Here is a 56,614-nt window from a genome sequence, read left to right as displayed (position 1 = left end):
CAAATCGAAAACAGCCTGATGGGCCGCCCGCCAATGGCCGTGGGCTTCGACATTGACGATACCGTGCTGTTCTCGAGCCCAGGCTTCTGGCGTGGCAAGAAAACGTATTCTCCGGACAGCGAAGCGTATCTGAAGAACCCGGAGTTCTGGGAAAAAATGAATAACGGCTGGGATGAGTTCAGCATTCCGAAAGAGGTGGCCCGCGCGCTGATCGCCATGCACGTTAAGCGCGGCGACAGCATTTACTTTGTCACCGGCCGTAGCCAGACCAAAACGGAGACCGTCTCCAAAACCCTGCAGGACGATTTTCAGATCCCGGCAGCCAGCATGAATCCGGTCATTTTTGCCGGTGATAAAGAGGGACAAAACACCAAAACCCAGTGGCTGGAGCAGAAAAACATCAAAGTGTTCTACGGTGATTCGGATAACGACATTACCGCGGCGCAGGATGTGGGAGCCAGAGCGATCCGGGTGCTGCGTGCCTCTAACTCGACCTATCGACCGCTGCCGATGGCAGGCAAGTTTGGCGAGGAGGTGATTGTTAACTCCGAGTATTAGTTCTTGAGCGGCGGGTTTGATTCTTTTTTGAACAAATCCGCCGCTGCGGGTTTTACCTTTCGCCTTCTTGCTGCACACTTAGAAAGATTCATCTTTCAGAACGGAGCAGCTCATGTGGTATCAACAGACCCTGACCTTAAGCGCTAAACCCCGCGGATTTCACCTTGTGACGGACGAAGTCATCGGGCAACTCCGCGACCTGTCGCGCGTCAAAACGGGTTTACTGCATCTGCTGCTTCAGCACACGTCAGCCTCCCTCACGCTTAATGAAAATTGCGACCCTACCGTCCGGTCTGATATGGAACACCATTTCCTGAAGACGGTTCCGGACAACGCCCCCTACGAGCACGATTATGAAGGCGCAGATGACATGCCTTCGCATATCAAATCTTCTCTGCTGGGCGTATCGCTGATGCTGCCGGTTCATAACGGGCGGCTAATGCTGGGCACGTGGCAAGGGATCTGGCTGGGAGAACATCGCATTCACGGTGGTTCGCGTAAAATTATCGCAACGCTACAAGGGGAATAAAGATGACAATTTCGGAGATACTTCAGTACTGCATGAGCAAGCCTGGCGCGGAACAAAGTGTTCACAGCGACTGGAAAGCCACGCAGATCAAAGTGGGAGACGTGCTGTTTGCGATGGTGAAAGAGGTTGAAGGGCGCCCGGCGGCGTCGCTGAAAACCAGCCCGGAACTGGCGGATCTATTACGTCAGCAGCATGATGATGTGAGGCCGAGCCAGCACCTCAATAAGGCGCACTGGAGTACCGTTTATCTGGACGGCTCGCTGCCCGGCTCGCAAATTTACTATCTGGTGGATGCGTCCTACAAGCAGGCAGTTGAGCTGCTGCCGGAAGCGACCCGACAGCAGCTCTCCGTGTAACAATTACAGCAACGGTTTAAGGAAGCGCGCGGTGTGCGAGGCTTCGCACTCTGCAACGGTCTCTGGCGTACCGGAGACGAGGATTTCACCCCCGCCGCTGCCGCCTTCCGGGCCGAGATCGACAATCCAGTCCGCGGTTTTAATCACGTCCAGATTATGTTCGATGACCACAATCGTGTTGCCCTGATCGCGCAGCTGATGCAGCACCTCAAGCAACTGCTGGATATCCGCAAAGTGCAGGCCGGTGGTCGGCTCATCCAGAATGTAGAGCGTCTGGCCGGTACCACGCTTGGACAGCTCGCGCGCCAGCTTCACGCGCTGCGCCTCACCGCCGGACAGGGTTGTTGCTGACTGCCCCAGGCGAATGTAGGTCAGGCCTACGTCCATCAGCGTCTGCAGCTTACGCGCCAGCGCAGGGACGGCGTCAAAGAACTCGCGCGCCTCTTCGATGGTCATGTCCAGCACTTCGTGGATGGTCTTGCCTTTGTACTTAATCTCCAGCGTTTCGCGGTTATAGCGCTTGCCTTTGCACTGGTCGCACGGCACGTAGATATCCGGCAGGAAGTGCATCTCAACCTTGATCACGCCGTCGCCCTGACATGCTTCACAGCGGCCGCCGCGCACGTTAAAGCTGAAACGTCCTGGCGTATACCCGCGCGAACGCGCTTCCGGTACGCCAGCGAAGAGCTCACGTACGGGCGTGAAGACGCCGGTATAGGTCGCCGGGTTGGAACGCGGCGTACGGCCAATTGGGCTCTGATCGATGTCGATAACCTTGTCGAAATGCTCCAGCCCCTGAATATCGCGGTACGGTGCAGGCTCGGCCAGCGTCGCGCCGTTCAGCGCCGTCTGCGCAATCGGGAACAGCGTATCGTTGATCAGCGTCGATTTACCGGAACCGGACACGCCGGTAATGCAGGTAAACAGGCCAACCGGCAGCGTCAGGGTGACGTCCTTCAGGTTGTTGCCGCGCGCCCCTGTGAGCTTCAGCACTTTTTCCGGGTTCGCCGCGACGCGCTGTTTTGGCACTTCAATTTTGCGCTTGCCGCTCATGTACTGGCCGGTCAGCGACTCGGGCACCGCCATAATGTCCTTCAGCGTACCTTCCGCCACCACCTGGCCGCCGTGCACGCCCGCGCCCGGGCCGATGTCGATCACGTGGTCTGCGGCGCGAATTGCGTCTTCGTCGTGCTCCACCACGATTACCGTGTTGCCGAGATTGCGCAGGTGGATCAGCGTGCCGAGCAGACGCTCGTTGTCGCGCTGGTGCAGGCCGATGGACGGTTCATCCAGCACGTACATCACGCCGACTAAGCCCGCGCCAATCTGGCTCGCCAGACGGATACGCTGGGCTTCACCGCCGGAGAGCGTTTCTGCCGAGCGGGAAAGCGTCAGGTAGTTCAGGCCAACGTTCACGAGGAACTTGAGGCGATCGCCGATCTCTTTCAGCACTTTTTCGGCGATTTTCGCACGCTGGCCGGAAAGCTTCAGGTTGTTGAAGAAGTCCATTGCGTGGCCGATGCTCATGTCTGAGATGGTCGGCAGCGCCGTGTTTTCCACAAACACGTGGCGCGCTTCGCGACGCAGACGCGTGCCCTCGCAGGTGGCGCAGGAGCGGTTGCTGATGAACTTCGCCAGCTCCTCGCGCACCGCGCTGGATTCGGTCTCTTTGTAGCGGCGCTCCATATTGTGCAGCACCCCTTCGAACGGGTGGCGACGCACGGAGGTATCGCCGCGATCGTTCATGTATTTGAACTCGATGTTCTCTTTGCCGGAACCGAACAGGATCACTTTGTGCACGTTCGGGCTCAGGCTCGCCCACGGCGCTTCAACGTCGAATTTGTAGTGCTCCGCCAGCGACTTCAGCATCTGGAAGTAGTAGAAGTTACGCTTATCCCAGCCGCGAATCGCACCGCCCGCGAGCGACAGCTCGGGGTTCTGGATCACGCGATCCGGATCGAAATACTGCTGCACGCCCAGACCGTCACAGGTCGGGCACGCGCCCGCCGGGTTGTTGAACGAGAACAGGCGCGGTTCCAGCTCGCGCATGCTGTAGCCGCAAATCGGGCAGGCGAAGTTGGCGGAGAAGAGCAGCTCTTCCGCTTTCGGGTCGTCCATGTCGGAGACCACGGCCGTGCCGCCAGAGAGTTCCAGCGCGGTTTCAAAGGATTCAGCCAGACGCGTGGCGAGATCGTCACGCACCTTAAAGCGGTCAATCACCACTTCGATGGTGTGTTTCTTTTGCAGCTCAAGCTTTGGCGGATCGGACAGGTCACACACTTCGCCGTCGATACGGGCGCGGATATAGCCCTGGCTTGCCAGGTTCTCCAGCGTTTTGGTGTGCTCGCCTTTACGCTCTTTGATGATCGGTGCCAGCAGCATCAGGCGTTTGCCTTCCGGCTGCGACAGCACGTTATCCACCATCTGGCTGACGGTCTGGGCCGCCAGCGGGACGTCGTGGTCCGGGCAGCGCGGCTCACCCACGCGGGCATACAGCAGACGCAGGTAGTCGTGAATTTCGGTAATGGTACCGACCGTTGAACGCGGGTTATGCGAGGTAGACTTCTGCTCAATAGAGATAGCAGGCGATAACCCTTCAATATGATCGACATCCGGTTTTTCCATCAGCGACAGGAACTGACGCGCGTACGCAGAGAGCGATTCGACGTAACGACGCTGTCCTTCGGCATACAAAGTGTCGAAAGCCAGTGAGGATTTGCCAGACCCCGAAAGCCCGGTCACGACGATGAGTTTGTCGCGAGGGATTATGAGGTTGATATTCTTGAGATTATGGGTGCGGGCGCCCCGAACTTCGATCTTATCCATTCACCTTTCCCGGTTGGAACACGGATTGCCTGGTTTGTTTGAAGGACAAACGGCTGTCAGAAACGGCTAATTATGACACAAAATGACCTGTTTGAATATACAGTATTGGAATGCATTTTCTGATTCACTGTGTAACAATGTTGAGTTCGCGGGAGAACTCTGGAACGTGCTACGCAACTATCAAAGTGCAGCATGGAAATGGTACACTCGCGCGTTTACACTATTAAGAAACGTATTCAGGAGACACGAACATGGCCAGCAGAGGCGTAAACAAGGTGATTCTCGTCGGTAATCTGGGCCAGGACCCGGAAGTACGCTACATGCCGAGTGGTGGCGCAGTTGCCAACATTACGCTGGCTACTTCCGAATCCTGGCGTGATAAAGCGACCGGTGAAATGAAAGAGCAGACCGAATGGCACCGCGTTGTGCTGTTTGGCAAACTGGCAGAAGTAGCCGGTGAGTATCTGCGTAAAGGTTCTCAGGTCTATATCGAAGGCCAGCTGCGTACCCGCAAATGGACCGACCAATCCGGTCAGGAAAAATACACCACGGAAGTGGTGGTGAACGTGGGCGGCACCATGCAAATGCTGGGTGGCCGTCAGGGCGGTGGCGCACCGGCAGGTGGCGGTCAGAACCAGCAGCAGGGTGGTTGGGGTCAGCCTCAGCAGCCGCAGGGCGGCAACCAGTTCAGCGGCGGCGCGCAGTCTCGTCCGCAGCAGCAGTCTGCTCCTGCTCCGTCTAACGAACCGCCAATGGACTTCGACGACGATATCCCGTTCTGATCAACGGATGCTAAAACAAAAAACCCAGACATCGTCTGGGTTTTTTTATTGCTGAAGGGATCAGGTAATCACCATCGGCCAGTCTGGTGGGGTGTGGTTCATCGCCTCAACCATCACCACTTTTATATTTTCCCAGACCGCGGCCATATCCAGCAGGGTAATGCCCAGCAGGCCCGTTGCGAACCAGCAGGCCGCGCCAAGCCCTAACAGGGTACTTATGACGGCAAGACCCGCGTAGTCGGATTTACGAAACTGAATGTTCAGCGTGCTGGCTAAAAACATCAAAACCGCGCTCAACAAGGGCCAGCGCAGGAGAACCATGCTGGTAGTAATGGTTGCCATAAAACCCATCCTCTACAAAACAGACGAACTGAATGAAACAGTGTTTCTCGTTACACAATATGTGTGAACTATATCACATTTGTTGATTTATTCGCCAGTGCCTGCGTAGCCAAAAAAGGGGATTTTATTACCCGGAAAAAAGAGCATGCGGTTCGGGACCGCCTTCGCACAGGGGGAGGCGGATCCACAACGCGCTGAGGTAATCCCGTCGGGTAAGTGGGGAAGAGCATCTGGAGGCAGAGAGACGGCCAGCCGTGCCGTTTTTAGGGGGCGCATTATTTTCTGATAATATTGTGGTGATGTCTGATTATTTATAAAACAACGAACAAAATATACCCGCAGAAATAGGATAAAACGTCACGTTGGTGTTGTACTTTTTTCATGCCGCCAGAAGTTTTGCTTAATCAGCGATCCTCTGTTGTGTTCTCTTCAAACCTCCCGTGCGCGATGGATAATTATTTTCCTTAATTAAAACGGAACGAATACTTACAGTTTAGCTTACGGGAAAATATTATCGTCATAACGAAATTTAAGATTTTTAATACTAAAAGTCAGTTGCTAACTTCGCATGATTCATGCAACGTAATCACCTGTTTAACAAAGCATCCGGCCTTCATTACTACAGGCGTACAACATGCAGGGATATAGGGCGGGAAATGAATCGTAGCGCGCGGCGCAAAATGCTCAGAGTGGTAGGGATCATCATGGTAGTTATGCTGCCGGTGATGCTTGCTCTATGGTTTGCCCAGCTACGAGCCGAGTCGGAAACGAGCGCTCAGCTACGGACATTTGCTGAACTGGCTTTAGACAAAACAGAACTGGTTATTCAACAAGTTGAACTGGCCAGGGGCGAGGCAGAAAAATATCAGGGTGAACGTTGTACGCCGGAACATCGTCAATATATGTTGAACGTTGTTCGTGGCCGCCTGTTTGTCGCCGATTTAATTTATGCTGAAGGTCAGAATTTTCTTTGTTCGACCGTTTTTACACCGGATCAACCCTACGTCATTCCGGTCGCTAATTACACGCGTAAACCTGACGTTGCTATCTATTATTTTCGCGATACGCCATTTTATACTGGCTATAAAATGACATATATGCAGCGCGGAAATTATGTCGTGGTGGTCAATCCGCTTTCTTACAGTGAAGTGATGTCTACCGATCATTCCCTCGCATGGGGGGTATACGACACGGTAACTAATGCCTTCTTTTCCGTCAGCCAGAAAGCCAATGCGACTTTATTAAATTCGATGATTCGGGATAAGGAATCGGTATTTCAAAAAGATAACCGTTTCTATACCGTTGTGAAATCGACAAATCGGCCTATTGCCGCCATCGTGTCGACGTCAGATAAACGTTTTTATGAAACGCTCTATCACCAGGCGACGTTGACGCTACCGCTGGGAATGATCTGCAGCATTATTATTTTGCTGGTGTGGTCCCGTACCCATCGTGAGCTTAATTCGCCGGGGCGCTTACTGCACCGGGCGCTGAACAAGCGCCAGCTTTGTGTGCACTATCAGCCGATTATTGATATCAAGAACAACCAGTGTGTGGGGGCAGAGGCGCTGTTGCGCTGGCCTGGTTTCAATGGGCAGGTAATGAGCCCGGCTGACTTTATTCCGCTTGCGGAAAAAGAGGGAATGAGCGAGCGGATCACGGATTATGTCGTTGAGGAGGTGTTCAGCGATCTGGGCCATTTCCTGGCGGCGCATCCGCATCTCTATATTTCGATCAACCTGTCGGCCACGGACTTCCACTCCTCGCGGCTGATCGCCATGATTTCTGACAAGGCCCGGCACTACGCCGTACGCGCCCAGCAAATTAAAATCGAAGTGACGGAACGCGGCTTTATCGATGTGCCAAAAACCACGCCGGTGATTCAGGCCTTCCGTCAGGCGGGCTATGAAGTGGCGATCGATGATTTCGGGACCGGTTATTCCAACCTGCACAACCTCTACTCGTTGAACGTGGATATTCTGAAAATCGATAAATCGTTTATCGACACCTTAACCACCAACAGCACCAGCCACCTGATCGCCGAGCATATTATCGAGATGGCGCAAAGCCTGCGGCTTAAAACCATTGCGGAAGGGGTTGAGACGGCTGAGCAGGTGAGCTGGCTGTTGAAGCGCGGCGTTGAGTTCTGTCAGGGATGGCACTTCGCGAAAGCGATGCCGCCCCAGGAGTTTATGACCTGGCAGCAGCAACCTTTGCACTGATATGCATTAATTCAACTGGTGGCGATAATCGCTCGGCGTACGGTCAAACTCGCGGCGAAACACACGGGAAAAGGTTTGTTGCGAAACATAGCCAAGATCCATCGCGATATCAAAAATCGGCCGCTGCGTTGAGCGTAACGCCTGCGCCGCCAGCAGGAGCCTGCGCTGACGAATGTACTCCCCCAGCGTCTGGTGCATGACCGTGCGGAACATTCTCTGTAAATACCATTTCGAATAGCCCGATTTTTTTGCGACCACATCAATGTTCAACGGTTGGTCGATATGATCGTCAATCCATTCAATAAGTGTCTGAATAATTTGCTGATGCGACATAAGGTTGCCCCTCTGTAGATACAACTTTCTCGGTTGATTCGTCGTTTTCTCTGCGGGGGAGTATAATTCCTCAAGTTAACTTGAGGTAAAGAGGTTTTATGGAAAAGAGATTGCCGCGCATTAAAGCGCTTTTAACCCCCGGCGAAGTGGCAAAGCGAAGCGGCGTTGCGGTATCGGCGCTCCACTTCTATGAAAGCAAAGGGTTAATTAAAAGCATCCGTAACGGCGGAAACCAGCGCCGCTATACCCGTGACGTGCTCCGCTACGTGGCGATTATCAAAATTGCGCAACGCATCGGCATTCCCCTGGCGACGATCGGTGAGGCATTCGGCGTGTTGCCGGAAGGGCATACGCTTAGCCCGAAAGAGTGGAAAGAGCTTTCGTCCCAGTGGCGTGAAGAGCTGGACAGGCGTATCCACACGCTGGTGGCGCTGCGTGACGAGCTGGACGGCTGTATCGGCTGCGGCTGCCTGTCCCGTAGCGACTGCCCGCTACGTAACCCTGGCGACAGGTTGGGCGAGCAGGGGACCGGGGCGCGACTGCTGGAGGAGGATTGAGTTCTTGCGGCAAAAAGCATAATAAAGAACTAAAGCGCCACTAAGGGCGCTTTAGTTTTTCCCGGTCTTTGTCTTTCTCTCTATCCCGCTGGTTCACGGGAGGGTTTCCCCCGACATCAGCACCCCTCGTGTCGAGCTGGTTGGGGAGGTTCCGGATTGTGCTGACACTTTAATTCTATGCAAGACCCGTTTTTTCGCCAGCCGCGCTAGCCGTTTTTTAGACGAAATTTTTTCGCGGTGTTGTTCGATTTTCTATAGTTAAAAAGTATGAATAACAGGAGAAAATCATGCTCACGGTACATCACCTTAACCAGTCGCGCTCGCACCGCGTGATCTGGGCGCTGGAAGAGCTCGCCCTGCCTTATGAGATTGTTCACTACCAGCGCGAAAAGAACATGCTGGCACCCGAGTCCCTCAAAAAGGTGCATCCGTTGGGCAAATCGCCGGTCATTGAAGATAACGGGCTGATCCTTGCGGAGTCAGGCGCCATTCTGGAGTATCTGCAGGAAACCTATGATGCCGAATCGCGGCTGAAGCCTTTAGACCCCGCGCATAAGGTGCAATACCGCTTCTGGCTGCATTACGCAGAAGGGTCGCTGATGCCACTGCTGCTCATGAAGCTGATCTTCAGCAGCCTGGGCAAGCCGCCCGTGCCGTTTGGCATCCGAACGCTGGGCAAGGCGCTGGGGCAGGGGGTACAGAAAGCGTATCTCAACCCCCAGCTGGAGACCCATGCGCGCTTTATTGACTCACATCTTGCTAAAAACAGCTGGTTTGCCGGAGAGACGTTAAGCATGGCCGACATTCAGATGAGCTTCCCCCTCTTTGCCCTGCTGGCGCGCGGCGGCATTGCTAATCTGCCGCATATTCAGGCATGGAAGAAAAAAGTGGAAACGAGTCCTGGCTGGCAAAGAACCCTGCAACAAGGTGGCCCGTTAACGATCCCGGGCGAGGATTGAAATGTAAACAAATTGCGCATAGACGATAACGTTTGCGCATCCTCTGTTTATTTCTTCATCGTCATAAGTGAATTTTAGCGAAAAACGACAAAGTTCAGTTGAAAAGGGCGGGTATTAGGCTGGATAATCGTTTGCCTTAATTTGACCACCCGTTTTATAAGCGCGGAGCTAAACGTTTGCTTTTTTTGTGACGCCCTTTCGTCGCAAACGCAACACACGGATTTGACGTTTTAGCTGGCAGCGGTGTCTCCACCACGCTTATGGACGTTCTATAAAAACTCTCAGGGGATGTTTTCTATGTCTACGCCATCTGCGCGTACCGGCGGTTCACTTGACGCCATGTTTAAAATTTCGGCTCGTGGCAGCACCGTGCGCCAGGAAGTCGTTGCCGGTCTGACCACGTTTCTGGCGATGGTTTACTCCGTCATCGTGGTGCCGGGCATGCTGGGCAAGGCGGGCTTCCCGCCTGCGGCTGTCTTTGTCGCCACCTGCCTGGTGGCCGGCGTGGGCTCCATCGTAATGGGCCTGTGGGCGAACCTGCCGCTGGCGATTGGTTGCGCCATCTCTTTGACCGCCTTTACCGCGTTCAGTCTGGTGCTGGGCCAGCAGATCAGCGTACCGGTTGCCCTCGGCGCCGTGTTCCTGATGGGCGTACTGTTTACCGTTATTTCTGCCACCGGCATCCGTAGCTGGATTTTGCGCAACCTGCCGCAGGGCGTGGCGCACGGCACCGGTATTGGTATCGGCCTGTTCCTGCTGCTGATCGCTGCCAACGGCGTGGGTCTGGTCATCAAGAACCCGCTGGACGGCCTGCCGGTAGCGCTCGGTCATTTCGCGAGCTTCCCGGTCATTATGTCGCTCATCGGTCTGGCGGTGATTATCGGCCTGGAAAAACTGAAGGTGCCGGGCGGCATTTTGCTGACCATTATTGGCATTTCCATCGTCGGCCTGATTTTCGATCCGACCGTTCACTTCTCCGGTATTTTCGCCATGCCGTCGCTGAGCGATGACAAAGGCAACTCCCTGATCGGCAGCCTGGATATCGTCGGCGCGCTGAACCCGGTGATCCTGCCAAGCGTGCTGGCGCTGGTGATGACCGCGGTATTTGACGCCACCGGTACCATTCGCGCGGTGGCCGGGCAGGCCAACCTGCTGGATAAAGACGGTCAGATTATTGATGGCGGCAAAGCGCTGACCACCGACTCCCTGAGCAGCGTCTTCTCTGGTCTGGTGGGGGCGGCGCCTGCGGCGGTGTATATCGAATCTGCAGCGGGTACGGCGGCAGGCGGTAAAACCGGCCTGACGGCCATCACCGTTGGCGTGCTGTTCCTGCTGATCCTGTTCCTCTCTCCGCTCTCATACCTGGTACCGGCTTACGCGACCGCGCCAGCGCTGATGTACGTCGGCCTGCTGATGCTGAGCAACGTGGCGAAAATCGATTTTGCGGACTTCGTGGATGCGATGTCCGGCCTGATTACCGCAGTGTTTATCGTCCTGACCTGTAACATCGTGACCGGCATTATGATCGGCTTTGCCTCACTGGTGATTGGCCGCCTGGTCTCCGGTGAGTGGCGCAAGCTGAACATCGGCACCGTGGTGATCGCCGTTGCGTTGGTCGCCTTCTACGCGGGCGGCTGGGCAATCTAAATTATCCATTGATGCGAAAACGGGTGGCTCAGGCCGCCCGTTTTTATTTTCAGGACTCATCCCGTTGCCTTTTGCGTTACTCTGGAGAGGATAGAATAAGAGGCACGACGCCTCAGGTTTGGCTTAAAAAGAAACACAGCAAACAGGGAACGCATGGAAATTTTCTTCACAATACTCATCATGACCCTTGTGGTCTCATTATCCGGGGTGGTTACACGCGTACTGCCCTTCCAGGTCCCCCTGCCTTTAATGCAAATAGCCATCGGCGCGCTGCTGGCGTGGCCGACGTTCGGTCTGCACGTAGAGTTCGATCCGGAACTGTTCCTCGTGCTGTTTATCCCGCCGCTGCTGTTTGCCGATGGGTGGAAAACGCCGACGCGCGAATTTCTTGAGCACGGGCGAGAGATCTTCGGCCTGGCGCTGGCGCTGGTGGTCGTTACCGTGGTCGGGATTGGTTTCCTGATCTACTGGGCCGTACCGGGTATCCCGTTAATTCCCGCCTTTGCGCTGGCGGCCGTGCTGTCGCCGACCGACGCTGTGGCCCTTTCCGGCATTGTGGGTGAAGGGCGCATTCCGAAGAAAATAATGGGCATTTTGCAGGGCGAGGCGTTGATGAACGACGCTTCCGGCCTGGTGGCCCTGAAGTTTGCCGTGGCGGTAGCCATGGGCACCATGGTCTTTACCATTGGTGGCGCGACCCTGGAATTCTTCAAGGTGGCGATTGGCGGTATTCTCGCGGGCTTCGTGGTGAGCTGGCTGTACGGTCGTTCGCTGCGCTTCCTCAGCCGCTGGGGCGGCGATGAACCGGCGACGCAAATCGTTCTGCTGTTCCTGCTGCCGTTTGCCTCTTACCTTATCGCTGAACATATCGGCGTCTCGGGCATTCTGGCGGCGGTAGCCGCGGGGATGACCATCACCCGCTCCGGCGTGATGCGCCGCGCGCCGCTGGCGATGCGCCTGCGTGCCAACAGCACCTGGGCGATGCTGGAATTTGTCTTTAACGGCATGGTCTTCCTGCTGCTGGGCCTGCAGCTGCCGGGCATCATGGAATCCTCGCTGATCGCGGCGGAGGCGGATCCAAACGTTGAAGTCTGGATGCTGTTTACCGATATCGTGCTGATCTACATGGCATTAATGCTGGTGCGTTTCGGCTGGCTGTGGACGATGAAAAAATTCAGCGTCCGCTTCCTGACCAAAAAGCCGATGGAGTTCGGCTCCTGGACCACGCGCGAGCTGCTGATTGCTTCCTTCGCGGGCGTACGCGGGGCGATAACCCTCGCCGGTGTGCTCTCTATTCCGCTGCTGCTGCCGACGGGCGACGTCTTCCCGGCGCGCTACGAGCTGGTGTTCCTGGCGGCGGGCGTGATTCTCTTCTCGCTGTTTGTCGGCGTGATTATGCTGCCGATTTTACTCCAGCACATTGATGCCGGTGACTCGACCCAACAGCACAAAGAGGAGCGGATAGCCCGTGCGGCGACGGCAGAAGTCGCGATTGTCGCCATTGAGAAGATGGAGGAGCGTCTGGCTGCCGATGCCGAAGAGAACATTGATAACCAGCTGCTGAAGGAAGTCAGTTCACGCGTGATTGGTAATTTGCGCCGTCGTGCTGACGGACGTAACGACGTGGAAAGCTCGCTGCAGGAAGAGAACCTGGAGCGTCGTTTCCGCCTGGCGGCGCTGCGCTCCGAGCGTGCCGAGCTGTATCACCTGCGCGCCACGCGTCAGATCAGCAACGAGACGCTGCAAAAGCTGCTGCACGATCTGGACCTGTTAGAAGCGCTGTTAATAGAGAATCAGTAGCGCGTTGTTGCCCGGTGGCGCTACGCTTACCCGGCCTACGTTTGAACCGTAGGCCGGGTAAGGCGAAGCCGCCACCCAGCACTATTCAGACCGCACCCAAAACCCCTCACAACATTGCAGCCACGCCTGTGCGCTGTGCGAAAGATACACTCCTTCACGCCAAATCATCCCCAACTGCCAGTGCAGGTCACTCTCCAGCGGGATCCAGCGCAGCGTGTTTTTATCAAGCCGCTCGCAGATCGGCTGTGGCAGAATGGCAATTCCCACGCCCGCCTGCACCATTGCCGCCAGGAAATCCCACTGGCCGCTGCGTACCGCAATACGCGGCTTCACGTTATGGTGGTTAAACAGAGTCATCAACTGGCGGCTTAAGGCGAAGTCTTCGTTGTAGATCAGCAGCGGGTGTTCGCCGAGCAGATCGGGCTTCACTGAGTCTATCTTCAGCCAGTCGCCGGAGCGGGGCACCAGCACGCACAGTGGATGGCTGAACAGCGGCAGCGTTGCCAGCCCGCTCTCTTCCTCCACGGGAAGGGCCGTCATCGCCACGTCCAGCTCGCCGTTGATCACCGCCTGCTGCACGGTCAGGCCGCCAAATTCAGAAATTTTGAGCTCAACGCCAGGGTAGCGCTGACGGAACAGGCTTATCGGCCCGGCCATCATCATGCCAACCATCGGCGGAATGCCGAGCCGCAGCAGACCTTTCGTCAGGTGGTTGATGTCCGCAAGCTCGGCCTCAAGCTGGCGAAACTCCGCCAGGATCGCCAGCCCGCGCTCGAACACCACGCGTCCGGTATCGGTCAGCAGCAGCTTGCGTCCGTCGCGGATCAGCAGGGTACAGTTCAGCTCGTCTTCGAGGTTTTTCAGCATCTTGCTGATGGTTGGCTGGGTAACGAACAACTTCTCCGCTGCGCGGGTAAAACTTTGCTGGCGAACCACCTCGACAAAATAGCGCAGCGTTCTTATGTCCATGATTATTCCTCGAAACTATACCTTCGATGATTTTAATTCATTTCAGTCGATGACGTACGCTCACTATACTGGCGCCTCGTCTCATTTCTGAGGAAAACCCCCATGGCCGTGGCGTTAAGCCGTGTTACGCCTGCCGTTGTGCAACGACTCCAGGTCCCGGTTCAGGTACTGCTCTACGCGGGACTGTTTATTTTTGCGGAATACCTTGTCGACTGGCTGCATCTGCCTTTACCCGCCAACCTGGTGGGAATGGTGCTGATGCTGGTGCTGATCCTCTGCCGCGCGTTGCCCCTCAGCTGGGTGCGCGCCGGCGCGCGCTGGCTGCTGGCGGAGATGCTGCTGTTCTTCGTTCCGGCCGTGGTGGCGGTGGTGAACTATGCGCAGCTGCTGATGGTCGACGGCTGGCGCATCTTCACGGTTATTGCCCTGAGCACGCTGATGGTGCTGGGTGCAACCGCCTGGGTGGTGGATAAGGTGTACCGGTTCGAAATCAGCAGGCAAAAGCATGACTAACTTTCAGATAAGCGTGCTGTGCCTGATCGTGACGGTCGCCATCTACTTTGCCAACAAGCGCCTGTATCGCCGCTTTCGCACGCTGCCGCTGATGCCGCTGGTCTTCACGCCCATCCTGCTGGTGCTGATGCTGGTCTTCGGCCATATCTCCTGGCAGAACTACATTGGTGAATCCCACTGGCTGCTGTGGCTGCTCGGCCCGGCGACTATCGCCTTTGCGGTGCCGGTGTATGACAACCTGGCGATTATCAAACGCCACTGGATGTCGCTCAGCGCGGGCGTCGTCACCGCCACGGTGGTGGCGGTCTGTAGCTCCGTCTGGCTGGCGCGGCTGTTTACCCTCTCCGATGAAATTCAGCGCAGCCTGGCCGTGCGCTCGGTGACCACGCCGTTTGCGCTGGCAGCGGCTAAACCGCTCGGCGGGCAGCCGGACCTGGTGGCGCTGTTCGTGGTGGTGACGGGCGTCTTTGGCATGGCGGTGGGAGATGTACTGTTCCTGCGGCTCTCTATCCGTGAAGGGATGGCGAAAGGCGCGGGATTTGGCGCGGCATCTCACGGGGCAGGCACGGCGCGTTCGTATGAGCTGGGTCAGCAGGAAGGGGTCGTTGCAAGCCTGGTGATGATGCTCTCGGGCGTAACGATGGTGCTGATTGCGCCGCTGGTGGCGTGGGTGATGTTTTAATTTACAGGTAAAATTAACGTTTCTTTTCTGTATACATTCGTGGCCCCCAAGTGTCACGGCGGACTGATATAAATTCATCAACCGCATTTTTTATCTCACTTCGGCTGATTCCTTTTTTTACGAATCTCTTGTGAAGATGCTTATGTAATATTGAGTCCCATTTCTCAAAGGTGGTTCTAGCCGGTATTTCAATTAAAATTTTTGGTGCGTTGATATCATTGCTTAGCTTATGACCAGGCTTTCCTGGTTGAAGGTAGATTGCACGTGATTGAATTATGCAATCAACGAGAAGAAGATATTTGCTTAGATCGAATTTAATAACCATGTGATATTCTAAAGGTTGTTGAAAAATAAGCTCTAAGAAAACATTTTTTTTTGAGAACCTATGATATCCCCAAATAGAGATTACATCTCCGGGTGGAGTGTCATTATGGATGGATATTACATTGGACAGTGTGACGTCCTCTAAAGTATCTATAATCACGACCGGTATCAACCTTCCATCTGCTGTAAACGGTGCTGATATTGCACCATCTGCAATGGGTTCAAAAACAGGTATTTTAGAATTATCTTTACTCATTTTAAACCTTATTAATTATGTGCGTGTCGACGGTTGAGGTTTTTCCATCAGTGGTAGTGGCTATGATGGTATATAATTCAACGAAAAGATCTTTTTTAATTATATCCGGGAGTTTGAATGTTATCCATCCTGAACGTGCTGATTTTTCTTGCAAGCATATTGGTTCCTCCAGTAAACTAGAATAATTCCTAAGATCTACTGGAGAAATTGATGGGGAAGGGGGAAGTTTGATTACGTATTTCGCTTTGTTTTTATCATAGCAGTCTAATTGAAGGTGTAATTTTGAAATGGTGTTTTGTATAGTACAATCATTAACGAAATTCAGCGCAAAAGAAATGTAACTGAAATCGTCTTTATTCCATTTATAAACATCGATTAGATATATTCCAACAACTCCGTAACGTTCTAAATGCTGTTGTTTACTTATTCGTAAGGATTTGCCAGCGTATATTAATGAGCATACTGAAATTATTGCCGAGATAAAGGCAACGAAAAAAGATGCTAGTGCAATTTTATCGCTCAAACTCCAAGTTGAGTATTCTATAAGGTCCGGCATGTTATAGTTAACTTATAAGAGAATTGTTACTTTTATACTATATATTATCAATTGATAATGCAACGCGCTGGGGCATACTAAAAAAATTATGAACTTGAGAATAGGGTACGGTTATTCTCCCCGGCCAGCATGACCGGGGAGAAAGGCTTAGTGCGCGCGGCCCTGCTCAACGCCGAGGCCGGTTTGTGAGCGGATAAACTGGGCGCGGAATTTCTCACGCTCCAGGTTACCCTCCGGAGAGTTGTCGGTAGCCGAGAAGACCCAGATACCGATAAACGCCACGGCAATGGAGAACAGCGCCGGGTACTCGTACGGGAAGATAGCGCTTTCGTGACCGAGGATCTGCACCCAGATGGTCGGGCCGAGGATCATCAGAATTACCGCTGTCAGCAGGCCGAGCCAGCCGCCTATCATCGCCCCACGGGTGGTCAGTTTGGACCAGTACATGGAGAGCAGAATGATTGGGAAGTTACAGCTTGCCGCAATCGAGAAGGCCAGTCCCACCATAAAGGCGATGTTCTGCTTCTCAAACAGGATCCCCAGCAGAATAGCGACCACGCCCAGCACCAGCACGGTGATTTTGGAAACCTTCAGCTCGTCGCGCTCGCTCGCGCCTTTACGGAAGACGTTGGCGTAAAGGTCGTGCGATACCGCAGACGCGCCCGCCAGCGTCAGCCCGGCGACCACCGCAAGGATGGTGGCAAAGGCCACGGCGGAGATAAAGCCGAGGAACAGGTTGCCGCCCACCGCGTCGGCCAGGTGCACCGCCGCCATGTTGTTACCGCCAATCAGCGCACCCGCCGCGTCTTTAAACGCCGGGTTCGCGCCCACCAGCATGATCGCGCCGAAGCCGATGATAAAGGTCAGGATGTAGAAGTAACCCATAAAGCCGGTGGCGTAGAAGACACTCTTACGCGCTTCACGCGCGTCTGACACCGTGAAGAAACGCATCAGAATGTGCGGCAGGCCAGCGGTACCAAACATGAGGCCGAGACCGAGAGAGAGCGCGGAGATCGGATCTTTCACCAGCCCGCCCGGGCTCATGATCGCTTCTCCTTTCGGGTGGACAGCCATCGCTTCGGTGAAGAGGTTATTAAAGCTGAAGCCGACGTGTTTCATCACCATAAAGGCCATAAAGCTCGCGCCGAACAGCAGCAGTACGGCTTTGATGATCTGCACCCAGGTGGTGGCCAGCATGCCGCCGAACAGAACGTACATCACCATCAGCACGCCCACCAGCACCACCGCGATGTGGTAGTTCAGGCCAAACAGCAGTTCGATAAGCTTGCCCGCGCCCACCATCTGGGCGATCAGATACAGCGCCACCACCACCAGCGAGCCGCAGGCGGAGAGGGTACGAATCGGCCCCTGCTTCAGGCGATAGGATGCCACGTCAGCGAAGGTGTAACGTCCCAGGTTGCGCAAGCGTTCGGCAATCAGGAACAGAATGATCGGCCAGCCGACGAGGAAGCCGAGGGAGTAGATCAGGCCGTCATAGCCGGAGGTGTACACCAGCGCGGAGATCCCGAGGAACGAGGCGGCGGACATAAAGTCACCCGCAATCGCCAGGCCGTTCTGGAAGCCGGTAATGTTGCCGCCCGCGGTGTAGTAATCGTTACGGGAGCGAACGCGTTTCGACGCCCAGTACGTAATGTACAGCGTCAGCACCACGAAAATCAGGAACATGATAATCGCCTGCCAGTTGGTGGGCTGGCGCTGTACCTCGCCGGTAATGGCATCCGCCGCGTGGGCGGCAAAGGGAAGTGTGGCGGCTAGCGCCGTCAGGACTCGCTTCATGATGCTTTTACCTCTTGCAGTACCGCTTTATTAAGACGATCGAACTCACCGTTCGCGCGCCAGACGTAGACGCCGGTCAGCACAAACGAAATCACGATCACGCCAATGCCAATGGGGATACCGCGCGTCACGCTGGTGCCCTCATGTAACGGGGTGCCCAGCCAGTGCGGCGCAAAGGCGATCAGCAGAATAAAGCCGACATAGATAATCAGCATGATGATGGAAAGGGTGAAGGCAAACCGTTGCCGCTTATCGACGAGCTCCCTGTAGTGCGCACTATTCTCTATCTGCTGACAAATATCGTTATTCATCACAGAAATCTCCAGAGGTAAGGTTGGTTTGTTTTATCCCCTCTCCCCTATGGGGAGAGGGTGAGGGGAGGAAGGTGCGGTCTGATGCCCTCACCCCGGCCCTCTCCCACGGGGAGAGGGGGAAAAAATTATGAAGGCATTGCGATGGCCTGCTTCTCTTCGAGCAGTTTGTCCACCACGCCAGGATCCGCAAGCGTTGAGGTATCGCCGAGGTTGCTGGTATCGCCTGCCGCGATTTTGCGCAGGATACGGCGCATAATCTTGCCGGAACGGGTTTTCGGCAGCGAGTCTGTCCAGTGCAGTACGTCCGGCGTGGCAAGCGGGCCAATCTCTTTACGTACCCAGTTGCGCACCTCGGTATACAGCTCCGGCGACGGCTCTTCGCCGTGGTTCAGGGTGACGTAGGCGTAGATCGCCTGGCCCTTGATGTTGTGAGGAATGCCGACCACCGCCGCTTCGGCAATCTTCGGATGCGACACCAGCGCGGACTCAATTTCTGCCGTACCCAGACGGTGGCCGGAAACGTTCAGCACGTCGTCCACGCGTCCGGTGATCCAGTAATAACCATCTTCATCCCGGCGCGCGCCGTCGCCGCTGAAGTACATGTTTTTAAAGGTCGAGAAGTAGGTCTGCTCGAAGCGCTCGTGATCGCCAAACAGCGTGCGCGCCTGGCCCGGCCAGGAGTCTGTGATCACCAGGTTACCCTCGGTGGCGCCTTCCTGCGGATTACCTTCGTTATCCACCAGCGCAGGCTGCACGCCGAAGAACGGACGGGTTGCCGAGCCGGCCTTCAGCTGCGTCGCGCCCGGCATTGGGGTGATCATGAAGCCGCCGGTTTCGGTCTGCCACCAGGTGTCCATCACCGGGCACTTCTCGTTACCGATTTTCTTCCAGTACCACTCCCAGGCTTCCGGGTTGATGGGCTCGCCCACGGAGCCGAGGATGCGCAATGAGGAGCGGTCAGTGCCCTCGATGGCCTTATCGCCTTCCGCCATTAACGCGCGGATCGCCGTTGGCGCGGTGTAAAGAATGTTGACCTGGTGCTTATCGACCACCTGACACATGCGCGCCGGGGTCGGCCAGTTCGGTACGCCCTCAAACATCAGCGTCGTTGCGCCGCAGGCCAGCGGGCCGTACAGCAGGTAGCTGTGTCCGGTGACCCAACCCACGTCGGCGGTACACCAGTAGATGTCGCCCGGATGGTAGTCGAAGACGTATTTAAAGGTGGTGGCCGCATAGACCAGATAGCCGCCGGTGGTGTGCAGTACGCCTTTCGGTTTACCGGTTGAGCCGGAGGTGTAAAGAATAAACAGCGGATCTTCCGCGTTCATCTCTTCCGGCTGATGCTGGTCGCTCGCTTTTTCAATCAGGTCGCTCCACCACAGGTCACGCCCCTCGTGCCAGTCGATCTTGCCGCCGGTACGCTTGAGGACAATGACGTTATTGATGGATTTGACGTTCGGGTTTTTCAGCGCTTCATCGACGTTTTTCTTCAGCGGAATACCGCGCCCGGCGCGTACGCCCTCGTCGGCGGTGATCACCAGCTTCGAGTTCGAGTCAACGATGCGCCCGGCAACCGCTTCAGGGGAGAAGCCGCCGAAGATGACGGAGTGGATCGCGCCAATACGCGCGCAGGCGAGCATAGCTACCGCCGCTTCCGGCACCATCGGCATGTAGATCGCCACCACGTCGCCTTTTTTAATCCCCTGGTCCAGCAGCACGTTAGCGAAGCGGCAGACGTCGCGGTGCAGCTCTTTATAAGAGATGTGTTTGCTCTGAGAGGCATCGTCGCCTTCCCAGATAATGGCCGTTTCGTTGCCGCGTTCGGCAAGATGGCGGTCCAGGCAGTTCGCCGCCAGGTTCAGCGTGCCGTCTTCATACCATTTAATGGAGACGTTGCCTGGCGCGAAAGAGGTATTCTTCACCTTCTGATAAGGTTTGATCCAGTCAAGGATGTGACCCTGCTCGCCCCAGAAGGCGTCCGGGTTGGTAACAGATTGCTGATATTTCTCGTGGTACTGCTCCGGGGTGATCAGGCAACGGTCCGCAATGTTTGCGGGAATGTCGTGTTTGTGTATTTGGCTCATGGCTTTTTTTCTCCTTGTAAGATGTTAATAATATGTCGCAAAAACGTTAATAGTAGGGGCTTTACAAGCTTTGTTTAGTATTTGGGCGACAGATCACGCATTGTTTGAACAGGTTGAAAATTGAGCGAATGAAACTTTGAAGGGAAATAATTCACGATGCCGATTATTCACAATTCTTTATAAAAAAGCGTTTTTATAACAAAAGGTTATTTATCAGAATTATGACAAACTCGCGTCATAACCGCTTTTGATAGTGAAATGCGTCGTTCTTTAAGGCTTGCGCAACAGGTCGTGCAAATGATACTCATACGCCGCGTTAAAAAATCCCATAAACCAACGCAACACAATTCATACCCTTTCAGTATGTCTCCATATTCATGCAGTTTTGCTGGTGCGGAGATTTCATTGAGGAAGTCAGTTTCTATGAAAAATTTGAAAGTCAGCCTGGCCTGGCAGATCCTGCTGGCCCTTGTGCTGGGCATCTTGCTGGGCAGTTATCTCCATTATCATAGCGACAGCCGCGAGTGGCTGATTGCGAACCTGCTCTCTCCGGCAGGCGATATTTTTATTCATCTGATTAAGATGATTGTGGTGCCCATTGTGATCTCGACGCTGGTGGTCGGTATCGCGGGCGTCGGCGATGCGAAGCAGTTAGGTCGCATTGGCGCGAAAACTATTCTCTATTTCGAAGTGATCACCACGGTTGCGATTATCCTCGGCATAACGCTGGCGAACGTATTCCAGCCAGGCTCCGGGATCGATATGTCGCAGCTGGCGACGGTGGATATTTCGAAATACCAAAGCACCACCGCTGACGTGCAGAGCCATTCCCACGGTCTGATGGGGACTATCCTGTCGCTGGTGCCGACCAACATCATTGCTTCCATGGCGAAAGGCGAGATGCTGCCGATCATCTTCTTCTCGGTGCTGTTTGGTCTGGGGCTCTCCTCCCTGCCGGCAACACACCGTGAGCCGCTGGTCACCGTGTTCCGCTCAATCTCCGAAACCATGTTCAAAGTGACCCACATGGTGATGCGCTACGCGCCGGTTGGGGTGTTCGCGCTTATCGCCGTGACCGTGGCGAACTTTGGTTTTGCCTCCCTGTGGCCGCTGGCGAAGCTGGTGATCCTGGTGCACTTCGCCATTCTGTTCTTCGCGCTGGTGGTGCTGGGGATTGTGGCGCGCCTGTGCGGGCTGAGTATCTGGATCCTGATCCGCATCCTGAAGGATGAACTGATTCTGGCGTACTCCACCGCAAGCTCTGAGAGCGTGCTGCCGCGCATCATTGAGAAGATGGAGGCGTACGGTGCGCCAGCGTCGATAACGAGCTTCGTGGTGCCGACCGGCTACTCCTTTAACCTGGATGGCTCGACGTTGTACCAGAGTATTGCGGCGATCTTTATCGCGCAGCTGTACGGCATTGACCTGTCGCTGTGGCAGGAGATCGTACTGGTTCTGACGCTGATGGTGACCTCAAAGGGCATCGCAGGCGTGCCGGGCGTCTCCTTCGTGGTGCTGCTGGCGACGCTGGGCAGCGTGGGTATACCGCTGGAAGGCCTGGCGTTCATCGCCGGTGTGGACCGTATCCTCGATATGGCGCGTACGGCGCTGAACGTGGTGGGTAACGCGCTGGCGGTGCTGGTTATCGCCAAGTGGGAACACAAATTCGACCGTAAAAAAGCGCTAGCGTATGAACGTGAAGTGCTGGGTCGTTTTGATAAGACGGCTGACCAGTAACATCCTAAGCCCGGTGGCGCTGCGCTTACCGGGCCTACGGGTTTTGTAGGCCGGGTAAGGCGAAGCCGCCACCCGGCACGTTATTCTCCGCTCAACGCATCAAACTCCTCACACCCCGTATCAAACCCTTCGGTACAGCTCAGGTTCAACCAATAGAGCGCTTTCTGTTTATTGGGCGTAATAAAGCCTTTCTCACCCTGCTGGAACAGCATTCCTGCCCAGTATTCCGCATAGCCCGTACGTGACAGGGACGAGCTGCGCTTAAACCATGATGCCGCCTGTACGTCATCCTGCGGCACCTCTACACCGTTGGCATAAATCAGCCCCAGCAGCAGTTGCGCATCGACCGCCGAGTCGTTGTCGATATCTTCGGCCGCCGTTTGCAGGAGCTTGATGGCCTGAGGATAGTCGGTTTTACCCGCCTGCGTGTTCACCATAATACGCGCCAGCATAATCGTGCCGCGCTTGCTGCCGGCGATGGTGGCCTGCTGCGCCAGCGCTTTAGCCTGAGCGTAATCCCCCTGCGTAAAGAGGATCTGCGAGAGTAACCCCATGGCGTCGACATCACCGCCTTTCGCGGCTTTCTCGGCCCACAGCGCTGCCTGCTTTCTGTCACCGGAGCTGAAGTAGGTATCGGCGAGATAATACTGGGCGCGGGCATCGCCGGCTTCCGCCTGCTTCTGATACTGGCTGCCTATCTCATCCGCGCGGGCGAACGACGTAAAAAATAACATCAACAGAAAAATGGCTTTCATGGATTCTTATCATCTGGGTACACGCCGCGCAGTATAATCGCGGTAGCAAAAGAAAAAAATGGGTGCATTAAGACCTCAGCATCCTACAAGCCGGGCGAAACCGTGGTTTCGCCCGTAGAGGTAAGCCTGGCACGCAGGCTAATTTCGCCGCCACCTCCTGATGTTCACTCTTTATTGAAAACTCGCACAGTCTACCGCGAGTAATAAAGGTAAATATCACTATCGTCAGGCAGATAATAAAGACGATGCCTAACGCAGTTTTTAATGGCGTCATGCCTTTTACTCCTTGTCAAAAAAAGAATAAGAGGCTACTCTCAACCTGTTGGTAGTTGAGGGGCAGCCTCGAGTGAATGAAAATTTCCCGGGGCTTTCCACTTTCTGTCCCTCAACAATGCTCAAGACAGAAAGTCTTAAGCACCCGCCGCACATCTTATCCTTCTGAATTAAAATGCAAAGATGTAATTCTGTTCTGCGCGAATTACATTATTTTGCGAGCCGCTTTCCAGAATAATAATTTATATTTTTAATGTTTTAAGCGGAAATAAAAAGGGAGTGAATAACTCACTCCCTTTATTCAACGATTAATTAACGGCTTCAACCCATTGCGCTTTCACGCAGCCGTGCTTTCAGCTTGTTATATTCGTCGATCACATACTGTTCCGCCGCGTGCTGATCCGCTATCGGCTCCACGTTGACGGCGCAGTATTTATACTCCGGCGTTTTGGTTATCGGGCTGAGGTTCTCCGTCACCAGCTCGTTACAGGCACCAATCCACCACTGGTAGGTCATATAGACAGCCCCTTTGTTGGGACGGTCGCTGACCTGCGCGCGGGTAATGATGCGGCCTTTGCGCGAATTCACCCACACCAGCGCTTCATCCTCAATGCCGAGGCGCTCCGCATCGGCGGTGTTGATCTGCGCGTAGCCCGGTTCGTCCGCCAGCGCCGCCAGCGCGGCGCAGTTGCCGGTCATTGAACGACAGGAGTAGTGGCCTACTTCACGCACGGTAGAGAGCACCATCGGGTATTCGTCGGTGAGTTTATCGATCGGCGCAACCCAGTCGCAGGTGAAGAACTGCGCCAGCCCGTTCGGGGTGTCAAATTTCTCTTTAAAGAGATACGACGTCCCCTGGTCGGCCTCCGACTCGTCCCGGCACGGCCACTGGATGTAGCCCAGCTCACCCATTTTTTCATAGGTTGCCCCATAAAAGTCCGGGCACAGATGCCGCAGCTCGTCCCAGATCTCCTGGGTGTTGTTGTACTGCATCGGGTAGCCCATGCGGGTGGCGATTTCGCTGATGATCTGCCAGTCCGTTTTCAAATCCCACTTCGGCTCGACCGCCTTAAAGAAGCGCTGGAAGCCGCGGTCCGCCGCCGTGTAGACGCCTTCATGCTCGCCCCAGGAGGTCGACGGGAGAATCACATCCGCCGCCGCCGCGGTTTTGGTCATGAAGATATCCTGGACAATCACCAACTCCAGATCCTCAAAGCCTTTGCGCACCGCAGACAGCTCGGCGTCGGTCTGGAGCGGATCTTCACCCATGATGTAGGCCGCCCGCACTTCACCGTGCGCCGCGCGGTGCGGCAGCTCGCTGATGCGATAGCCGGTGTGTGCCGGCAGGCTCTCCACGCCCCAGGCCTTCGCGAACTTCTCGCGGTTTTCCGGGTACTTCACGTACTGGTAGCCCGGATACGTGTCCGGCAGCGCGCCCATGTCGCAGGCACCCTGGACGTTATTCTGGCCGCGAACCGGGTTAACGCCGACGTGCGCTTTGCCCAGATTCCCGGTCAGCATCGCGAGGCTGGTCAGGGAGCGCACGGTTTCCACGCCCTGGTAGAACTGGGTCACGCCCATGCCCCACAGGATGGCGGCGGTTTTCGCTCCGGCATACATCCGTGCCGCCTGGCGGATCTCCTGCGCGCTCACGCCGGTTATCGCCTCTACCGACTCCGGCGTGTAGCCTTCGACAATTTTCCGGTACTCTTCAAACCCTTCCGTACGCGTGGCGACAAACGCCTGATCGTACAGGTTTTCCTCGATAATGACGTGCCCCATCGCATTCAACAGCGCGATATTCGAGCCGTTTTTCAGCGCAATGTGCATATCCGCAATGCGCGCGGTTTCGATTTTGCGCGGATCGCAGACGATAATTTTCGCCCCGTTCTGTTTAGCGCGAATCACGTGGTTCGCGACGATAGGGTGAGAATCCGCCGGGTTATAACCGAAGATAAACACCAGATCGGTGTTATCTATCTCGTTGATAGCATTACTCATTGCGCCGTTACCGACCGACTGGTGCAGACCTGCAACCGATGGGCCGTGTCAGACGCGAGCGCAGCAGTCGACGTTATTGGTACCAATAACGGCGCGCGCGAATTTTTGCATCACGTAGTTGGTTTCATTCCCGGTCCCGCGTGAGGAGCCGGTGGTCTGAATGGCATCCGGGCCATACTTGGCCTTAATAGCACTCAGGCGCGTGGCGACGTAATCCAGCGCCTCGTTCCAGGAGACGGCTTCCAGCTTGCCGCCGCGCTCGCGGCGGATCATAGGGTTTTTCAGGCGCGGGGTGAGGATTTGTGTATCGTTAATAAAATCCCAGCCGTAATACCCCTTCAGGCACAGCGTGCCCTGGTTGGTTTTTCCCTGCGCGGCCTCCGCCCGGACGATTTTGCCGTTATCGACCACCAGGTGGATCTTGCAACCTGAGGCACAATAAGGGCAAACCGTGACGACTTTTTTCATCAGTCTGCTCCAGTTAATCAAATCTTTCGCACCGACTAATGCAGCTTCTATGCCATGTTTTTAGTGGGGTTACTCACCGGCTTTACGGTGCATTCCCGGCGAAATCCCTGACGAAAAGCCGACAATCGTCAAAATTGACGTGTCGAATGAGCGGCGGATGTGACATGGGTTGAATTTCCGTCACGGAAAAATTCATTTCACTGGAGCCGACGGCAGAATGGTTCAGACTTAACATAATCCCCTGACGGAAGCATATGATGAAACCGGCGATTCTGGTAGTTGATGACGATATGGCAGTGTGTGAACTGCTGCAGGATGTGCTGAGCGAGCACGTCTTTAGCGTGCTTGTCTGCCACAACGGCCAGGATGCGCTGCGGCAGGTCCAACAGGAGCCGGCTATCGCCCTTGTTCTGCTGGATATGATGCTGCCGGACATCAACGGCCTGCAGGTTTTGCTGCAGCTGCAAAAGCAGCGCCCGGCGCTACCGGTGATCATGTTAACCGGGCTGGGCAGTGAATCAGACGTGGTGGTGGGGCTGGAGATGGGGGCCGACGATTATATTGGCAAACCGTTCAACCCGCGCGTGGTGGTCGCCCGCGTGAAGGCGGTGCTGAGGCGTACGGGCGTGCTGGCGGCGGAAGCTCCCGCCGCGGGCATTGTGTTTAACGGATGGACGCTGGATACCTCCCGCTGCGAGCTGAGCGATCCGCAGCGTAATACCGTGCCCTTAACCCAGGGCGAGTACGGCCTGCTGCTGGCGCTCACGCAGAATGCCCGCCGGGTGCTGAGCCGCGATCGCCTGCTCGAGCTGACCCACAGCGAAAGCGCCGACGTGTTCGATCGCACGATTGACGTGCTGATCATGCGCCTGCGCCGGAAAATAGAGGCTAACCCGCATCAGCCTGCGCTTATCAAAACGATCCGCGGGCTGGGTTACGTGTTTGCCTCCGATGTGAGCCGACCCGAACAGGCGGCATAAGGCTTACGTTATCGCCGGAACAATGATGGCGGCAAAGATTGCAGCGATGCACAGATACTTGATGGCGTAATAGGCCTTACGGTTTCTTTTTTTCAGACGCTGTCCCCGCTCGCGGCCCGCATGAACGTATTTAAAAATGCGGTTAATGCCGCCGGTGCTGTCATTCTCGTCATTCGGTGAGCGGGCTGCAGACATCAGCGTGGTCCCCACCCAATGGTTAACCGCCTGCGCCCAGCGCCACTTCATCGGACGTTCAATATCGCAGAAGAGAATAATGCGCGTTTGATCCGATTTATTTTCTGCCCAGTGGACGTAGGTCTCATCAAAAATAACGGCTTCGCCATCCCGCCAGCTGTGGCGCTGCCTGTCGACTTCAATAAAGCAGCGATCGTCATTCGGTGTGAATAAGCCCAGATGGTAACGAACCGATCCCGCGTACGGATCCCGGTGCTTACCCAGCTTCGCACCCGCCGGCAGCTCGGCAAACATGGCCGCCTTCACCGAGGGGATTTCACTCACCAGCCGGGTCGTCACCGGGCATAAAGACTGCGCGGAGGGATGGGCATCGGCATACCATTTCAGGTAAAAACGTTTCCAGCCGCGTTTAAAAAAGGTGTTAAAGCCAGCGTCGTTATTATTTTCCGCCGCCTTAATATGATGCTGCAAACGCAGCGCCTCTTCGCGAATAACCAGCCAGTTTTCCGTCAGCTTATTTAATTCCGGGAAGCGCTCTGTTTCAAAGAAAGGCTGCCTGGCGGGCAGGGAAGAAAACGCCGTCATAAACATATTGATGGGGGCCATGAACGTCGAATGGTCGAAGAGCTGACGAGAAAGCGTCTGTTTTTCTTTGCCGCGTGAATGCGCATAAATAACGCTGATAATGAAAATACCGATGATGATTGCTGCGAACATTTTTCCCTTGTCCTCTTTCTATCTCATTTCGGAAAAGCGTGCGGACAGAGTGCTGCCCACGCCGAATATGCCAGATGGAGAGAGTGTAGTTCGGGAATATAAAATTCATAGAACTGTAATGAAAAATCGCAATTATTGTTAAACTAAGCGCTCTCGCGAATAAACGCCTGCAGCTCGGCCAGCGTTTTTGCGCCGTTAATCGCATTGGCGGCCAGCAGGCTTGCCCGCGCGCAGGCGTGCGCCAGATAAATACTTTCTGTCAGCGGCAGCGATTCATGGCAGCCGTATAAAAAGCCGGCGCAAAAGGCATCGCCCGCGCCAACGCTGCCGATAATCTCGTCCTGCTCCAGCATCCATGACGGGATCCAGCAACCCGCTTCACCGCGAGCTTCTCCCCATGCGCCTTCCGGACAGTGGATCACCACCCGCTGGCGTACCCCGGCCGCCAGCAGCTGCGCCGCGGCGTCGGCGATATGGACAATGTGCGGGGCGTCGTTTTCGTCACGCATTGTCAGCCCGCTAAACTCACCGGCCTCGAGCTCGTTAATCACCAGATAATCCAGATGGCGCAGGGCAGGGAGTACCAGTGGCTGATAGCGCGGGTCGCCCTTGCGGGACACCAGGTCAAGGGAGGTTTCATACCCCTGCTCGCGCATCTGCGCCAGCAGCCGCGCGCTGCGGGTGCCAAACTCGTCATCCGGCATATCCAGGCTGTCGAGCAGCAGCAGGTAGCCGAGATGGAAGATCTTCATCGATCCATCGAGACGATCGAAGGCGGGAAGATCCAGCAGACGGTTGGCGCCCGGCGAGTGGAAAAAGGTGCGCTGCCCGCTGGGATCGGTCATCACCTGCGACATGGAGGTTGGCGCAAAGGTGGTGCGCTGTACGCGCTGGCGGTTGACGTGGTACTGGTCGAGCATCGCCAGAATGTAATCCCCGTCGCCGTCTTCCCCGATCAGCCCCACCGCCTGCAGCGGCAGGCCGGCGTGCATTTTCGCCAGCGTCAGCAGCACGTTGAGCGGCGCGCCGCCGGTTGAGCGTTCGCTGTGGGTGATTTCCGCCAGCCAGCCGCGCTCCGGCCACTGCACGATCTGGTGAACGTGATCCACCAGCATATTGCCTGCGGCGATGATGCCTTTGCGTTCCATTATGCCTGCCCCGCGCTGCCGAAGATGCGCATCTGCTCGGCGACCGTATCGGTTATCGCCTCTTCTATCCCCAGCAGCAGTTCGGCAAACTCATCGTACAGCGGCTGGCGGTTCGCCATACGCTGCTCAACGGCGGCGAGCGCGGCCTGCGACATGCCGGTGTAGAAGTTGATTTTATGAATGCCCAGCTCGATGGCGCGGCGGAAGTCGGCATCGCTAATCCCGGAGCCGCCGTGCAGCACCAGCGGCAGCCCCGTCTGCTGACGAATGGCGTCCAGGCGCGGGAAATCGAGCTTCGGTTCGCCTTTGTATTTGCCGTGCGCGTTGCCGATGGCGACCGCCAGCGCGTCGATGCCGGTCTTATCGACAAACTCCCGCGCCAGCTGCGGGTCGGTAAAGAACGCTTCATCCGCATGTCCGTACAGCGCGCCGCCTTCATCCCCGCCGACCGCGCCCAGCTCCGCCTCCACCGAGACGCCCACCGCGTGGCACATCTTCACCACTTCCCGGGTCTGGCGAATGTTCTCCTCGTAGCTCAGCGTCGAGCCGTCGAACATCACCGAGCTAAACCCCAGGCGCAGGGCGCGCACGACGGCCTCGAAATGCAGACCGTGGTCGAGATTCAGCACCACGGGAATATCGTGACGGGCGGCTTCGAACTTGACCGCTTCGACCAGCGAATCCAGGGAAACATACTTAAAGTGCACTTCGGCGATGTTGATGATAAACGGCGAGCGTTCCTGCTTTGCGGCGGCAAACAGCGCGCGCAGGAAATGGGAGTCGAGCACGTTGAACGCGCCCAGCGCGTAGCGATGTTTCCTGGCGTGCTCAAGACCGTCGGCAAGAGAAATCAGTGGCATCATTCACTCCTTATCTCCGAAACAGGTTGTACTCGTTGCACAACACCAGCACCGCCGGTTCGTCTTCTTCGATGTTGTTATAGCGGGCAACGGGCTGCAAAAAGTGGTTGTCGTGCTCGTCGTCATTCACCGACGACACTTCGCCCACCAGCACGTCGCCAAAGCCGCGTTCGCCCCAGAAGCTGTGATACAGACCGGGCGTGAGACAGATGCTTTCCCCTGGTGTGAGGCGCAGCTGGCTGCCGGGAGCGTGGGTTTGCCGACAGCCGTCAATCGTGACGGTCACGTCGGTGTTTTCGGTCTCTTCATGCGCTCCCGCATTCCATAACTCAATAATCAGGTTCCCGCCGCCCCGGTTAATGATGTCCTCCCGCTTGCGCCAGTGAAAATGCATCGGCGTCACCTGGCCGTCGCGCACGTGCATGATTTTTTCGGCGTAGCATTTCTCATACGGCACGCCGTTGGGGGAGCCGTTGCGCAGGGTAAACAGCGTCAGACCCTGTGCGGAAAAGCTGTTGCCGCCGAAAGCGGTCACGTCCCAGCCGAGCTTGAGGTCAAACACTTCCTGCCACTCGGCCCGATCAAGCTGCTGCCATTTTGTGGGTGGAAAGCTGGCAAACGGCGGGAGATGCACGTCGTGCATGGAAAAGAACTGCCGCGTGTGGCCGAGGATTTCATTAATGTCGGAGCGTTTCATGGGGACTCCTTGAAAACAGTTCCCTCTCCCTGTGGGAGAGGGAAAAGGATCATTTAACCGTCCACCCCTTATACGTGCCGACGTTCTTTTTATCGATCATCGTCACCGGGATCAGCACAGGCTCTTTCGGCGCAGGTTTGCCCTGCAGAATGTCATAGCCGATCTCCACCGCCTTCGCCGCCATCACCTGCGGATCCTGCGCCGGGGTCGCCACAAACAGGGAGTTTTCGCGCTTCAGCGCCTCTTCACCGTCCGGGGAACCGTCCACGCCGACGATAAAGAACTCGTTGCGCTGGGCCTGTTTCGCCGCCAGATCGGCGCCGATCGCGGTCGGATCGTTAATCGCGAATACGCCGTCGATCTTCGGATTGGCCGCCAGCAGGGAGGTCATCACTTCCAGCCCGCCTTCACGACTGCCTTTGGCATTCTGGTTGTCCGAGAGCACCTTGATGTCCGGATGTTTTTTGAATTCCGTCTGGCAGCCTTCCACGCGGTTCTGCACCGCGGAGACCGGCGGTCCGTTGATGATCACCACGTTGCCTTTGCCTTTCAGACGGTCGGTAATGTACTTACAGGCCATTTCCCCCGCCTGGGTATTATCGGAGGTGATGGTCGCATCGGCCCCTTCCGCCGCCACGTCCACCGCCACGACCACGATCCCCGCTTCTTTGGCTCGCTTCACCGCCGGGCCGATCCCTTTGGAATCCGCAGCGTTGAGGATGATCATGTCCACCTTCGCGGCGATGAAGTTATCGATCTGCGACACCTGCTGGCCCAGATCGTACCCGCTGGAAACCAGCGTCACCTTGACGTTATCGCCAGCCAGCTTGCGCGCTTCCAGCTCGGCACCTTTGGTGATCTGCACGAAGAACGGGTTAGCCAGGTCGCCCACCGTCACGCCGATGGACTTCAGATCTTTTGCCTGCGCAAACGGCGTTGCGGCCAGCAGCGCGCCAGCACAGAGCGCGGTCACTAAGGGTTTCAAACGCATCTTGTCTTCCTCGCTTGTAGGGTATTGTTGTTATGCACTTTGATGATGTCGGGTACGGTATTTGTCGATCAGCACCGCTATGATGATCACCGCCCCTTTGATCACCAGCTGCCAGAAGTAGGAGACGCCCATCAGCGTCATGCCGTTGTTGAGGGTGGCGATGATCAGCGCCCCCACCAGCGTGCCGGTGATCGTGCCGATCCCGCCGACGAAGCTGGTGCCGCCGAGGATCACCGCCGCAATCGCATCCAACTCGTAACCCGTGCCGAGGTTGCCGTTGGCGCTGTAGAGGCGCGAGGCGCTCATCACCCCGCCGAGGCCGGAGAGCAGGCCGCTCATGCCGTAGACAAACAGCAGCACCAGCCAGACCTTGATGCCGGTTAAGCGCGCCGCCTGCATGTTGCCGCCGACCGCGTAGATATGAACGCCGAGCGTGGTGCGGCGCAGGATGAACCAGCAGATAGCGATGACCGCCAGGGCAATGACGACGAGCCACGGAATCGGGCCGAGATAGTTATTGCCGATCCACTCGAAGCTGATGCTGGAGTTAATCACCGTGGTACCGTCCGCCAGCAGATACGCCGCGCCGCGCAGCGCCGTATAGGTGCCGAGCGTGACGATAAACGGCGGCAGCCCGGCGAAGGCCACCAGCGCGCCGTTGAACAGCCCCAGCACCATGCCGAGCATCAGCGCCGCCGGAATGGAGAGCATCGCGAATTCAGGAATAAGCGAGACCACCATCGCCGCCACCGCCGTGGTGCCGAGAATCGAGCCCACGGAGAGGTCAATCCCGCCGGTCAGGATGATGAAGGTCATCCCCGCCGCCAGCACGATGTTGATCGACGCCTGACGGGTAATGTTGAGCAGGTTACTTTCGGTAAAGAAGTTCGGGGCGATAAAGCCAAACACCGCCACAATCAGGATTAAAATCGGCAAAATGCCGACCGTTTGCATCAGATCGCTCATCAGCATTTTTTTGGCGGAGGCGGATTTCGCCACCTGCTGCGGATGGGTTGGAGTTGTCATGATTGCACCGCCTGATGATGTGTGTCGTTCACGCCGGTTGCCAGCGTCATAATATTTTCCTGAGAGATGTCGCGCCCGTGCAGTTCACCCGCAATGCTGCCTTCCCGCATTACGTACACCCGGTCGCTCATGCCTACCACTTCCGGCAGCTCGCTGGAGATCATCAAAATCGCCACGCCCTTGCGCGCCATCTGGTTCATGATGCGGTAGATCTCGCTTTTGGCACCGACGTCCACACCGCGCGTGGGTTCGTCGAGAATCAGAATGCGCGGGCCAATCGCCACCCAGCGCGAGATCAGCAGCTTTTGCTGGTTGCCGCCGGAAAGCCCGCCCGCGCGCACCTGAGAATGGGGCACGCGGATGTTAAGCAGGGCGATAGCGTCATCGGAAATGGACTGGGCTTTTTTGCGGTTAAGCATGCCGAAGGTGGCGTCGCGCTCCAGCGTCGCCATGGTGATGTTCTCCTGCGCCGCCAGCTCCAGAAACAGCCCCTGCTCCTTGCGGTTCTCGGTGAGAAAACCAATCCCGTTTTCAATGGCCGCGCGCGGGGAGTGGATCACCACCGGCTCGCCGTCCACCTCAATCATCCCGCCGGTGGCCTTGCGCACGCCGAAAATCAACTGCGCCAGCTCGGAGCGTCCGGCCCCGACCAGCCCCGCCAGCCCGACGATTTCACCGGAGCGCACCTGCAGGCTGCACGGCTGCACTTTTTTACCGTCGGTGAGGTGGTGCACGTTGAGACGCGGGCTGCCGAGAGGGATATCGCGCTCTTTGTTGAACAGATCGCTGAGCGGGCGGCCCACCATCATCTTCACCAGTTCAGACGCGTTCAGCTTGTCGCGCGTCAGGCTGCCGACGTACTGCCCGTCGCGCAGAACGCTCACGCGGTCAGAGAGTTCATAGACCTCCGCCATGCGGTGGCTGATATAGATAATCGCCATGCCTTCATCACGCAGGCGCAAAATCAGTTCAAACAGGCGGTGGGTTTCGCGGGAGGAGAGGGCGGCGGTGGGTTCGTCCATCACCAGGATGCGGCTGTTGCGGTGCAGCGCGCGGGCGATTTCCACCTGCTGCTGCTCAGCGATGGTCAGCTTCATCACCAGGTCGGTGGCGCTGAACTGCGCGCCGAGACGGTCAATCACCGCCTGCGCCTGGGCGGCCATCTCCTTGCGCTGCACCAGCCCGCCGCGCGACAACTCGCTGCCGAGGAAGATATTTTCCGCGACGGTCAGATTGGGGGCGAGCTGCATCTCCTGGTAAATCAGGGTAATGCCTGCGGCCAGCGCGTCCTTCGGCCCTTTGATGTGAAACGGCTGGCCGTCGATCAGGATCTCGCCGCCGGTGGCGGTATAGGCCCCCGCGAGGATCTTCATCAGCGTGCTTTTTCCCGCGCCGTTTTCCCCCATCAGCGCGTGGATCTCACCGGGGAAGACCGTCAAATCTACGCCCTTGAGCGCGTGGAAATTGCCAAAGGTTTTGGCAATGTGGCGCATCTCTAAAACCGGGGTTCTGCTCATGGCGGATCTCCTGTGAATGTCGATATCTGCACTTCATCACAGGTGCGTAAATGCAAAATGTCAGAAGCTGTTCATATTTGTCATAGTTATGAATAGCAAATGTGGATCACAGTTACGGAGTCAACATGTCTTCACGCCCCCCGTTCTTCTCCAGCGCCCGCGGTCGCCTGCTGATATTTAACCTGCTGGTGGTCGCCGTCACGCTGATGGTGAGCGGCGTGGCGGTGCTCGGCTTTCGTCATGCCAGCCAGATCCAGGAGCAGGTCCAACAGCAAACGCTGGACGACATGACCGGGAGCATGAACCTCGCGCGCGACACGGCCAACGTGGCAACGGCGGCGGTGCGGCTTTCGCAGGTAGTGGGGGCGCTGGAGTACAAAGGCGAGGCCGAGCGGCTGAAGCAGATGCAAACGGCGCTGCGCCGCTCGCTGGAACAGCTGGCGGATGCCCCGCTGGCGCAGCAGGAGCCGGCGCTGGTGGCGCGGATTATTCGCAGAAGCAATGAATTACAGCAAAGCGTAACGGGGATGCTGGAGCGTGGGCAAAAGCGGCATCTTGAGCGTAACGCGCTGCTGAGCTCGCTCTATCAAAGCCAGAGCTATTTACGCCATCTTCAGGACATCAACCGCCGCTTCGGCAGCAACGTGCCGGACGCGCGGCAGCTGATGGAGATGGATCGGCTGATCGCGGCCGCGATTGATACACCTTCGCCGCGTGCTACCGTTCAGCAGCTGGACGCCGTGACCGCCACGCTGCCCCGAAGCGCCATACAGCCGGTCGTGGAGGGCGTTCTGCCCGATTTTAACGCCGAGCTGCGCAAGCTTGCCCCGCTGTCGAAGCAGCTGGAGGAGAGCGATCTGTCCATCAGCTGGTATATGTTCCACATTAAGGCCCTGGTGGCGATCCTTAATAGCGATATTAATCAGTACGTTGAGCAGGTGGCGCAGGCTTCCCGGCTTCGCACGGCCCAGAGCCATCACGAGTTGCAATCCATCAGCGTGTTTATCAGCATCTTCGCCGTGCTGGCGCTGATCATCACCGGCTGCGCCTGCTGGTATATCTACCGCAATCTGGGCTCCAACCTGACGGCCATCTCCCGGGCGATGTCGCGACTTGCCCACGGTGAACAGGATGTTTCTGTTCCTGCGCTGCAGCGGCGCGACGAGCTGGGCGAGCTGGCGCGCGCGTTTAACGTTTTTGCCCGCAACACCGCCTCGCTTGAGCACACCACGCGTTTGCTGAAAGAGAAAACCACGCAGATGGAGATCGACCGCATCGAGCGTCAGGGGCTGGAAGAGGCGCTGCTGCACAGCCAGAAGATGAAGGCCGTCGGACAGCTGACCGGCGGGCTGGCGCATGATTTTAACAACCTGCTGGCGGTAATTATCGGCAGCCTTGAGCTGACAGACCCCGAATCAAACGACGCGCCGCGCATTACCCGTGCGCTGAAGGCTGCCGAACGCGGCGCGCTGCTGACCCAGCGGCTGCTGGCGTTTTCCCGCAAACAGTCCCTGACGCCGCATGCAGTAGAGATGCTGCCCCTGCTGGAAAACCTTCGGGAACTGATGCGCCACTCGCTGCCCGCCACGCTTACCCTGGAGATTGAAGCGCAAACCCCGGCATGGCCCGCGTGGATTGACGTCAGCCAGCTGGAAAACGCCATTATCAACCTGGTGATGAACGCCCGGGATGCGATGGAAGGCCAGAGCGGGGCGATCAAAATTCGCACCTGGAACCAGCGCGTGACCCGCAGCGACGGACGCAGGCAGGATATGGTAGCGCTGGAGGTCATCGATCGCGGCAGCGGGATGTCGCAGGAGGTGAAATCCCGGGTTTTTGAACCGTTCTTCACCACCAAGCAGACCGGAAGCGGAAGCGGGCTGGGCCTGTCGATGGTGTACGGTTTTGTGCGTCAGTCCGGGGGGCGGGTAGAGATCGAAAGCGCGCCGGGACAAGGAACGACCGTGCGGCTCCACCTCCCGCGCTCGACGCTGCCCGCCGTCTCGGAGGATGAAGCGCTGGCTGCCACAACGTCCGTGGATCACGAGCGGCTTGTACTGGTGCTGGAAGATGAGGCGGACGTTCGCCAGACCCTGTGCGAACAGCTGCATCAGCTTGGCTACCTGACGCTCGAAGCGGACAGCGGCGAACAGGCCCTGAACATGCTGGCGGCGTCGCCGGATATTGGTATGTTTATCAGCGATCTGATGTTGCCCGGAAGCCTGAGCGGGGCCGAGGTGATTAACCATGTGCGCAGCCATTATCCGCAGCTTCCGGTGCTGCTGATCAGCGGGCAGGATTTGCGCCCGGCGCATAACCCGCAACTGCCGGACGTTCCGTTACTGCGTAAGCCGTTTACCCGCCAGCAGCTGGCGCAGGCGCTGCGGAAGGTGATGGTAATTTGAGATTCCTCCGCTACCCCGGTTCCCAGCCGTTCATTACCGTAAAGCCAGTCAACCTGCGAGACTGGCCTTATGAAACGTTACTCTACCGTCCTGTTATTTGGTCTGCTGACTTTAACCAGCCAACTGGCGCATGCCGATGTGATTGATGACGCCATTGGCAACATTCAGCAGGCGATCAACGATGCCTACAACCCCAGCAGCAGCCGTAATGACGATGACGACGATCGTTACGACCGCAGCCGTCAAATCGACAGCCGACAGTACGACGATCGTCGTCGGCAGCTCGAAGACAGACGCCGCCGCTTAGACGAGCGTCAGCGCCAGCTGGACGACGACAGGCGTCGGTTAGAAGAGGACGAGCGCAGGTTGGAAGACGATTACGATCGCGGCTAAGTGCGGCCTGTTGCCCTCACCCCAACCCTCTCCCACGGGAGAGGGAGAAAACCTAATCCAGCACAAGTACCATCCCGTCATATCCCGCTTCAATGCCGTCCGGCAGCGGGTTATCCATCATCCATGCGTCAAACTGATGGCTAATGTGCGTCAGGATCACCTGCGGACAGCCAATCACCTCGTTCAGGGAAATCACCGTATTTAAATCACTGTGGTTGCGCGGCGTCTCCGGACGCGGTTCATGGCTGCAGTCGATGATTATCGCCTGTGGCTGATTGTTGAGCAGAAACGTCACCGTTTTATCCGGCAGTCCGGCGGTATCAGAAAGCCACGCCACGCGGCTATGGGCCGATTCCAGCAGATACCCGAAGGTCAGTTTTGAATGGTTGAGCGGCAGCGGCGTGACCCGCAGCCCCTGCAGCTCAAACATCACGAACGGCTCGACCGTGTGGCTGAAATCCAGAATGCCGGGGTGTTTAAACAGGTCGTCACAGCCTGCGTCATCCGGCGGGCCGTAGACCGGGATGGTTGCGCCCACGCCCCAGCGCAGGGGGAATAGCCCCTGGACGTGATCCATATGATAGTGCGTGAGCAAAAACTGCTGGAAGCTCCCCGCCGGCCAGTCGTCCATCAGGTGCGGAATGCCCGCATCCAGCAGGGTGACTGCATCGTTGAATTTGACCACCGCGCTACAGGGGCGACGGCGATAGTTGTCCTGCAAACGCGCCCTGCGACACGCCGCGCAGTCGCAGCCAAAGACCGGCACCAGCTGTGCGCTTCCGGTTCCCGTTAACGTGATGGTCAGACTCATAACGCACCTCTACAGCGGTTTGGTGAATCGAAAATGGCTCTGCGTATATCCCTCACGAACGTAAAAACGGTGTGCGTCCGTGCGCTTCACGCTGGTGGAGAGCTCGGTCAGTTCAGCGCCGGCCTGCCTCGCAACGTCTTCTGCCCATGCCAGCAACTGGCTGCCAATCTTTAACCCGCGCGCCTGCGGCATCACCACCAGCTCCTGGATCTCGCCGATCCAGCGGGCATGGTGCAGGTGAAACTGCATGTGCAGGCCGATCATGCCGACGACATGTCCGTCCAGCTCGGCAAGCTGGTAGCGCATGTTGTGATCCTGAAGGTTGGCCAGAAATCCGGCGTGAAACGCCTGGTGATCGAACTCTGCCTGCTTCAGTTCACAGATCAGGGCGTAAACAATTTGCGCGTCGTCGGCGGTGGCGGGGCGAAGCTGGCAGTCAGGCATGCTGTCTCTCCTTCTGGCGAATAAGCGATAAAAAGGTCTCGACTGACTGTAGCAAACTTCCGTCGTTATTGAGGACGTGACAGCCCGACGGGGTGTAGCGCGCCGCACGTTCCAGCCGCTGGTCGATCTCACGCGCATTTTCGCGCCCCCGGCTTTGCAGGCGGCTACGCAGAATATCCGGAGAAACCTGCAAACAGACCGGCAGCAGCGCCGCTTCGTACCGGGCTTTTGCCTGCGGCAGATGCGCGCGCGAGCCGTTAACCAGCACGTCGAAGCCCGCGTGCAGCCAGAGGTCGATCTCGATGCCGACGCCGTAATAAAAGCCGTTCGCGTGCCAGCTCAGCGCCAGCAGATTTTGCCCGGCGCGGGTAAAAAACTCCTGCTCGCTCAGGGCGATATGGTTTTCACTGCCAGCGTTCGCCGCGCGGGTAATGTAGCGGTGCGCCACCAGCAGCTGTGAATGTTCCCGCTGCCGTAACGCCGACAGCAGGCTGTCTTTTCCCGAGCCGGACGGGCCCATTAACCAGATGAGTCTTCCCATCAGAACACCCTTTTTCCCTGACGCCAGACGTGGTCGATATGAACGTGCTCGCCCTTGCGGTGCGCCAGCACCAGGTCTGCCCGTTTGCCTTCGGCAATCTCACCGCGGTCGTGAAGGTTGAGCGCGCTGGCCGGGTTTTTCGTCACCAGTCGAATCGCCTGCGGCAGCGTAAAGCGGTTGTCCTCGTCGTCCGCGACGCGGAAGGCCGCGTCCAGCAGGCTGGCGGGGTAGTAGTCAGACGAGAGGATATCCAGCAGGCCGAGGGAAGCGAGTTTGCTTGCCGCCACGTTGCCGGAGTGCGATCCGCCGCGCACGATGTTCGGCGCGCCCATCAGCACGTTCATGCCGTGTTTGCGCGATGCCTCTGCCGCCTCGAACGTGGTGGGAAATTCGGCGATCACGCTGCCAAGCTGGTGGGATTCGCGCACGTGATCGTGCGTGGCGTCGTCATGGCTGGCCAGCGCGATATTCCGGTCCCGACACATCGCGGCAATGGAGAGACGGTTCGGCTGCGACCATTGTGCCGCAAGCGCCAGCTGCTCTTCTTCGTAGCGCGCCATCTCCGCGTCGTTGAGCGAGTATTTGCCCTGATAGTATTCACGGTACTTTTCAATGTTGGCGAACTGGCGCTGCCCCGGGGAGTGATCCATCAGGGAGACCAGCGAGACCGGCTCGCGCCCGATCAGCTTTTCAAACAGCGGCAGGGTGGTGTGATGCGGCAGCTCGCAGCGCAGGTGCAGGCGGTGCTCGGCGCGGTTGAGGCCGCGCTTTTGCGTCTCCTCCACGGCGTTGATCATCTTTTCCAGATTTTCCAGACGATCGCCGCCGTCGCGCACGTCGCCGATCGCCACCGCGTCCAGCACCGTGGTGATGCCGCTGGCGACCATCAGCGCGTCGTGGCTGCTCATTGCCGAATGGGCGGGCCAGTCCACCTTCGGGCGTGGGGTGAAGAATTTATCCAGATTATCGGTATGCAGCTCAATCAGCCCCGGCAGCAGCCAGCCGCCGTCGCCGTCCATCGCTTCAGGAGAACGGCTTTGGGTTTCGGCAAAGGCGCGGATGACGCCGTCCTGGATTTCAACCGAACCCTTCACGACCTCATTTTCCAGCACCAGCCTGACATTATTGATAATCATGCGTTTGTCCCCATCGGGTGCAGCCTGTCCGCCACGCGGGTGCGGACGGCGTCGTCGTGGAAGATCCCGACGATCGCCGCGCCGCGCGCTTTGGCCTGTTCGATCAGATCCATCACCGCCGCGCTGTTTTTAGCGTCGAGCGAGGCGGTGGGTTCATCCAGCAGTAAAATCGGATAGTCGACGATAAACCCGCGCGCGATATTCACGCGCTGCTGCTCGCCGCCGGAAAAGGTCGACGGGGCGAGGTGCCACAGGCGCTCCGGCACGTTGAGGCGCGTCAGCAGGCTGGCGGCCCTGGCGGCGCAGGTTTCGCGCGGCACGCCGAGATCCAGCAGAGGCTGCATCACCACGTCCAGGGCGGAGATCCGCGGGATCACCCGCAGGAACTGGCTGACCCAGCCGATCGTTGAGCGGCGCACTTCCAGCACCTTGCGCGCCGGGGCCTGAACCAGATCTACCCACTCTTCGTTATGGCGAATATGGATGTGGCCTTCGTCCGGTAAATAGTTGGCGTACAGGGAGCGCAGCAGGGTCGATTTACCGCTGCCGGAGTGGCCGTGCAGCACCACGCATTCACCCTGACTCACCTCTAACGAGGCGTTTTGCAGCACCGGCAGGCGCACGCCATTTTGCTGGTGGAGCACAAAGGTCTTACTGACATTTTCAACGTGGATCATGTTGGCCTCTCAATTCTGTAATACCGACGACACCAGCAGCTGGGTGTACGGATGATGCGGGTCGTCGAGCACGCGGTCGGTCAGCCCACTTTCCACCACCTGACCCTGCTTCATCACCAGCAGGCGGTCCGCCAGCAGGCGCGCAACGCCCAGATCGTGGGTGACAATCACCACCGCCAGGTTCAGTTCCACCACCAGGCCGCGCAGCAGGTCGAGCAGGCGGGCCTGCACGGAGACGTCCAGCCCGCCGGTGGGTTCATCCATAAACACCAGCTTTGGATGGGTGACCAGATTGCGGGCAATTTGCAAACGCTGCTGCATACCGCCGGAAAAGGTGGTTGGCAGGTCGTCAATGCGCGAGGCGGGGATCTCCACCTCCTCCAGCCAGTGCTGTGCGGTGGCGCGGATGTTGCCGTAGTGGCGCGCGCCGGTGGCCATCAGCCGTTCGCCGATATTGCCTCCCGCCGACACCTGACGGCGCAGGCCGTCCATCGGGTGCTGATGCACCACGCCCCACTCGGTGCGCAGCAGGCGACGGCGCTCGGCCTCGCTTATGTCGTAGAGGGAGCGTCCCTGATACAGGATCTCGCCGTGTTGCGGCGTCAGACGCGCGGAGATGGACTTCAGCAGGGTGGTTTTGCCGGAGCCGGACTCGCCGACAATGCCCAGCACTTCGCCCGGCCACAGCTCGAACGACACGTCGCTGAAGCCTTTTCCCGGCGCATAAAGGTGGGTCAGGTTATTAACCGAAAGCAGCGGTTTCATTGGCCGTTCGCCTCGCTCTGTTGGCGGCAGTAATCGGTGTCGGAGCAGACAAACATTCGTTTGCCCGTGTCGTCCAGCACCACTTCATCCAGATAACTGTGCTTTGAACCGCAGATGGCGCACGGCTCGTCCCACTCCTGCACCGTAAACGGGTGATCGTCGAAATCCAGGCTTTCGACACGCGTATACGGCGGTACGGCGTAGATGCGTTTTTCACGTCCGGCACCAAAGAGCTGCAGGGCAGGCATCATGTCCATCTTCGGGTTATCGAATTTTGGGATCGGCGACGGGTCCATGACGTAGCGCCCGTTGACCTTCACCGGGTAGGCGTAGGTGGTGGCGATATGGCCGAAGCGGGCGATGTCTTCATACAGTTTGACCTGCATGATCCCGTACTCTTCCAGCGCGTGCATGGTGCGGGTCTCGGTTTCGCGCGGCTCGATAAAGCGCAGCGGCTCCGGGATCGGCACCTGGAAAATCAGAATCTGATCTTCCGTCAGCGGAGTCTCCGGAATTCGGTGGCGGGTCTGGATCAGCGTCGCGTCTTCGGTTTTTTCGGTGGTATTGACGCCCGTCACGCGCTTAAAGAAGTTGCGGATCGACACGGCGTTGGTGGTATCGTCCGCGCCCTGGTCGATAACCTTCAGCACGTCCGCTTCGCCAATCACGCTGGCGGTGATCTGAATGCCGCCTGTGCCCCAGCCGTACGGCATCGGCATTTCACGGCCACCAAACGGCACCTGATAGCCCGGAATAGCCACCGCTTTTAAAATGGCGCGGCGGATCATGCGTTTAGTTTGCTCATCCAGATAGGCAAAGTTGTAGCCGCTTAAGTTAGCCATTGGCGCGCTCCCGTTGCAGGCGTTTCAGCAGTTCCAGTTCGGCCTGGAAATCGACGTAGTGCGGCAGCTTGATGTGCGAGACAAAGCCTGCGGCCTCGACGTTGTCCGCGTGGGCCAGCACGAACTCTTCGTCCTGCGCCGGGCCGGCAATGTGCTCGCCGTAGTCCGGCGCCTGCAGGGCGCGGTCAACCAGCGCCATCGCCATCGCCTTGCGCTCGCCGAGGCCAAACACCAGCCCGTAGCCGCGGGTAAAATGCGGGTCTTCATTCTCTGGCGCGACGAAACCGTTGACCATTTCGCACTCGGTCATCAGCAGTTCGCCGACGTTCACCGCAAAACCCAGCTCTTCCGGCACGATTTCGACGTCGAGATAGCCGCTGCGGATCTCTGCCGCGAACGGGTGGTTGCGCCCGTAGCCGCGCTGTGTGGAGTAGGCCAGCGCCAGCAGATACCCTTCGTCGCCGCGCATCAGCTGTTGCAGGCGGGACGAGCGTGAGCACGGGTAGACCGGCGGCGTGCGGGTGACGTCGTCCGGCGTGGCGCCAGTGTCTTCTTCCGCTTTCGCCAGCCCCTGGTTTGCCAGCAGGCTGAAGACGTGCGGAGACGGTTCCTGTTCGACGTCTGAAGTGCTGAGCGTTGGGGCTTCGCCGTTCGCCAGCAGCGTGAAGTCCAGTAGACGATGGGTGTAGTCGTAAGTCGGGCCAAGCAGCTGGCCGCCGGGAATGTCTTTATAAACGGCAGAGATTCGGCGCTCCAGGCGCATTTCCGCCGTGTTCACCGGCTCGCTGACTGCCAGACGGGGAACGGTGGTGCGCCAGGCGCGCAGCAGGAAGATGGCTTCCACGTTATCGCCGCTGGCCTGCTTGAGCGCCAGCGCTGCAAGCTCGCGGTCAGCAACGCCGCCCTCGGTCATCACGCGGTCAACCGTGAGGTTAAGCTGTTGCTCAATTTGGGCGACGCTCAGCTCGGGAAGCTGTTCATCGCCCCGGCGTCTGTGCTCCTGTAAGGCATGAGCGGCGGCGATCGCCTTTTCGCCTCCTTTGACGGCTACGTACATCAGCACACCTCCACGTGGGTAGTCCGCGGGATTGCCAGCAGGCGCTCCCCGCAGGTCAGGATCAGGTCAATGCCGAGCGGGAACGGGTGCGGGCGCTCGGTCAGCTCATGGATGATGCACTCCGGTAGCTGGGGCGCGACCATCCGCTCGTCGGCGATGCCTGCGCCCGTCAGGCGAAGCATGCGGCCACCGCTCAGGCTGGAGACCTGCAAAATCAGCGTGGCGCTGGTTTCCGGTGCGACGGCGCTGCCTTCGCTCAGGGCGTTAAGCTGTTCATGGCTGATCTGTTCGTCGGCCACGGCAAAGACCGCCTGCTGGGGCTGCTCGACCAGCGGCGCGCTGGTGTGAAAGCGCAGGTTCTGGCTGGCGATATCGTTCAGCAATGCGCCTGACAGCCATACCGGGGTGTCGTTGTCCGCCAGCGTCAGCAGCACGCTGGTGGAGGCGAGGTTCAGCGGCAGCCAGCCCTGCGAGAGCTGGTGCAGGGAGACGATCACGCCGGGCTCGCTCATGGCCTTCAGCAGGCGACGGAAACTCTGTTGGGCATCCTGGACGGCCAGGGTAAAAGCAGGTTGAAGCGTCATGCGTTGTCTCCGCGAACGAGCGTAAAGAAGTCGACCCGGCTGGTGTTCACTTCGGCCTGACGCGCGGCAAGGCGTGCGGCGCGGTCGGCTTCCAGCGGGGCAATAAGGGTTTCCATTAACGTCTGGAAATGCGGGTGTTCCTGTAAAAGCGCGTCGATCACCGCGCAGCGCTCGGCGTGCGTTTTGTCTCGCCCAAGTACGTAGCTATAACCCAGCGTGCCGCTGTTAAGGCGGATAGCCGCGCGGGTGAGGGTGGCATCGCCGGCGAAGAAGCGCTCGCCGGTGCCGCCCATGCGTGCCTGGATCTGCACCAGGCCGATCTCCGGCGCGCGGATCGTGTCGTAGTCCGGCGTCAGGCCGAGTGCGTTCATGCGGGCGGCCAGCGCAGCAGGCTGGCTATGGGCCAGCACGCGCATCCAGCGCTGTCGGGTGGAGGTGTCGAAGTGCATTCAGTGCTCCATGGTGAATTCAATCATGTCGGCGCGGGTCAGGCTGACGGAGTATTCCGTCGCGTTGATCTCGCCGTCACGGTGGTTGAGGGTGCGCACGCAGAGCAGCGGGGCCATATTGGGGATCTCCAGCACCTTGCTCTCTTTCGCCTGCGCGCGGCGGGCGCTGATGCGCGTCTGGGTGCGTTTGAGCGCGATACCCGTCGCGTCCTGAAGGAAATCATGCAGGGAACCGCTGGCGAAATGTTGCAGCACGGGCCAGAGGGTGAGGTCCGCGAAGTAGTGGTCGATCTGGCAGACCGCCACGCCGTTGACCCGGCGCAACGTACGCAGGTGTACGACGTTGTCACCCTCCTGAATCCCGAGCGCATCCGCCACGTGATGGGAGGCCGGGCGCAGAACCGAGAGCAGCTTTTCGCTGGTTGGATGGCTACCCTGATCCAGCAGATTCTGGCTAAAACGCGCCTGGGCGTTGAGCGGGTAGTCAAACGGGCGCATCAGCACCAGCACGCCGACGCCCTGACGGCGCTGCACCCAGCCGCGCTCCACCAGCTGGTCAATGGCGCGGCGCAGGGTGTGGCGGTTCACTTCGTAGCGGTCGGCAAGCTGCTGCTCGGCGGGCAGGTAGTCACCGCAGCGGTAATGCGTGCGCAGCTCCACTTCGAGCCTGGCCGCAATTTCTTGCCAGCGGGTAGGGTAACTGGTCGGATGTCTGGATAAGTGCATACCAATCAAAGCCTCGCTAATCAGATGAAGTGCTTACGCAAGCGTTGAGAGAGGAAGTCCAGCAGGCTGACGGTGACGATGATGAGCACCATCAGGGCGCAGGTTTGCTGGAACTGGAAACCGCGAATCGCTTCCCACAGGGTGACGCCAATCCCGCCTGCGCCCACCATACCGACTACGGTGGCGGAGCGAACGTTGGACTCGAAGCGGTACAGGGAGTAGGAGATCAGCAGCGGCATCACCTGCGGCAGGACGCCGTAGAGGATCTCTTCGATTTTGTTGGCGCCCGTTGCGCGGATGCCTTCCACCGGGCCGGGCTCGATGGCTTCGACCGCTTCCGAGAGCAGCTTGGAGAGCACGCCGGTGGTGTGGATGAACAGCGCCATCACGCCGGCGAACGGACCCAGGCCAACGGCGACCACGAACAGCATCGCAAAGACCATTTCGTTGATGGCACGACAGGCGTCCATCAGGCGACGCATCGGCTGGTATACCCACCACGGCACGATGTTTTCGGCGCTCATCAGGCCGAACGGAATGGAGAGAACGACGGCGAGGGCGGTGCCCCAGACGGCGATTTGCAGGGTGATCGCCATTTCGCTGAGGTAGTCCTGCCACTGGCTGAAATCCGGCGGGAAGAAGTCGGCGGCGAAGGTCGCCATGTTGCCGGAATCTTTGAAGAGCAGCAGCGGATCCATCTCCGCGCCCTTCCAGGAGATAACGAGTACCGCCAGCAGGATGGCCCAGCTTATGAGCGAGAACCAGCTGCGCTTCGGCGGCGGGAGAGTAATGGTTTGCATGTTGGCTCCTTAATCTGTTCTCCCTCTCCCCTAAGGGAGAGGGGACTTGTGTTACTGCACCGCTTTATTCACGCTCGTCATCGCACCCAGCGCGGCGGTCAGGCGGTCGAGGTCTTCCAGCTGGGCCTGGATTTCAGAGACTTTGCTGGTCTTCTCCTCTTCCTTCAGCCCTTTGTTGTCCTTCACGACCTGCATCTGCTTAAACAGCGCCAGCTGGCGAATCGGGACCAGCTGCAGATCGCTGGACGCGCGGAACGGTGCCCAGCCCAGACGTTCCAGAACCGCTTTCTCTTCCGGCGTTTTGCCGTAGTTCATAAAGAAGTCGTAGACCTTGTCCTTGGTGCTTTCGGAGAGATTTTTGCGCCAGACGATCGGATCGCCGGGGATCAGCGGGGATTTCCAGATGACCTTCAGCGCTTTCAGCTTGTCAGGCGCGGAGGTTTTCAGCTTGTCGAGGTTTTCGGTGTTGTTGGTGGCAACGTCCACCTGCTTGTTCGCCACGGCCAGCGCGTTGGTTTCGTGGCTGGCGTTTACGGTGCGCTTAAAGTCGCTGGCGGAGATGTTGTTTTTCGCGAAGACGTAGTAGCCAGGGACGAGGAAGCCGGAGGTGGAGTTCGGATCGCCGTTGCCAAAGGTCAGATCTTTGCGTTTGGCGATCATGTCGTTGAGGTTGTTGATCGGGCTGTCTTTGTTGACGATCAGCACGCTCCAGTATCCTGGAGAACCATCTGCCGCAACGGTCTGGGCAAAGACCTGACCGTTGGCGCGGTCCACCGCTTCCATGGCTGAAAGGTTGCCGTACCAGGCGATGTCCACTTTGTTAAAGCGCATCCCCTGGATGATGCCCGCGTAGTCCGGGGCGAAGAAGGCGTTCACTTTGATCCCCAGTTTGGTTTCCATATCTTTCAGGAACGGTTCCCACTGCGGCTTCAGGTTTTGCTGTGATTCCGTTGAAATGATGCCAAAGTTCAACGCTTTTTCCTGCTCTTCGGCGTACGCCGGGCTTAACAGGGTGCTGATGCTGAACATGCTGGTGAAGGCCAGCGCGGCAACGGCTTTGTAGTTCATTTCCATTCCTCGTTATCGGGGCGTTAAGCAGCCTGCGCGCGTTCTTCGACGCGGTTTACGCTGCGGTAGAGATGGTCAAAACGTTCGTTATCAAACTGGTGGCTGGCGCCATCGAAGAACACGTGGCCCTGACGCAGGGCGACGATGCGCTCGCAGTAGCGCAAGGCGTAATCCACCTGATGCAGCGTCACCACCACGGTGATGCCGTCGTTCTGGTTGATGTCGCGCAGGGTTTCCATCACGATGCGGGCCGACTCCGGATCCAACGAGGCGATGGGCTCATCGGCCAGAATGATTTTGGCTTTCTGCATCAGGGCGCGGGCGATAGCGACGCGCTGCTGCTGCCCGCCGGACAGCGTGGACACGCGCTGGTGGGCGAAGTGCGCCATGCCGACGCGGGTCAGCGCCTGTAAGGCTTCCTGCTTCTGTGATGGGGAGAACCAGCGCAGGCAGGTGCGCCAGAACGGGGTGCTGCCGAGCGCGCCAATCAGCACGTTCTCCAGCACCGTCAGGCGGTTCACCAGGTTGAACTGCTGAAAGATGTAGCCCGTCCGGGCGCGGCTTTTGCGAATATCGCTCGCCAGACGGCCCGCATGCTGCACGGTGTTACCCAGCAGCTCGACGCGGCTTTCCGGCGCTTTATCGCAGGTAATAAGGCCACTTAAGTGACGCAGAAGGGTGGATTTTCCTGAACCGGACGGCCCCAGCAGCGCCACCATTTCGCCCTGCTGGACGGTCAGATCAACGGCATGCAGCGCCTTGTTGTGATTGAAGGTCTTGCTCAGTTTCTCGACGCGGATGACAGTGTGCATGTGCTGGGCCTCACGATAAATGTGGCCTCATGCTGGCGCATCAATATGACATTTGGGTTAAGTGCAGGTTGCGGGAGTTTGAAGAGTTGAGGGGAGTTTGATGACAGGCGGAGGCAGACCGCCTACCGCCCGAAAATTAGTGCTGCTGCTTAACGACGTTAATCATCCACGGCACGCCGTACTTGTCGGTGACCTTACCAAAGCCGTGCGCCCAGAAGGTTTCCTGCCAGGCCATGTCGATATTCCCGCCATCGGCAAGGTTGTCGAACCAGCGCTTGCCTTCTGACACATCCTGCGTGTCGAGCACCAGCGTGAAGCCCGCGTACTGTGCGCTGCTGCCCGGCGGCAGCCCGTCGCTCATCATGATATCGCTGCCCGCAATGCGAACGTTGGAGTGAGCGATAGCCGAATCCGGAAACTGCATGCCGGACGGACAGCCTTCTTCGCTGTTATCGCTTTTTGGCATTTCGCCGAAGGTGATTTTATAGAGGAGTTCTGCGCCGACGGCTTGCTGATAGAAGGCGGTAGCCTCTGCACAGTTGCCGGCAAAAGAGATGTAGGGACTTAACGGCATAATCTTTACCTCACGTAAGAAAAGCCCGTTAAGTGTAGTTCCCGAAAGCCCGGTAAGCGAAGCGCTACCGGGCGGGTTAAATCAGTTCTTTTTCACGAACTCAGATTTCAGTTTCATCGGACCGAAGCCGTCAATTTTGCAATCGATATTATGATCGCCTTCCACCAGACGGATATTCTTCACTTTGGTGCCGATCTTCAGCATGGAAGAGCTGCCTTTCACCTTAAGATCTTTCACCACGGTGACGCTGTCGCCATCCGCCAGCAGATTACCGTTGGCATCTTTGACGATCAGTGCATCAGCGTCCTGCGCTGGCTCGGCATCATTCCATTCGTGTGCACATTCCGGGCAGATGAACATGCCATTATCTTCGTATGTGTATTCAGAATTGCATTTTGGGCAGTGTGGGAGTTGCATGTCGGTATCCTCAAAAGTGTTAACGCGCTGGAAAGTGCCAGCTAAATGACGGCAGAGTGCCGAAAAAGGCGGCAAGTATAACGCAAATCCACACTTTTGTCGGTGCTATTGTGAATTTAAAAAACGCAGAAAATGTGTTGCGAGTGACACTTACTGTCAGTCAGCTAAGCGATGCTAACGTCATTAACACGGTGGAAAGAGAAGTCGCTAAATATATCGAATATTTTATTGCGGCAAATTGCTACGCACCTTCATTTCGGATAAGGTGAAGCAACGCATTGTTATTTATCTTCGAACTTTACTGCCATGCATTTCTTATGTTGGCGGCCTATCCCTCTCTTTTTAGGTGGGTAAATAATGATGATATATCCTGAAGCTTCTTAAAATGGGCCAGGCTTTTTATCTTTTGGCTTTCAGGCCTTGAGGAGAGCTTTACACGCCATGCAGGGATAGCCATTTATTTCTGATTATCTTCAATTGGTTATATTTTGGTGAACATGTTTTCCACACGTGATCATATAAGCCTGAACATCATAATTAATACAAGTGGCTTAATAAAAGTAATAAATTTGCGTTAAGGAAAGGCTTTTATCATGCACACACAGACCATTTTTGAATTAAGTCAGGAAGCTGAGCGTTTGTTACAGCTTGCCCTGCAAAATCTCGATACCCTGAAATCAATGCCGACAGCGAAGCTGGAGAGCACGACGGCTGCTATTACAGGTGAAAAGAACAACGTGCTGCCTTTGCATTTTAGTGCGCGCGGCGTCGAAGCGCAGCAGGCAACGCTGAATAATGAATTACGCAAAATAACACGTCTGGAAATGGTTCTGGCTATCGTTGGCACGATGAAAGCGGGGAAATCGACCACCATTAATGCCATTGTGGGTACCGAAGTGTTGCCGAACCGCAACCGCCCAATGACGGCGCTGCCTACGCTGATACGTCATACGCCAGGCCAGAAAGAGCCGGTGCTCCACTTCTCACATGTCTCTCCTATTGATGATTTGATTCACCTGCTGCAGAAAAAGCTTGGCGATTACGATCGCGGCAAGCTGGCTCTGCAACTGGAAATTGATAAGGACATGAATACGCTGCTGGAGCGTATTGAGAAAGGCGAGGCCTTTGAAAAGCATCATCTCGGGGCGCAGCCAATATTTCATTGCTTGAAAAGTCTTAATGATCTGGTAAGGCTCTCCCAGGCGCTGGGCGTGGCGTTTCCGTTCTCTGAATACGCGGCCATCGAACATATTCCGGTGATTGAAGTGGAGTTCGTGCATCTTGCGGGTCTTGATGCCCACCTCGGGCAACTGACGCTGCTCGATACTCCCGGCCCCAATGAGGCCGGACAACCGCATCTGCAAAAAATGCTTAGCGAACAGCTAGCCCGCGCGTCGGCGGTGCTGGCGGTGATGGATTATACCCAGCTTAAATCTATTTCTGATGAAGAGGTCCGTCAGGCTATTTCGGTTGCGGGGAAATCAGTGCCTCTGTATGCGCTGGTGAATAAATTCGACCAGAAGGATCGCAATAGCGACGATGAAGAGCAGGTCAGGGCGATGATCTCCGGTACCTTAATGAAAGGCACTATTTCGCCTGGCCAGATCTACCCTGTTTCCTCTATGTGGGCGTATCTGGCAAACCGCGCCCGCAACGAGATGAATGCCCGTGGACGCCTGCCGGAGCATCAGGAGCAGCCCTGGGTGCAGGATTTTGCCGAAGCCGCACTCGGACGCCGCTGGCGTTCGGCGGACCTGGACGATATAAACCATATCCGTCACGCAGCCGATTTGCTCTGGGAAGATTCGCTGTTTGAACAGCCGATACGCAAACTGATTTACGCCGCCTATGCCAATGCCTCGCTATTCGCGCTGCGCTCGGCCTCGCATAAGCTGCTCAACTACGCGCAAAATGCCCGGGAGTATCTCGACTTCCGCTATCAGGGGCTGACAGTGGCCTTTGAGGGGCTGGAACTGAACATCGCGCGTCTTGAAGAGGATATGGCGCTGCTGCAGACGCGCCAGAGCGCGGTGAGCGATGAGGTGAAACATGAAGTTGACCAGGCGCTGAACGCGACCGCGGACTTTATGGAGGCCGAAAAATCGGCGCTTCACCAGGCCGTGGGCCATGTGTTCAGCCCTCAAAATATTCTTGATTTGGCAGGTATTGAGCGGCTGAATCGCCGCAGTGAAAAACAGCAAGAGCGGGAACCGCTGGTTCTGGATGATGAAGGTCAGGCGCAGATCGTCCTGAGTAAAATTCGCTCCTCCTGTGAACTCATCATGCTGGATGCGCAGGCAAAAATCGCCCGGGAGCTGGCGTTACGCTTCGATCAGCTGGAATCTACGCTGGCGCGCTCGCTGAATGACGCTATCCGCCCCATTGAAACGCGTATAAAAGAGCATCTGAGCCATGCCGGCTTCCGGGCGCGGATCAGCTTCCCGGCCTTTCAGGCAAACCAGCTTGACTTCAATACGCGGGCACTGTTTAACGATGCCATTGCACAGGATAACCGCCCGGCAGGTCAACTTTCCGCCGGGAGCAGTATGCGTGAAACCGTTTCGCGTTGGCTCAATAATCCGGGCTGGGGCTGGGATGAGTATGTGGTCACGCGCACGCACTATGTTATCGACATTGCGCAACTGCATGACAAATTTAAGCAACATATTGATCAGTTTTGTGAACAAATACGTAAAGCTTTGTCCGCGCAGGTCGATGTCTCTGTTACGGCCGGAATGGCGACGTTCTTTGCAGAATTTTCGTTATGCCTGACCGGGTTACAGGAAAGCTTGCGTGATAGCCTCGCAGTGCGTCAACAAAATGAGCATTCAACCCGAGCGCTCAGCCAGCTGTTGAAGCAAAGCATTACGACTGCGACGTGGATTCAGGAAGATACCCGACTGTTACGCGATGACATTCAAACTCTATTCGCAGCAGAGCAACCATGACAACACAGCTACTGGACGGTCCCGGGCGGACGCTGGAGTGTATTCATCCCAGGTTTATGGTCGATCTTGTGCAGGGCGTGGACGCGGCGCGCCATCCCCATCTGGGGCCGCAGCAGCTGCAGTTTCGTGAACGTTTGACTCAGGAGATCATGACGCATACCCGGCTACGGCCCTGGGCGATGGCGGGAATGCTTAACGAGAACGCGGCCCTGCGCCTGGGGCTGGCGGAAAAACTCGCCGGCATGTTGGATCCGGGCCATCTTGCGCTGACGCTGATGGCCGATAAACTGACTGCACTGTGCCAGCAGGCTCACCTGCGCGCTCAGCCATCTCCCGGCCTGCTTGAACAGTATGCGGAGCTCTCCTCTCATTTTACCCAACGTGCCGCCTATAAAGAAAAGGCGCTGACCCAGCGTGGACTGACGGTACAGGCGGGCGAGCATAGTGAACAAATTTTCACCCGCTGGCGAGCCGGTCACTATGATGGCTGGTCTTTGGCCGGGCGCTGCTTCATTGTTCTGGAAGAGCTGCGCTGGGGAGCATTTGGCGATGCCTGCCGTCTGGCGAACAACGATGTGTCGGCCATGCTCAAGGATAATTTACGCAGCATGGCCGCCAACTACCTCGCACAGGGCATCAATGCGTCTCCCACAACGCGCCATTTCTATCATCAATGGCTGACCACACCCGCTTCGGCGGGTTTAATCGATCACAAAGACATGCTGGGCTGGCTGGGCGACTGGTGTCAGGCGGATATACACCCGGTGAGTTGGTCAGTGACGCAAAACTGGCAGACCGTCGCGCTGGGTATGCCGAGGCTGTGTTCGGCAAAACGGCTGGTGGATGAGATGGTGGAAGAGATTTTTGGTTGAACCCCTCATCCTGACCCTCTCCCCCCAGGGGAGAGAGGATGGCTGGCGCGGTGCGTTAGTGATTCATTTCTAACGGTTTCGGTTCAGGCGGGATCTCTTGCACATTTCCGTAGCGTTTCGCGTATAGCGCCGTGATGATGGGCACCAGGATTGCGGTGACAATCACGCTGGCGGCAACCAGTGCCGTCGCGGACGCGGCCACCGGTTCGAAGGCCGGGTTAATCTGGGCGATAATCACCGGGTTTGCAACGGCAGCGCCTGCGGCTGAAGAGGCGGCGACGCCCGCCGTGCCGTTTCCTCCCCCGATTACGCGGTCAGCAATGATCAGCGGAATACCGGTGATGATGATAACCGCGATACCCAGCACAATCCCCAGCAGTCCCGTATCCAGAATCACGTTCAGGTTGATGGTGTTACCCAGCGCAAAGCCAAAGAACGGGATCAGCACCGGCGTGGCTTTGCTGAAGAAATCACGCAGATCGTGATCCAGATTGCCCAGCGCGAAGCCGATCAGGAATGGCAGGATCGCGCCGACAAAATGATGGGGCTCAAAAGAAGCCAGGCCAGCGGATCCCAGGATCAACATCGTCATGAGCGGGCCGGACTCCAGAGACATCAAAACAAACGCGCCGGACTCCTCTTTCGTTCCGTACTGGTTCATCAGGCTGGCATACAGCCCGCCGTTGGTCATGTCCATCGCCGAGACAATCGCCAGGACGGATAACCCGGCGAAGAAACCGGTCTGAATTCCATTTTCAGGAATGAACATCGCGCATATCATTGCGACCACCCAGGCAACCGCTATTTTGGTTATCACCAGCGTTCCGGATTTGCGTAATACGGTACCGGTTGCCCGCAAATTAATGGATGCGCCGATACAAAAGAACCAGACCGCCAGGATGGGAACGGTACCCGTAATCATCCCCTTTGTGAAACCACCAAAATAAGCCCCGGTTTCAGGTGCTAATGTATTCAGAATAGCACCGAGTACCAGCGGCACCAGCATCATACCACCCGGTATGCGTTCTATCGTGGCTTTAATCTTCATCTCTAACCCTCACAATTTCGCCTCTCATGGTGAGCGGCAGGTGCGAATAAAAAAATCAATAAATTCAATTTGATGAAGGGTGCTCTTGATGATTGGTTTGTGATAACCCTGCACCGAAATTCAGTCAGCGCTCTCGTTTCCTGTCGTAAGAAAACATGCGTCGCTATGTTTCAGGAATTATCATGCGATCGATGGAATATTGATTCAATGAAAATAAAACGGTGTTTTAGTTATCTTCATCACATATTGAATGTAAACTTTAAGACCCGTTGTGAGAGCTGAAAATTTATGTAAATCTCTTGTAAAAAATATGGTTTTTTATTCTGTTGGGAAAAGAAAAAGGATGAGGGCGTAAATGGAGGCTCTGGAAGGTTGAGAAAGTACTTATTTGCGGTAGTTGACAAAAACTGTCTTCACCTGACGCAGTATAAATATATGTGTGAAGTTGATCACAAATATAAACGCTGGTAGGGTAAAAAGGTCATTAACTGCCCAGACAGGCGTCAACAGGTTCGGTTGTATCGACGGTAAACGTCAATGTAAGTAAACCTGCTACGCTTGAAGATGGAGGTTCGCACGGAGCGGATCTCGGGTTCACAGAGTGCGAGTTGGCTGTGGAACGGACAGGGCTAAGTCTACGAGGAAAGCTATGCTAAGAAGGAAAAAGGTTAAACCCATTACGCTTCGCGACGTCACCATTATTGATGACGCTAAACTGCGTAAAGCGATCACCGCCGCCTCGCTCGGTAATGCGATGGAATGGTTCGATTTCGGTGTCTACGGCTTTGTTGCCTATGCATTAGGTAAAGTGTTCTTCCCCGGTGCTGACCCAAGCCTGCAGATGATTGCCGCGCTGGGTACATTCTCCGTTCCTTTCCTGATCCGCCCGCTGGGTGGTCTGTTCTTCGGTATGCTCGGTGACAAATACGGTCGCCAGAAAATACTCGCTATCACCATTGTCATTATGTCGATCAGTACGTTCTGTATCGGCCTAATACCGTCCTATGCCACGATCGGTATCTGGGCACCTATTCTGCTGTTGCTCTGTAAGATGGCGCAGGGCTTCTCCGTCGGGGGTGAGTATACCGGGGCGTCGATCTTCGTCGCGGAGTATTCCCCTGACCGTAAGCGCGGCTTCATGGGCAGCTGGCTGGACTTCGGTTCGATTGCCGGGTTTGTGATGGGTGCGGGCGTCGTGGTTCTGATTTCAACCGTGGTCGGTGAGGAGAACTTCCTCGACTGGGGCTGGCGTATCCCGTTCTTTATCGCGCTCCCACTGGGTATCATCGGTCTTTACCTGCGACATGCGCTGGAAGAGACACCTGCGTTCCAGCAGCACGTTGATAAACTGGAGCAGGGCGACCGCGAAGGGCTGCAGGACGGCCCGAAAGTGTCCTTTAAAGAGATCGCGACAAAGCACTGGCGCAGCCTGCTGACCTGTATTGGTCTGGTGATTTCCACCAACGTCACTTACTACATGCTGCTGACCTACATGCCGAGCTATCTGTCGCATAACCTGCACTACTCGGAAGATCACGGCGTACTGATTATTATCGCCATCATGGTGGGTATGCTGTTTGTACAGCCGATTATGGGTCTGCTGAGCGACCGCTTTGGCCGTCGACCGTTTATCATCCTGGGTAGCGTAGCGCTGTTCGCGCTGGCGATCCCGGCGTTTATTCTGATCAACAGTAACGTGCTGGGTCTGATTTTCGCGGGTCTGCTGATGCTGGCGGTGATCCTGAACTGCTTTATCGGGGTGATGGCATCCACATTACCTGCGATGTTCCCGACGCACATTCGTTATAGTGCGCTGGCGGCGGCGTTCAACATCTCCGTTCTGATTGCCGGCCTGACGCCTACGCTTGCCGCCTCTCTGGTGGAAAGCACGCAGAACCTGATGATGCCAGCCTACTACCTGATGGTTATTGCGGTAGTCGGCCTGGCGACCGGCCTGACCATGAAGGAGACGGCGAACCGTCCTCTGAAAGGGGCGACGCCTGCGGCATCTGATATTCAGGAAGCGAAAGAAATCCTGCGCGAGCACTACGATAACGTTGAGCAGAAAATTGAGGATATCGACGCAGAGATTGAAGAGCTGCAGAAGAAACGCTCCCGTCTTGTTGATCAACATCCCCGCATTAACGAGTAATAAAGAAACCCGCCAACGGCGGGTTTTCTTTTATTAGCATCCGGCGGCGATGTAGTCGCCGTTGGCGCTAATGGGGATGACGGTCAGGAACAGGACGGTCGCGAACAGGATCAGGATGATACCTCCGGCAATTTTAACTGCCGGCACCAGCCATCTGAACGCGCTATCTCCCCCGAACCATGCCACCGTGCGTTCACGGGCATAACGAACCGCCAGTGATAGCCCCATAATAGAGAGTGCCGTTCCTAAAGACATGGTCATAACGGCCGCCATTCCCCAGGTGACAATGCCCAGCGCGTTCGAAAACATCAGAATCATGATCGCACCGCTGCACGGACGTGCGCCAATCGCCAGAATGACGCCCAGACGCGTTTTCCAGTCACCTTGTGTCAGATCTGCGCCCACGCCGTGATGACCACAGCCACAGTGTTCATCGTGCTGATGAAGGGGAGTGATCGCTGAGATCCTCATTCTTTGAGGCCGCAGGCTTTTCAGCGCCTGGTAAATGATGAAAGCACCAAACGCGCCAATCAGCACGGCGCTTATCTTCTCGACATACCAGCGGCTGGTGCTGATATCTCCTGACGCGAGGTTAAATCCTACTGCCAGAATAAAGACAAACAGAATGGCGCTGACGCCCTGCATCAGGCTGCCAAGAGAGGGAACGGTGCGTGCGGCCAGTTCGCTCTCCTTATTTGTGCTCAGGTAGGTTGTCACGATGAACTTCCCGTGCCCCGGCCCGATGGCGTGAAGTACGCCATAAAAGAAAGCGCCTGTTAAGAGCCATAATCCACCGCTGTACTGGTTGTTATTCAGCTGTAGTAGATACATCACCAGATAACGGTGCAGCGTAATCTGCGTGGCAAGGCACCACTGGATAAAGGCGTTCCAGTGCGTATGCAGCGTAAAAGCGGCGAAGATGATGGTCAGCAGCATCAATCCGGCCGTAGGGAGGCGCCAGTCGCGAGGCAGGCGTTGTGTATTCATCAGGGGGAGCTCTGCGGAGAAGAATATTTGCCGCTAGTATAGTTGATCTTCTCTTTCAGTTCGCAGGATCGCATCAGGATCTTGCTGTAATTGTGGATAAGTCTGTGCGTAAAAGGGTATAAATCGGGGTTTTGCTGGGGAATGCAGCAGTCAGTCATTTTTTTGCAACTTTTCTGTTGCGGGCTGCGGATAACTCCCTATAATGCGCCTCCATCGACACGGCGGATGTGAATCACTTCACAGTTAACCCGGTCGGTTGAAGAGAAAAAATCCTGAAATAACGGGTTGACTCTGAAAGAGGAAAGCGTAATATACGCCACCTCGCAACGGTGAGC

The 56,614-nt window shown here is 56.9% G+C and carries 53 protein-coding genes and 1 pseudogene (1 of these 54 cut by a window edge); 18 read left to right on the top strand and 36 right to left on the bottom strand.

The window, feature by feature from the left end; all coding sequences use genetic code 11:
• The 3 genes from aphA to IM313_RS00260 form a co-directional block, all read left to right on the top strand.
• Positions 1-558, top strand: the 3' portion of a protein-coding gene (gene aphA, locus IM313_RS00270) for an acid phosphatase AphA (RefSeq protein WP_041911537.1). It extends 156 nt beyond the left edge of the window; 558 of the gene's 714 nt are visible here — the last part of the coding sequence; the start codon falls outside the window, past its left edge; its stop codon occupies positions 556-558.
• 112 nt (positions 559-670) lie between these two features.
• Positions 671-1,087 (top strand): secondary thiamine-phosphate synthase enzyme YjbQ, encoded by a 417-nt coding sequence (locus IM313_RS00265; protein WP_041911536.1) that lies wholly within the window; start codon positions 671-673, stop codon positions 1,085-1,087.
• Positions 1,088-1,089: 2 nt separating this feature from the next.
• Positions 1,090-1,443, top strand: a complete 354-nt coding sequence (locus IM313_RS00260) for an MmcQ/YjbR family DNA-binding protein (protein ID WP_028015174.1) — start codon at positions 1,090-1,092, stop codon at positions 1,441-1,443.
• A gap of 3 nt (positions 1,444-1,446) precedes the next feature.
• Here the strand turns inward: IM313_RS00260 and uvrA are convergent, their stop codons facing one another.
• On the bottom strand, positions 1,447-4,269 hold the full coding sequence (gene uvrA, locus IM313_RS00255) for an excinuclease ABC subunit UvrA (RefSeq protein ID WP_041911534.1): 2,823 nt from the start codon (positions 4,267-4,269) through the stop codon (positions 1,447-1,449).
• Between the two features lie 251 nt (positions 4,270-4,520).
• Here uvrA and ssb1 point away from each other — a divergent pair, with 251 nt between their 5' ends.
• Positions 4,521-5,051, top strand: a complete 531-nt coding sequence (gene ssb1, locus IM313_RS00250; RefSeq protein WP_006810470.1) for a single-stranded DNA-binding protein SSB1 — start codon at positions 4,521-4,523, stop codon at positions 5,049-5,051.
• A gap of 60 nt (positions 5,052-5,111) precedes the next feature.
• Here the strand turns inward: ssb1 and IM313_RS00245 are convergent, their stop codons facing one another.
• Complete coding sequence (locus tag IM313_RS00245; protein WP_028015176.1) at positions 5,112-5,393, bottom strand: YjcB family protein; 282 nt, start codon at positions 5,391-5,393, stop codon at positions 5,112-5,114.
• A gap of 656 nt (positions 5,394-6,049) precedes the next feature.
• Here IM313_RS00245 and IM313_RS00240 point away from each other — a divergent pair.
• On the top strand, positions 6,050-7,615 hold the full coding sequence (locus IM313_RS00240; RefSeq protein ID WP_041911532.1) for an EAL domain-containing protein: 1,566 nt from the start codon (positions 6,050-6,052) through the stop codon (positions 7,613-7,615).
• A 6-nt stretch (positions 7,616-7,621) separates the two neighbouring features.
• On the opposite strand, the gene soxS is transcribed toward IM313_RS00240, so the two are convergent.
• Positions 7,622-7,948, bottom strand: a complete 327-nt coding sequence (gene soxS, locus IM313_RS00235) for a superoxide response transcriptional regulator SoxS (RefSeq protein ID WP_008503387.1) — start codon at positions 7,946-7,948, stop codon at positions 7,622-7,624.
• Between the two features lie 98 nt (positions 7,949-8,046).
• On the opposite strand from soxS, the gene soxR reads away from it, so the two are divergent.
• The 4 genes from soxR (at position 8,047) to IM313_RS00215 (ending at position 12,911) form a co-directional block, all read left to right on the top strand.
• Positions 8,047-8,505: a redox-sensitive transcriptional activator SoxR gene (soxR, locus tag IM313_RS00230; protein WP_023331806.1), complete on the top strand. Its 459-nt coding sequence runs from the start codon at positions 8,047-8,049 to the stop codon at positions 8,503-8,505.
• A 287-nt stretch (positions 8,506-8,792) separates the two neighbouring features.
• Positions 8,793-9,464 (top strand): glutathione S-transferase family protein, encoded by a 672-nt coding sequence (locus IM313_RS00225; RefSeq protein ID WP_192972041.1) that lies wholly within the window; start codon positions 8,793-8,795, stop codon positions 9,462-9,464.
• A gap of 297 nt (positions 9,465-9,761) precedes the next feature.
• Positions 9,762-11,111, top strand: coding sequence for a guanine/hypoxanthine transporter GhxP (gene ghxP, locus IM313_RS00220; protein ID WP_028015179.1), 1,350 nt, complete (start codon positions 9,762-9,764; stop codon positions 11,109-11,111).
• 153 nt (positions 11,112-11,264) lie between these two features.
• Positions 11,265-12,911 carry a Na+/H+ antiporter gene (locus IM313_RS00215; protein ID WP_028015180.1) on the top strand — a complete coding sequence of 549 codons (1,647 nt, stop codon included), beginning with the start codon at positions 11,265-11,267 and terminating at the stop codon, positions 12,909-12,911.
• An 81-nt stretch (positions 12,912-12,992) separates the two neighbouring features.
• Here the strand turns inward: IM313_RS00215 and IM313_RS00210 are convergent, their stop codons facing one another.
• Positions 12,993-13,880 carry a LysR family transcriptional regulator gene (locus IM313_RS00210; protein ID WP_041911529.1) on the bottom strand — a complete coding sequence of 296 codons (888 nt, stop codon included), beginning with the start codon at positions 13,878-13,880 and terminating at the stop codon, positions 12,993-12,995.
• Between the two features lie 102 nt (positions 13,881-13,982).
• Between IM313_RS00210 and IM313_RS00205 the strand changes: the two genes are divergently transcribed.
• Entirely contained in the window at positions 13,983-14,393 is a 411-nt protein-coding gene (locus tag IM313_RS00205) for a CidA/LrgA family protein (protein WP_048959362.1), read from the top strand.
• Complete coding sequence (locus tag IM313_RS00200) at positions 14,386-15,075, top strand: LrgB family protein (RefSeq protein WP_045630755.1); 690 nt, start codon at positions 14,386-14,388, stop codon at positions 15,073-15,075. The genes IM313_RS00205 and IM313_RS00200 overlap by 8 nt, the downstream gene beginning before the upstream one ends.
• Before the next feature lie 13 nt (positions 15,076-15,088).
• Here the strand turns inward: IM313_RS00200 and IM313_RS00195 are convergent, their stop codons facing one another.
• The 4 genes from IM313_RS00195 to acs all read right to left on the bottom strand — a co-directional run bounded on the left by IM313_RS00195 (position 15,089) and on the right by acs (position 20,406).
• Positions 15,089-15,655 (bottom strand): hypothetical protein, encoded by a 567-nt coding sequence (locus IM313_RS00195; protein ID WP_192972040.1) that lies wholly within the window; start codon positions 15,653-15,655, stop codon positions 15,089-15,091.
• Between the two features lie 703 nt (positions 15,656-16,358).
• Positions 16,359-18,008: a cation/acetate symporter ActP gene (gene actP, locus IM313_RS00190; RefSeq protein WP_045630756.1), complete on the bottom strand. Its 1,650-nt coding sequence runs from the start codon at positions 18,006-18,008 to the stop codon at positions 16,359-16,361.
• On the bottom strand, positions 18,005-18,319 hold the full coding sequence (locus tag IM313_RS00185) for a DUF485 domain-containing protein (RefSeq protein ID WP_028015185.1): 315 nt from the start codon (positions 18,317-18,319) through the stop codon (positions 18,005-18,007). The genes actP and IM313_RS00185 overlap by 4 nt, the downstream gene beginning before the upstream one ends.
• 128 nt (positions 18,320-18,447) lie before the next feature.
• A complete protein-coding gene (gene acs / locus IM313_RS00180) occupies positions 18,448-20,406 on the bottom strand; it encodes an acetate--CoA ligase (protein WP_041911526.1) in 1,959 nt (652 codons plus the stop codon).
• A 423-nt stretch (positions 20,407-20,829) separates the two neighbouring features.
• Here acs and gltP point away from each other — a divergent pair, with 423 nt between their 5' ends.
• Positions 20,830-22,143 carry a glutamate/aspartate:proton symporter GltP gene (gltP, locus tag IM313_RS00175; RefSeq protein WP_028015187.1) on the top strand — a complete coding sequence of 438 codons (1,314 nt, stop codon included), beginning with the start codon at positions 20,830-20,832 and terminating at the stop codon, positions 22,141-22,143.
• Between the two features lie 80 nt (positions 22,144-22,223).
• Here gltP and IM313_RS00170 read toward each other — a convergent pair whose 3' ends face one another.
• The 3 genes and pseudogenes from IM313_RS00170 to fdhF all read right to left on the bottom strand — a co-directional run bounded on the left by IM313_RS00170 (position 22,224) and on the right by fdhF (position 25,640).
• Positions 22,224-22,898 carry a tetratricopeptide repeat protein gene (locus IM313_RS00170; RefSeq protein ID WP_192972039.1) on the bottom strand — a complete coding sequence of 225 codons (675 nt, stop codon included), beginning with the start codon at positions 22,896-22,898 and terminating at the stop codon, positions 22,224-22,226.
• A 124-nt stretch (positions 22,899-23,022) separates the two neighbouring features.
• Positions 23,023-23,172 (bottom strand): annotated as a pseudogene (locus IM313_RS00165) (Hok/Gef family protein); the annotation flags it as partial.
• 320 nt (positions 23,173-23,492) lie between these two features.
• On the bottom strand, positions 23,493-25,640 hold the full coding sequence (gene fdhF, locus IM313_RS00160) for a formate dehydrogenase subunit alpha (protein WP_082071016.1): 2,148 nt from the start codon (positions 25,638-25,640) through the stop codon (positions 23,493-23,495).
• Between the two features lie 257 nt (positions 25,641-25,897).
• On the opposite strand from fdhF, the gene IM313_RS00155 reads away from it, so the two are divergent.
• Complete coding sequence (locus IM313_RS00155) at positions 25,898-26,620, top strand: response regulator (RefSeq protein WP_192972052.1); 723 nt, start codon at positions 25,898-25,900, stop codon at positions 26,618-26,620.
• A gap of 3 nt (positions 26,621-26,623) precedes the next feature.
• Here IM313_RS00155 and lpxO read toward each other — a convergent pair whose 3' ends face one another.
• The 7 genes from lpxO to IM313_RS00120 form a co-directional block, all read right to left on the bottom strand.
• Positions 26,624-27,532 (bottom strand): lipid A hydroxylase LpxO, encoded by a 909-nt coding sequence (gene lpxO / locus IM313_RS00150; protein WP_028015193.1) that lies wholly within the window; start codon positions 27,530-27,532, stop codon positions 26,624-26,626.
• Positions 27,533-27,675: 143 nt separating this feature from the next.
• Positions 27,676-28,680: a carbohydrate kinase family protein gene (locus tag IM313_RS00145; protein ID WP_192972037.1), complete on the bottom strand. Its 1,005-nt coding sequence runs from the start codon at positions 28,678-28,680 to the stop codon at positions 27,676-27,678.
• Entirely contained in the window at positions 28,680-29,540 is an 861-nt protein-coding gene (locus IM313_RS00140; protein WP_028015195.1) for a ketose 1,6-bisphosphate aldolase, read from the bottom strand. The genes IM313_RS00145 and IM313_RS00140 overlap by 1 nt, the downstream gene beginning before the upstream one ends.
• Before the next feature lie 10 nt (positions 29,541-29,550).
• Positions 29,551-30,237, bottom strand: coding sequence for a D-lyxose/D-mannose family sugar isomerase (locus IM313_RS00135; RefSeq protein WP_048999403.1), 687 nt, complete (start codon positions 30,235-30,237; stop codon positions 29,551-29,553).
• Positions 30,238-30,286: 49 nt separating this feature from the next.
• Positions 30,287-31,228 (bottom strand): ABC transporter substrate-binding protein, encoded by a 942-nt coding sequence (locus tag IM313_RS00130; RefSeq protein WP_028015197.1) that lies wholly within the window; start codon positions 31,226-31,228, stop codon positions 30,287-30,289.
• 30 nt (positions 31,229-31,258) lie between these two features.
• On the bottom strand, positions 31,259-32,254 hold the full coding sequence (locus tag IM313_RS00125) for a ribose ABC transporter permease (RefSeq protein WP_028015198.1): 996 nt from the start codon (positions 32,252-32,254) through the stop codon (positions 31,259-31,261).
• The gene (locus IM313_RS00120; protein ID WP_028015199.1) at positions 32,251-33,771 is read right to left on the bottom strand and encodes a sugar ABC transporter ATP-binding protein; all 1,521 of its coding nucleotides are present in this window, start codon (positions 33,769-33,771) and stop codon (positions 32,251-32,253) included. Before IM313_RS00120 ends, IM313_RS00125 begins: the two co-directional genes overlap by 4 nt.
• Positions 33,772-33,896: 125 nt before the next feature.
• Here IM313_RS00120 and IM313_RS00115 point away from each other — a divergent pair, with 125 nt between their 5' ends.
• A complete protein-coding gene (locus tag IM313_RS00115) occupies positions 33,897-36,176 on the top strand; it encodes an ATP-binding protein (RefSeq protein WP_048958902.1) in 2,280 nt (759 codons plus the stop codon).
• Between the two features lie 69 nt (positions 36,177-36,245).
• A complete protein-coding gene (gene yjdP / locus IM313_RS00110) occupies positions 36,246-36,569 on the top strand; it encodes a DDRRRQL repeat protein YjdP (RefSeq protein ID WP_028015201.1) in 324 nt (107 codons plus the stop codon).
• 52 nt (positions 36,570-36,621) lie between these two features.
• Here the strand turns inward: yjdP and phnP are convergent, their stop codons facing one another.
• From phnP to IM313_RS00030, 16 genes are all read right to left on the bottom strand, one after another.
• A complete protein-coding gene (phnP, locus tag IM313_RS00105; protein WP_028015202.1) occupies positions 36,622-37,380 on the bottom strand; it encodes a phosphonate metabolism protein PhnP in 759 nt (252 codons plus the stop codon).
• 9 nt (positions 37,381-37,389) lie between these two features.
• The gene (phnO, locus tag IM313_RS00100; RefSeq protein ID WP_028015203.1) at positions 37,390-37,824 is read right to left on the bottom strand and encodes an aminoalkylphosphonate N-acetyltransferase; all 435 of its coding nucleotides are present in this window, start codon (positions 37,822-37,824) and stop codon (positions 37,390-37,392) included.
• The gene (gene phnN, locus IM313_RS00095) at positions 37,817-38,368 is read right to left on the bottom strand and encodes a ribose 1,5-bisphosphokinase (RefSeq protein ID WP_028015204.1); all 552 of its coding nucleotides are present in this window, start codon (positions 38,366-38,368) and stop codon (positions 37,817-37,819) included. Before phnN ends, phnO begins: the two co-directional genes overlap by 8 nt.
• Complete coding sequence (gene phnM / locus IM313_RS00090) at positions 38,365-39,501, bottom strand: alpha-D-ribose 1-methylphosphonate 5-triphosphate diphosphatase (protein ID WP_192972036.1); 1,137 nt, start codon at positions 39,499-39,501, stop codon at positions 38,365-38,367. Before phnM ends, phnN begins: the two co-directional genes overlap by 4 nt.
• Complete coding sequence (gene phnL / locus IM313_RS00085; RefSeq protein WP_192972035.1) at positions 39,498-40,178, bottom strand: phosphonate C-P lyase system protein PhnL; 681 nt, start codon at positions 40,176-40,178, stop codon at positions 39,498-39,500. The genes phnM and phnL overlap by 4 nt, the downstream gene beginning before the upstream one ends.
• A gap of 9 nt (positions 40,179-40,187) precedes the next feature.
• Entirely contained in the window at positions 40,188-40,943 is a 756-nt protein-coding gene (gene phnK, locus IM313_RS00080) for a phosphonate C-P lyase system protein PhnK (RefSeq protein WP_045261067.1), read from the bottom strand.
• On the bottom strand, positions 40,940-41,785 hold the full coding sequence (gene phnJ, locus IM313_RS00075) for an alpha-D-ribose 1-methylphosphonate 5-phosphate C-P-lyase PhnJ (RefSeq protein ID WP_041911512.1): 846 nt from the start codon (positions 41,783-41,785) through the stop codon (positions 40,940-40,942). Before phnJ ends, phnK begins: the two co-directional genes overlap by 4 nt.
• Positions 41,778-42,842, bottom strand: coding sequence for a carbon-phosphorus lyase complex subunit PhnI (locus IM313_RS00070; protein ID WP_193034367.1), 1,065 nt, complete (start codon positions 42,840-42,842; stop codon positions 41,778-41,780). Before IM313_RS00070 ends, phnJ begins: the two co-directional genes overlap by 8 nt.
• Positions 42,842-43,426, bottom strand: a complete 585-nt coding sequence (gene phnH / locus IM313_RS00065; RefSeq protein ID WP_028015210.1) for a phosphonate C-P lyase system protein PhnH — start codon at positions 43,424-43,426, stop codon at positions 42,842-42,844. The genes IM313_RS00070 and phnH overlap by 1 nt, the downstream gene beginning before the upstream one ends.
• Entirely contained in the window at positions 43,423-43,875 is a 453-nt protein-coding gene (gene phnG, locus IM313_RS00060) for a phosphonate C-P lyase system protein PhnG (protein ID WP_028015211.1), read from the bottom strand. The genes phnH and phnG overlap by 4 nt, the downstream gene beginning before the upstream one ends.
• Positions 43,876-44,601 carry a phosphonate metabolism transcriptional regulator PhnF gene (phnF, locus tag IM313_RS00055; protein ID WP_028015212.1) on the bottom strand — a complete coding sequence of 242 codons (726 nt, stop codon included), beginning with the start codon at positions 44,599-44,601 and terminating at the stop codon, positions 43,876-43,878. It abuts the gene before it with no gap.
• Between the two features lie 20 nt (positions 44,602-44,621).
• Positions 44,622-45,401, bottom strand: a complete 780-nt coding sequence (gene phnE, locus IM313_RS00050; protein ID WP_028015213.1) for a phosphonate ABC transporter, permease protein PhnE — start codon at positions 45,399-45,401, stop codon at positions 44,622-44,624.
• A gap of 51 nt (positions 45,402-45,452) precedes the next feature.
• Positions 45,453-46,469, bottom strand: a complete 1,017-nt coding sequence (gene phnD / locus IM313_RS00045; RefSeq protein ID WP_192972033.1) for a phosphonate ABC transporter substrate-binding protein — start codon at positions 46,467-46,469, stop codon at positions 45,453-45,455.
• A gap of 23 nt (positions 46,470-46,492) precedes the next feature.
• Entirely contained in the window at positions 46,493-47,281 is a 789-nt protein-coding gene (gene phnC / locus IM313_RS00040; protein ID WP_028015215.1) for a phosphonate ABC transporter ATP-binding protein, read from the bottom strand.
• Positions 47,282-47,417: 136 nt separating this feature from the next.
• Positions 47,418-47,855: a VOC family metalloprotein YjdN gene (gene yjdN / locus IM313_RS00035; RefSeq protein WP_028015216.1), complete on the bottom strand. Its 438-nt coding sequence runs from the start codon at positions 47,853-47,855 to the stop codon at positions 47,418-47,420.
• 81 nt (positions 47,856-47,936) lie between these two features.
• Entirely contained in the window at positions 47,937-48,272 is a 336-nt protein-coding gene (locus tag IM313_RS00030) for a zinc ribbon domain-containing protein YjdM (RefSeq protein ID WP_047366881.1), read from the bottom strand.
• A gap of 593 nt (positions 48,273-48,865) precedes the next feature.
• Here IM313_RS00030 and crfC point away from each other — a divergent pair.
• The gene (gene crfC, locus IM313_RS00025; protein ID WP_192972032.1) at positions 48,866-51,220 is read left to right on the top strand and encodes a clamp-binding protein CrfC; all 2,355 of its coding nucleotides are present in this window, start codon (positions 48,866-48,868) and stop codon (positions 51,218-51,220) included.
• Positions 51,217-52,092: a diguanylate cyclase regulator RdcB family protein gene (locus IM313_RS00020; RefSeq protein ID WP_192972031.1), complete on the top strand. Its 876-nt coding sequence runs from the start codon at positions 51,217-51,219 to the stop codon at positions 52,090-52,092. Before crfC ends, IM313_RS00020 begins: the two co-directional genes overlap by 4 nt.
• A 55-nt stretch (positions 52,093-52,147) precedes the next feature.
• Here the strand turns inward: IM313_RS00020 and kdgT are convergent, their stop codons facing one another.
• The gene (gene kdgT, locus IM313_RS00015; protein WP_059357329.1) at positions 52,148-53,140 is read right to left on the bottom strand and encodes a 2-keto-3-deoxygluconate transporter; all 993 of its coding nucleotides are present in this window, start codon (positions 53,138-53,140) and stop codon (positions 52,148-52,150) included.
• Positions 53,141-53,789: 649 nt separating this feature from the next.
• On the opposite strand from kdgT, the gene proP reads away from it, so the two are divergent.
• Positions 53,790-55,292 carry a glycine betaine/L-proline transporter ProP gene (gene proP / locus IM313_RS00010; RefSeq protein ID WP_028015221.1) on the top strand — a complete coding sequence of 501 codons (1,503 nt, stop codon included), beginning with the start codon at positions 53,790-53,792 and terminating at the stop codon, positions 55,290-55,292.
• A gap of 33 nt (positions 55,293-55,325) precedes the next feature.
• On the opposite strand, the gene IM313_RS00005 is transcribed toward proP, so the two are convergent.
• Positions 55,326-56,279, bottom strand: coding sequence for a nickel/cobalt transporter (locus tag IM313_RS00005; protein ID WP_192972030.1), 954 nt, complete (start codon positions 56,277-56,279; stop codon positions 55,326-55,328).
• Positions 56,280-56,614 lie beyond the last annotated feature (335 nt).

It is taken from the genome of Enterobacter cloacae complex sp. P2B, from assembly GCF_014895985.1.
GTDB classification, from domain to species: domain Bacteria; phylum Pseudomonadota; class Gammaproteobacteria; order Enterobacterales; family Enterobacteriaceae; genus Enterobacter; species Enterobacter bugandensis.
Note: the sequence above shows the minus strand (reverse complement) of the source record. Positions and strands in the feature narration are given on the sequence as shown.

Coding starts and splice junctions, on each gene's coding strand:
- IM313_RS00265 (WP_041911536.1), top strand. CDS start 671: ATGTGGTATCAACAGACCCTGACCTTAAGCGCTAAACCCCGCGGATTT.
- IM313_RS00260 (WP_028015174.1), top strand. CDS start 1,090: ATGACAATTTCGGAGATACTTCAGTACTGCATGAGCAAGCCTGGCGCG.
- uvrA (WP_041911534.1), bottom strand. CDS start 4,269: ATGGATAAGATCGAAGTTCGGGGCGCCCGCACCCATAATCTCAAGAAT.
- ssb1 (WP_006810470.1), top strand. CDS start 4,521: ATGGCCAGCAGAGGCGTAAACAAGGTGATTCTCGTCGGTAATCTGGGC.
- IM313_RS00245 (WP_028015176.1), bottom strand. CDS start 5,393: ATGGCAACCATTACTACCAGCATGGTTCTCCTGCGCTGGCCCTTGTTG.
- IM313_RS00240 (WP_041911532.1), top strand. CDS start 6,050: ATGAATCGTAGCGCGCGGCGCAAAATGCTCAGAGTGGTAGGGATCATC.
- soxS (WP_008503387.1), bottom strand. CDS start 7,948: ATGTCGCATCAGCAAATTATTCAGACACTTATTGAATGGATTGACGAT.
- soxR (WP_023331806.1), top strand. CDS start 8,047: ATGGAAAAGAGATTGCCGCGCATTAAAGCGCTTTTAACCCCCGGCGAA.
- IM313_RS00225 (WP_192972041.1), top strand. CDS start 8,793: ATGCTCACGGTACATCACCTTAACCAGTCGCGCTCGCACCGCGTGATC.
- ghxP (WP_028015179.1), top strand. CDS start 9,762: ATGTCTACGCCATCTGCGCGTACCGGCGGTTCACTTGACGCCATGTTT.
- IM313_RS00215 (WP_028015180.1), top strand. CDS start 11,265: ATGGAAATTTTCTTCACAATACTCATCATGACCCTTGTGGTCTCATTA.
- IM313_RS00210 (WP_041911529.1), bottom strand. CDS start 13,880: ATGGACATAAGAACGCTGCGCTATTTTGTCGAGGTGGTTCGCCAGCAA.
- IM313_RS00205 (WP_048959362.1), top strand. CDS start 13,983: ATGGCCGTGGCGTTAAGCCGTGTTACGCCTGCCGTTGTGCAACGACTC.
- IM313_RS00200 (WP_045630755.1), top strand. CDS start 14,386: ATGACTAACTTTCAGATAAGCGTGCTGTGCCTGATCGTGACGGTCGCC.
- IM313_RS00195 (WP_192972040.1), bottom strand. CDS start 15,655: ATGAGTAAAGATAATTCTAAAATACCTGTTTTTGAACCCATTGCAGAT.
- actP (WP_045630756.1), bottom strand. CDS start 18,008: ATGAAGCGAGTCCTGACGGCGCTAGCCGCCACACTTCCCTTTGCCGCC.
- IM313_RS00185 (WP_028015185.1), bottom strand. CDS start 18,319: ATGAATAACGATATTTGTCAGCAGATAGAGAATAGTGCGCACTACAGG.
- acs (WP_041911526.1), bottom strand. CDS start 20,406: ATGAGCCAAATACACAAACACGACATTCCCGCAAACATTGCGGACCGT.
- gltP (WP_028015187.1), top strand. CDS start 20,830: ATGAAAAATTTGAAAGTCAGCCTGGCCTGGCAGATCCTGCTGGCCCTT.
- IM313_RS00170 (WP_192972039.1), bottom strand. CDS start 22,898: ATGAAAGCCATTTTTCTGTTGATGTTATTTTTTACGTCGTTCGCCCGC.
- IM313_RS00155 (WP_192972052.1), top strand. CDS start 25,898: ATGAAACCGGCGATTCTGGTAGTTGATGACGATATGGCAGTGTGTGAA.
- lpxO (WP_028015193.1), bottom strand. CDS start 27,532: ATGTTCGCAGCAATCATCATCGGTATTTTCATTATCAGCGTTATTTAT.
- IM313_RS00145 (WP_192972037.1), bottom strand. CDS start 28,680: ATGGAACGCAAAGGCATCATCGCCGCAGGCAATATGCTGGTGGATCAC.
- IM313_RS00140 (WP_028015195.1), bottom strand. CDS start 29,540: ATGCCACTGATTTCTCTTGCCGACGGTCTTGAGCACGCCAGGAAACAT.
- IM313_RS00135 (WP_048999403.1), bottom strand. CDS start 30,237: ATGAAACGCTCCGACATTAATGAAATCCTCGGCCACACGCGGCAGTTC.
- IM313_RS00130 (WP_028015197.1), bottom strand. CDS start 31,228: ATGCGTTTGAAACCCTTAGTGACCGCGCTCTGTGCTGGCGCGCTGCTG.
- IM313_RS00125 (WP_028015198.1), bottom strand. CDS start 32,254: ATGACAACTCCAACCCATCCGCAGCAGGTGGCGAAATCCGCCTCCGCC.
- IM313_RS00120 (WP_028015199.1), bottom strand. CDS start 33,771: ATGAGCAGAACCCCGGTTTTAGAGATGCGCCACATTGCCAAAACCTTT.
- IM313_RS00115 (WP_048958902.1), top strand. CDS start 33,897: ATGTCTTCACGCCCCCCGTTCTTCTCCAGCGCCCGCGGTCGCCTGCTG.
- yjdP (WP_028015201.1), top strand. CDS start 36,246: ATGAAACGTTACTCTACCGTCCTGTTATTTGGTCTGCTGACTTTAACC.
- phnP (WP_028015202.1), bottom strand. CDS start 37,380: ATGAGTCTGACCATCACGTTAACGGGAACCGGAAGCGCACAGCTGGTG.
- phnO (WP_028015203.1), bottom strand. CDS start 37,824: ATGCCTGACTGCCAGCTTCGCCCCGCCACCGCCGACGACGCGCAAATT.
- phnM (WP_192972036.1), bottom strand. CDS start 39,501: ATGATTATCAATAATGTCAGGCTGGTGCTGGAAAATGAGGTCGTGAAG.
- phnL (WP_192972035.1), bottom strand. CDS start 40,178: ATGATCCACGTTGAAAATGTCAGTAAGACCTTTGTGCTCCACCAGCAA.
- phnK (WP_045261067.1), bottom strand. CDS start 40,943: ATGAAACCGCTGCTTTCGGTTAATAACCTGACCCACCTTTATGCGCCG.
- phnJ (WP_041911512.1), bottom strand. CDS start 41,785: ATGGCTAACTTAAGCGGCTACAACTTTGCCTATCTGGATGAGCAAACT.
- IM313_RS00070 (WP_193034367.1), bottom strand. CDS start 42,842: ATGTACGTAGCCGTCAAAGGAGGCGAAAAGGCGATCGCCGCCGCTCAT.
- phnH (WP_028015210.1), bottom strand. CDS start 43,426: ATGACGCTTCAACCTGCTTTTACCCTGGCCGTCCAGGATGCCCAACAG.
- phnG (WP_028015211.1), bottom strand. CDS start 43,875: ATGCACTTCGACACCTCCACCCGACAGCGCTGGATGCGCGTGCTGGCC.
- phnF (WP_028015212.1), bottom strand. CDS start 44,601: ATGCACTTATCCAGACATCCGACCAGTTACCCTACCCGCTGGCAAGAA.
- phnE (WP_028015213.1), bottom strand. CDS start 45,401: ATGCAAACCATTACTCTCCCGCCGCCGAAGCGCAGCTGGTTCTCGCTC.
- phnD (WP_192972033.1), bottom strand. CDS start 46,469: ATGAACTACAAAGCCGTTGCCGCGCTGGCCTTCACCAGCATGTTCAGC.
- phnC (WP_028015215.1), bottom strand. CDS start 47,281: ATGCACACTGTCATCCGCGTCGAGAAACTGAGCAAGACCTTCAATCAC.
- yjdN (WP_028015216.1), bottom strand. CDS start 47,855: ATGCCGTTAAGTCCCTACATCTCTTTTGCCGGCAACTGTGCAGAGGCT.
- IM313_RS00030 (WP_047366881.1), bottom strand. CDS start 48,272: ATGCAACTCCCACACTGCCCAAAATGCAATTCTGAATACACATACGAA.
- crfC (WP_192972032.1), top strand. CDS start 48,866: ATGCACACACAGACCATTTTTGAATTAAGTCAGGAAGCTGAGCGTTTG.
- IM313_RS00020 (WP_192972031.1), top strand. CDS start 51,217: ATGACAACACAGCTACTGGACGGTCCCGGGCGGACGCTGGAGTGTATT.
- kdgT (WP_059357329.1), bottom strand. CDS start 53,140: ATGAAGATTAAAGCCACGATAGAACGCATACCGGGTGGTATGATGCTG.
- proP (WP_028015221.1), top strand. CDS start 53,790: ATGCTAAGAAGGAAAAAGGTTAAACCCATTACGCTTCGCGACGTCACC.
- IM313_RS00005 (WP_192972030.1), bottom strand. CDS start 56,279: ATGAATACACAACGCCTGCCTCGCGACTGGCGCCTCCCTACGGCCGGA.